This window comes from Gordonia sp. DT30 (assembly GCF_049844915.1).
Taxonomy (GTDB): domain Bacteria; phylum Actinomycetota; class Actinomycetes; order Mycobacteriales; family Mycobacteriaceae; genus Gordonia.
Window position 1 is genome coordinate 1 of sequence record NZ_JBNCLY010000005.1, and the last position, 55476, is coordinate 55476.

General features: G+C 67.4%; 58 protein-coding genes, 1 tRNA gene and 1 riboswitch (1 of these 60 only partly in view). Of the genes, 34 read left to right on the top strand and 25 right to left on the bottom strand.

Annotated elements, in window-relative coordinates; all coding sequences use genetic code 11:
• The first annotated feature begins 484 nt into the window (after window positions 1-484).
• The 3 genes from ACLQ3C_RS06645 to ACLQ3C_RS06655 all read left to right on the top strand — a co-directional run bounded on the left by ACLQ3C_RS06645 (window position 485) and on the right by ACLQ3C_RS06655 (window position 2966).
• Window positions 485-775: a type VII secretion target gene (locus ACLQ3C_RS06645; protein WP_425704257.1), complete on the top strand. Its 291-nt coding sequence runs from the start codon at window positions 485-487 to the stop codon at window positions 773-775.
• A gap of 122 nt (window positions 776-897) precedes the next feature.
• On the top strand, window positions 898-2166 hold the full coding sequence (locus ACLQ3C_RS06650; protein WP_425704258.1) for a hypothetical protein: 1269 nt from the start codon (window positions 898-900) through the stop codon (window positions 2164-2166).
• A complete protein-coding gene (locus ACLQ3C_RS06655; protein WP_425704259.1) occupies window positions 2157-2966 on the top strand; it encodes a hypothetical protein in 810 nt (269 codons plus the stop codon). Before ACLQ3C_RS06650 ends, ACLQ3C_RS06655 begins: the two co-directional genes overlap by 10 nt.
• A 60-nt stretch (window positions 2967-3026) precedes the next feature.
• On the opposite strand, the gene ACLQ3C_RS06660 is transcribed toward ACLQ3C_RS06655, so the two are convergent.
• Window positions 3027-4448: an amidase gene (locus ACLQ3C_RS06660; RefSeq protein WP_425704260.1), complete on the bottom strand. Its 1422-nt coding sequence runs from the start codon at window positions 4446-4448 to the stop codon at window positions 3027-3029.
• Between the two features lie 45 nt (window positions 4449-4493).
• Window positions 4494-5120, bottom strand: a complete 627-nt coding sequence (locus tag ACLQ3C_RS06665; protein WP_425704261.1) for a TetR/AcrR family transcriptional regulator C-terminal ligand-binding domain-containing protein — start codon at window positions 5118-5120, stop codon at window positions 4494-4496.
• A gap of 88 nt (window positions 5121-5208) precedes the next feature.
• Here ACLQ3C_RS06665 and ACLQ3C_RS06670 point away from each other — a divergent pair, with 88 nt between their 5' ends.
• The 5 genes from ACLQ3C_RS06670 (at window position 5209) to ACLQ3C_RS06690 (ending at window position 9952) form a co-directional block, all read left to right on the top strand.
• Window positions 5209-6486: an MFS transporter gene (locus tag ACLQ3C_RS06670; protein ID WP_425704262.1), complete on the top strand. Its 1278-nt coding sequence runs from the start codon at window positions 5209-5211 to the stop codon at window positions 6484-6486.
• A 50-nt stretch (window positions 6487-6536) separates the two neighbouring features.
• Window positions 6537-7736 carry an acyl-CoA dehydrogenase family protein gene (locus ACLQ3C_RS06675; protein ID WP_425704263.1) on the top strand — a complete coding sequence of 400 codons (1200 nt, stop codon included), beginning with the start codon at window positions 6537-6539 and terminating at the stop codon, window positions 7734-7736.
• 48 nt (window positions 7737-7784) lie between these two features.
• Window positions 7785-8897 (top strand): acyl-CoA dehydrogenase family protein, encoded by a 1113-nt coding sequence (locus ACLQ3C_RS06680; protein ID WP_425704264.1) that lies wholly within the window; start codon window positions 7785-7787, stop codon window positions 8895-8897.
• A gap of 29 nt (window positions 8898-8926) precedes the next feature.
• Entirely contained in the window at window positions 8927-9358 is a 432-nt protein-coding gene (locus ACLQ3C_RS06685; RefSeq protein ID WP_425704265.1) for a DUF350 domain-containing protein, read from the top strand.
• 105 nt (window positions 9359-9463) lie between these two features.
• Window positions 9464-9952, top strand: a complete 489-nt coding sequence (locus ACLQ3C_RS06690; protein WP_425704266.1) for an SRPBCC family protein — start codon at window positions 9464-9466, stop codon at window positions 9950-9952.
• 21 nt (window positions 9953-9973) lie between these two features.
• Here ACLQ3C_RS06690 and ACLQ3C_RS06695 read toward each other — a convergent pair whose 3' ends face one another.
• The gene (locus ACLQ3C_RS06695) at window positions 9974-10771 is read right to left on the bottom strand and encodes an HAD-IIA family hydrolase (protein WP_425704267.1); all 798 of its coding nucleotides are present in this window, start codon (window positions 10769-10771) and stop codon (window positions 9974-9976) included.
• Between the two features lie 81 nt (window positions 10772-10852).
• Between ACLQ3C_RS06695 and glp the strand changes: the two genes are divergently transcribed.
• The 4 genes from glp to ACLQ3C_RS06715 all read left to right on the top strand — a co-directional run bounded on the left by glp (window position 10853) and on the right by ACLQ3C_RS06715 (window position 16207).
• Window positions 10853-12109 (top strand): gephyrin-like molybdotransferase Glp, encoded by a 1257-nt coding sequence (glp, locus tag ACLQ3C_RS06700; RefSeq protein WP_425704268.1) that lies wholly within the window; start codon window positions 10853-10855, stop codon window positions 12107-12109.
• Between the two features lie 89 nt (window positions 12110-12198).
• A complete protein-coding gene (locus ACLQ3C_RS06705) occupies window positions 12199-12957 on the top strand; it encodes a phosphatidylserine decarboxylase (protein WP_425704269.1) in 759 nt (252 codons plus the stop codon).
• Window positions 12954-13964 (top strand): CDP-alcohol phosphatidyltransferase family protein, encoded by a 1011-nt coding sequence (locus tag ACLQ3C_RS06710; protein ID WP_425704270.1) that lies wholly within the window; start codon window positions 12954-12956, stop codon window positions 13962-13964. The genes ACLQ3C_RS06705 and ACLQ3C_RS06710 overlap by 4 nt, the downstream gene beginning before the upstream one ends.
• Complete coding sequence (locus ACLQ3C_RS06715; RefSeq protein WP_425704271.1) at window positions 13961-16207, top strand: AAA family ATPase; 2247 nt, start codon at window positions 13961-13963, stop codon at window positions 16205-16207. The genes ACLQ3C_RS06710 and ACLQ3C_RS06715 overlap by 4 nt, the downstream gene beginning before the upstream one ends.
• Window positions 16208-16229: 22 nt before the next feature.
• Here the strand turns inward: ACLQ3C_RS06715 and ACLQ3C_RS06720 are convergent, their stop codons facing one another.
• Window positions 16230-16646: a hypothetical protein gene (locus ACLQ3C_RS06720; protein WP_425704272.1), complete on the bottom strand. Its 417-nt coding sequence runs from the start codon at window positions 16644-16646 to the stop codon at window positions 16230-16232.
• A gap of 130 nt (window positions 16647-16776) precedes the next feature.
• Here ACLQ3C_RS06720 and ACLQ3C_RS06725 point away from each other — a divergent pair, with 130 nt between their 5' ends.
• Genes ACLQ3C_RS06725 through mnhG form a run of 6 tightly spaced genes read left to right on the top strand, consistent with a single transcriptional unit; the run spans window position 16777 to window position 23340 of the window.
• Window positions 16777-19689, top strand: coding sequence for a Na+/H+ antiporter subunit A (locus tag ACLQ3C_RS06725; protein ID WP_425704273.1), 2913 nt, complete (start codon window positions 16777-16779; stop codon window positions 19687-19689).
• On the top strand, window positions 19686-20354 hold the full coding sequence (locus tag ACLQ3C_RS06730) for a Na(+)/H(+) antiporter subunit C (RefSeq protein ID WP_425704274.1): 669 nt from the start codon (window positions 19686-19688) through the stop codon (window positions 20352-20354). The genes ACLQ3C_RS06725 and ACLQ3C_RS06730 overlap by 4 nt, the downstream gene beginning before the upstream one ends.
• A complete protein-coding gene (locus ACLQ3C_RS06735; RefSeq protein ID WP_425704275.1) occupies window positions 20351-21958 on the top strand; it encodes a Na+/H+ antiporter subunit D in 1608 nt (535 codons plus the stop codon). Before ACLQ3C_RS06730 ends, ACLQ3C_RS06735 begins: the two co-directional genes overlap by 4 nt.
• On the top strand, window positions 21955-22686 hold the full coding sequence (locus tag ACLQ3C_RS06740; protein ID WP_425704276.1) for a Na+/H+ antiporter subunit E: 732 nt from the start codon (window positions 21955-21957) through the stop codon (window positions 22684-22686). Before ACLQ3C_RS06735 ends, ACLQ3C_RS06740 begins: the two co-directional genes overlap by 4 nt.
• Window positions 22687-22732: 46 nt before the next feature.
• Window positions 22733-22996, top strand: coding sequence for a monovalent cation/H+ antiporter complex subunit F (locus ACLQ3C_RS06745; RefSeq protein ID WP_425704277.1), 264 nt, complete (start codon window positions 22733-22735; stop codon window positions 22994-22996).
• Window positions 22993-23340, top strand: a complete 348-nt coding sequence (mnhG, locus tag ACLQ3C_RS06750) for a monovalent cation/H(+) antiporter subunit G (protein WP_425704278.1) — start codon at window positions 22993-22995, stop codon at window positions 23338-23340. Before ACLQ3C_RS06745 ends, mnhG begins: the two co-directional genes overlap by 4 nt.
• 25 nt (window positions 23341-23365) lie before the next feature.
• Here the strand turns inward: mnhG and ACLQ3C_RS06755 are convergent, their stop codons facing one another.
• The 4 genes from ACLQ3C_RS06755 to ACLQ3C_RS06770 form a co-directional block, all read right to left on the bottom strand.
• A complete protein-coding gene (locus ACLQ3C_RS06755; RefSeq protein ID WP_425704279.1) occupies window positions 23366-24496 on the bottom strand; it encodes a glutamate--cysteine ligase in 1131 nt (376 codons plus the stop codon).
• 63 nt (window positions 24497-24559) lie between these two features.
• Window positions 24560-25243: a superoxide dismutase family protein gene (locus ACLQ3C_RS06760; RefSeq protein WP_425704280.1), complete on the bottom strand. Its 684-nt coding sequence runs from the start codon at window positions 25241-25243 to the stop codon at window positions 24560-24562.
• A 199-nt stretch (window positions 25244-25442) separates the two neighbouring features.
• Window positions 25443-25937, bottom strand: a complete 495-nt coding sequence (locus ACLQ3C_RS06765; protein ID WP_425704281.1) for a LytR C-terminal domain-containing protein — start codon at window positions 25935-25937, stop codon at window positions 25443-25445.
• A gap of 91 nt (window positions 25938-26028) precedes the next feature.
• Entirely contained in the window at window positions 26029-26391 is a 363-nt protein-coding gene (locus ACLQ3C_RS06770) for a DUF3263 domain-containing protein (protein ID WP_425704282.1), read from the bottom strand.
• A gap of 234 nt (window positions 26392-26625) precedes the next feature.
• Here ACLQ3C_RS06770 and ACLQ3C_RS06775 point away from each other — a divergent pair, with 234 nt between their 5' ends.
• The 4 genes from ACLQ3C_RS06775 to ACLQ3C_RS06790 all read left to right on the top strand — a co-directional run bounded on the left by ACLQ3C_RS06775 (window position 26626) and on the right by ACLQ3C_RS06790 (window position 29194).
• Window positions 26626-27231 (top strand): peptide deformylase, encoded by a 606-nt coding sequence (locus ACLQ3C_RS06775; RefSeq protein WP_425704283.1) that lies wholly within the window; start codon window positions 26626-26628, stop codon window positions 27229-27231.
• Window positions 27232-27243: 12 nt separating this feature from the next.
• Complete coding sequence (locus ACLQ3C_RS06780) at window positions 27244-28257, top strand: N-acetylglutamate synthase, CG3035 family (protein ID WP_425704284.1); 1014 nt, start codon at window positions 27244-27246, stop codon at window positions 28255-28257.
• Between the two features lie 83 nt (window positions 28258-28340).
• Entirely contained in the window at window positions 28341-28697 is a 357-nt protein-coding gene (locus ACLQ3C_RS06785; protein ID WP_425704441.1) for a ribonuclease domain-containing protein, read from the top strand.
• A complete protein-coding gene (locus ACLQ3C_RS06790) occupies window positions 28694-29194 on the top strand; it encodes a barstar family protein (RefSeq protein WP_425704285.1) in 501 nt (166 codons plus the stop codon). Before ACLQ3C_RS06785 ends, ACLQ3C_RS06790 begins: the two co-directional genes overlap by 4 nt.
• A 37-nt stretch (window positions 29195-29231) precedes the next feature.
• On the opposite strand, the gene ACLQ3C_RS06795 is transcribed toward ACLQ3C_RS06790, so the two are convergent.
• From ACLQ3C_RS06795 to ACLQ3C_RS06810, 4 genes are read right to left on the bottom strand one after another with little or no spacing between them, the layout of a single operon-like run.
• The gene (locus ACLQ3C_RS06795; RefSeq protein ID WP_425704442.1) at window positions 29232-30191 is read right to left on the bottom strand and encodes an ABC transporter substrate-binding protein; all 960 of its coding nucleotides are present in this window, start codon (window positions 30189-30191) and stop codon (window positions 29232-29234) included.
• A gap of 23 nt (window positions 30192-30214) precedes the next feature.
• Window positions 30215-31000 (bottom strand): hypothetical protein, encoded by a 786-nt coding sequence (locus tag ACLQ3C_RS06800; protein ID WP_425704286.1) that lies wholly within the window; start codon window positions 30998-31000, stop codon window positions 30215-30217.
• On the bottom strand, window positions 30997-31749 hold the full coding sequence (locus ACLQ3C_RS06805; RefSeq protein WP_425704287.1) for a siderophore-interacting protein: 753 nt from the start codon (window positions 31747-31749) through the stop codon (window positions 30997-30999). The genes ACLQ3C_RS06800 and ACLQ3C_RS06805 overlap by 4 nt, the downstream gene beginning before the upstream one ends.
• A 47-nt stretch (window positions 31750-31796) precedes the next feature.
• Window positions 31797-32144, bottom strand: a complete 348-nt coding sequence (locus ACLQ3C_RS06810; RefSeq protein WP_425704288.1) for a GNAT family N-acetyltransferase — start codon at window positions 32142-32144, stop codon at window positions 31797-31799.
• Window positions 32145-32425: 281 nt separating this feature from the next.
• Window positions 32426-32539, top strand: a riboswitch (TPP riboswitch).
• Here ACLQ3C_RS06810 and thiC point away from each other — a divergent pair.
• From thiC to ACLQ3C_RS06825, 3 genes are all read left to right on the top strand, one after another.
• The gene (thiC, locus tag ACLQ3C_RS06815; RefSeq protein WP_425704289.1) at window positions 32530-34236 is read left to right on the top strand and encodes a phosphomethylpyrimidine synthase ThiC; all 1707 of its coding nucleotides are present in this window, start codon (window positions 32530-32532) and stop codon (window positions 34234-34236) included. (Overlaps the previous riboswitch by 10 nt.)
• Window positions 34233-35150 carry a bifunctional hydroxymethylpyrimidine kinase/phosphomethylpyrimidine kinase gene (thiD, locus tag ACLQ3C_RS06820; RefSeq protein WP_425704290.1) on the top strand — a complete coding sequence of 306 codons (918 nt, stop codon included), beginning with the start codon at window positions 34233-34235 and terminating at the stop codon, window positions 35148-35150. The genes thiC and thiD overlap by 4 nt, the downstream gene beginning before the upstream one ends.
• Window positions 35151-35159: 9 nt before the next feature.
• Window positions 35160-35957: an HAD-IIA family hydrolase gene (locus ACLQ3C_RS06825; RefSeq protein ID WP_425704291.1), complete on the top strand. Its 798-nt coding sequence runs from the start codon at window positions 35160-35162 to the stop codon at window positions 35955-35957.
• 107 nt (window positions 35958-36064) lie between these two features.
• Here ACLQ3C_RS06825 and ACLQ3C_RS06830 read toward each other — a convergent pair whose 3' ends face one another.
• From ACLQ3C_RS06830 to ACLQ3C_RS06845, 4 genes are all read right to left on the bottom strand, one after another.
• Entirely contained in the window at window positions 36065-36448 is a 384-nt protein-coding gene (locus ACLQ3C_RS06830) for an SHOCT domain-containing protein (RefSeq protein WP_425704292.1), read from the bottom strand.
• A gap of 108 nt (window positions 36449-36556) precedes the next feature.
• Complete coding sequence (egtD, locus tag ACLQ3C_RS06835; RefSeq protein ID WP_425704293.1) at window positions 36557-37525, bottom strand: L-histidine N(alpha)-methyltransferase; 969 nt, start codon at window positions 37523-37525, stop codon at window positions 36557-36559.
• Window positions 37522-38814 carry an ergothioneine biosynthesis protein EgtB gene (gene egtB, locus ACLQ3C_RS06840; protein WP_425704294.1) on the bottom strand — a complete coding sequence of 431 codons (1293 nt, stop codon included), beginning with the start codon at window positions 38812-38814 and terminating at the stop codon, window positions 37522-37524. The genes egtD and egtB overlap by 4 nt, the downstream gene beginning before the upstream one ends.
• A gap of 114 nt (window positions 38815-38928) precedes the next feature.
• A complete protein-coding gene (locus tag ACLQ3C_RS06845) occupies window positions 38929-39435 on the bottom strand; it encodes a DUF5709 domain-containing protein (RefSeq protein ID WP_425704295.1) in 507 nt (168 codons plus the stop codon).
• 134 nt (window positions 39436-39569) lie between these two features.
• Here ACLQ3C_RS06845 and ACLQ3C_RS06850 point away from each other — a divergent pair, with 134 nt between their 5' ends.
• Window positions 39570-40139: a hypothetical protein gene (locus tag ACLQ3C_RS06850; RefSeq protein WP_425704296.1), complete on the top strand. Its 570-nt coding sequence runs from the start codon at window positions 39570-39572 to the stop codon at window positions 40137-40139.
• A gap of 37 nt (window positions 40140-40176) precedes the next feature.
• On the opposite strand, the gene ACLQ3C_RS06855 is transcribed toward ACLQ3C_RS06850, so the two are convergent.
• Window positions 40177-40596 carry a DoxX family protein gene (locus ACLQ3C_RS06855; protein ID WP_425704297.1) on the bottom strand — a complete coding sequence of 140 codons (420 nt, stop codon included), beginning with the start codon at window positions 40594-40596 and terminating at the stop codon, window positions 40177-40179.
• A 263-nt stretch (window positions 40597-40859) separates the two neighbouring features.
• Between ACLQ3C_RS06855 and ACLQ3C_RS06860 the strand changes: the two genes are divergently transcribed.
• On the top strand, window positions 40860-42215 hold the full coding sequence (locus ACLQ3C_RS06860; RefSeq protein WP_425704298.1) for a M1 family metallopeptidase: 1356 nt from the start codon (window positions 40860-40862) through the stop codon (window positions 42213-42215).
• 34 nt (window positions 42216-42249) lie between these two features.
• Here ACLQ3C_RS06860 and ACLQ3C_RS06865 read toward each other — a convergent pair whose 3' ends face one another.
• Together ACLQ3C_RS06865 and rfbA are read right to left on the bottom strand one after the other, a co-directional pair.
• Window positions 42250-42858, bottom strand: coding sequence for a dTDP-4-dehydrorhamnose 3,5-epimerase family protein (locus ACLQ3C_RS06865; RefSeq protein ID WP_425704299.1), 609 nt, complete (start codon window positions 42856-42858; stop codon window positions 42250-42252).
• Window positions 42855-43733, bottom strand: a complete 879-nt coding sequence (gene rfbA / locus ACLQ3C_RS06870) for a glucose-1-phosphate thymidylyltransferase RfbA (protein ID WP_425704300.1) — start codon at window positions 43731-43733, stop codon at window positions 42855-42857. The genes ACLQ3C_RS06865 and rfbA overlap by 4 nt, the downstream gene beginning before the upstream one ends.
• Before the next feature lie 116 nt (window positions 43734-43849).
• Between rfbA and rfbB the strand changes: the two genes are divergently transcribed.
• The gene (gene rfbB, locus ACLQ3C_RS06875; RefSeq protein ID WP_425704443.1) at window positions 43850-44854 is read left to right on the top strand and encodes a dTDP-glucose 4,6-dehydratase; all 1005 of its coding nucleotides are present in this window, start codon (window positions 43850-43852) and stop codon (window positions 44852-44854) included.
• 18 nt (window positions 44855-44872) lie between these two features.
• Here the strand turns inward: rfbB and ACLQ3C_RS06880 are convergent, their stop codons facing one another.
• Entirely contained in the window at window positions 44873-46243 is a 1371-nt protein-coding gene (locus tag ACLQ3C_RS06880) for an MFS transporter (protein ID WP_425704301.1), read from the bottom strand.
• A 63-nt stretch (window positions 46244-46306) separates the two neighbouring features.
• Between ACLQ3C_RS06880 and ACLQ3C_RS06885 the strand changes: the two genes are divergently transcribed.
• The gene (locus ACLQ3C_RS06885; protein ID WP_425704302.1) at window positions 46307-46891 is read left to right on the top strand and encodes a TetR/AcrR family transcriptional regulator; all 585 of its coding nucleotides are present in this window, start codon (window positions 46307-46309) and stop codon (window positions 46889-46891) included.
• Window positions 46892-47079: 188 nt separating this feature from the next.
• Here the strand turns inward: ACLQ3C_RS06885 and galE are convergent, their stop codons facing one another.
• Window positions 47080-48099, bottom strand: a complete 1020-nt coding sequence (galE, locus tag ACLQ3C_RS06890; RefSeq protein ID WP_425704303.1) for a UDP-glucose 4-epimerase GalE — start codon at window positions 48097-48099, stop codon at window positions 47080-47082.
• A gap of 142 nt (window positions 48100-48241) precedes the next feature.
• On the opposite strand from galE, the gene ACLQ3C_RS06895 reads away from it, so the two are divergent.
• Entirely contained in the window at window positions 48242-49645 is a 1404-nt protein-coding gene (locus ACLQ3C_RS06895) for a DHA2 family efflux MFS transporter permease subunit (protein ID WP_425704444.1), read from the top strand.
• Entirely contained in the window at window positions 49638-50105 is a 468-nt protein-coding gene (locus tag ACLQ3C_RS06900) for a MarR family winged helix-turn-helix transcriptional regulator (protein WP_425704304.1), read from the top strand. Before ACLQ3C_RS06895 ends, ACLQ3C_RS06900 begins: the two co-directional genes overlap by 8 nt.
• Here ACLQ3C_RS06900 and ACLQ3C_RS06905 read toward each other — a convergent pair.
• Both ACLQ3C_RS06905 and ACLQ3C_RS06910 read right to left on the bottom strand, forming a co-directional pair.
• A complete protein-coding gene (locus tag ACLQ3C_RS06905) occupies window positions 50059-51315 on the bottom strand; it encodes an MFS transporter (RefSeq protein ID WP_425704305.1) in 1257 nt (418 codons plus the stop codon). The genes ACLQ3C_RS06900 and ACLQ3C_RS06905 overlap by 47 nt on opposite strands.
• Window positions 51303-51953: a GntR family transcriptional regulator gene (locus ACLQ3C_RS06910; protein ID WP_425704445.1), complete on the bottom strand. Its 651-nt coding sequence runs from the start codon at window positions 51951-51953 to the stop codon at window positions 51303-51305. The genes ACLQ3C_RS06905 and ACLQ3C_RS06910 overlap by 13 nt, the downstream gene beginning before the upstream one ends.
• Before the next feature lie 123 nt (window positions 51954-52076).
• On the opposite strand from ACLQ3C_RS06910, the gene ACLQ3C_RS06915 reads away from it, so the two are divergent.
• A complete protein-coding gene (locus tag ACLQ3C_RS06915) occupies window positions 52077-53279 on the top strand; it encodes an NAD(P)-dependent malic enzyme (protein WP_425704446.1) in 1203 nt (400 codons plus the stop codon).
• 31 nt (window positions 53280-53310) lie between these two features.
• Here ACLQ3C_RS06915 and ACLQ3C_RS06920 read toward each other — a convergent pair whose 3' ends face one another.
• Window positions 53311-53988: a VOC family protein gene (locus ACLQ3C_RS06920; protein ID WP_425704306.1), complete on the bottom strand. Its 678-nt coding sequence runs from the start codon at window positions 53986-53988 to the stop codon at window positions 53311-53313.
• A gap of 143 nt (window positions 53989-54131) precedes the next feature.
• On the opposite strand from ACLQ3C_RS06920, the gene ACLQ3C_RS06925 reads away from it, so the two are divergent.
• Window positions 54132-54207: transfer RNA gene (locus ACLQ3C_RS06925), tRNA-Thr, on the top strand.
• A 79-nt stretch (window positions 54208-54286) separates the two neighbouring features.
• The gene (locus ACLQ3C_RS06930) at window positions 54287-54613 is read left to right on the top strand and encodes a nitroreductase/quinone reductase family protein (protein ID WP_425704307.1); all 327 of its coding nucleotides are present in this window, start codon (window positions 54287-54289) and stop codon (window positions 54611-54613) included.
• Between the two features lie 238 nt (window positions 54614-54851).
• Here ACLQ3C_RS06930 and ACLQ3C_RS06935 read toward each other — a convergent pair whose 3' ends face one another.
• Window positions 54852-55476: the end of a DUF222 domain-containing protein gene (locus tag ACLQ3C_RS06935; protein ID WP_425704308.1), read on the bottom strand. 650 nt of this gene lie beyond the right edge of the window; only the last 625 of its 1275 coding nucleotides appear in the window; the start codon falls outside the window, past its right edge; its stop codon occupies window positions 54852-54854.

Here is a 55476-nt window from a genome sequence, read left to right on the forward strand (position 1 = left end):
TCCGTCGCCGACATCGACCCCACCACACGCACATCAGCCTCAGCATCGACAAACGAGAACATCGACACCTCCCCCTCTGTACGTCCGGCCGATAGCCTTGTGCCACCGCCTGTTCCAGATGACCGGCCACACTGTGAAGCCGACCCCGAACCGATGACAACAGACTATCGGAGGCCACCGACAAAAACGGTCCCCTCACCGAGCTGCGAGCGAAAGGAAGAACGCGATTCAACCGCCCGATCGGCTCATCCCGTCACCAGTGCCGGAAAGGCTGCCGATCGTGTGCTGGTCGCTTTCGACCTGCCGGGCGCCCACCCGCTGTCGAGGTCACCGACTTGGCCCAGCCACATCCTGCACCCCAATCGCAACCCGAACGCCGTCCACCATCGACTCTCGGCTACTGTTGCTTCGCGGGCATGCCGCCGCCACCGGGTTCGGCCTCCGCGCTGCTGAAGGTTCACGGGAATTCAAAGGGGGATGGCTGGTGCAAGTTGATCCGCAGTTGCTTCGGGAGTTTGCTCAACAGACATCTCAAACCGCGAGTTCGATCAGATCTAGTACCCTCGCCGGCGTCATCGTTGAAGCGTTTTCGGGAATGCCCGGGTCGACTAGCGCGTGGGCCTCGCACGAGGTCGACTCATTTGCGAGAGACCGCACCGAGCGTCTGGCGAGCGGCTACGACGGCCTTGCGGTTTCCGCGCGCGGCAGCGCCAACAACTACGAAGTCGCGGAAGCTGATTTCACCGCAGCTATCAAGCGCAGCTTCCCCCGATGATTCCGTCGCGTACTCGGTTGGCCGGATGGGATTTCGGATCGATTCTCAGCGGGGCGAGCACTGTGAGGTCGCGTGGCGAGACCATCGAAGAACAAGCCTCGGGGATTACCGCGCGGTGTTCGATGATGACCGCCCTCGGGAATTGGGACGGTGTCGCCCACGACGCCGCGGTGTTGGCGTTTGAAAGAGCCAAGAAGTCGTCGATCGCTGCCGCCACCCTGGCCGACGACCTATCCACAGCAATGACGAACGGCTTTTGGGCCCTGAGTTCGGCCAAGCAGTTGCTGATGTCCAAAGCCGAAGAGATCGAATCGGGTTCGTTCAACGTGCTCGACAGTTGGGTCGTGACAATCAAGCCCCAAGAACTGGACGCCGACGGGGCGCGCGATCTGGTCGCAGAGCGAGTTCAGAAGCAGATCGAGATCAACCAATTCGTCATCACCATGGGGCAGGCCGACTACTCGACAGCGGCCGGTATCACCGCAGCGGCACGCTCTGCGGGTGCAGACGTGAACTCGGGGCAGTTGGTGCCGACACTTGCGGGGCTACTCAGCGGGCGTGGTGGTATGCCTGAGGACGACGTACCCAATCCAGCGGACCCGATGGGGCTCAGAAAACAACTTGCCATCGCAGCTGCGGATGCCGCATCCACCGTGGCCCGTGAGTCCACCGGAACAAACGCCAAGGGCGAACCCACCAAGACTCTGTACATGCAAGATGGCAGCAAGAAGGTTTACACCGAAACGAAGAGACTGAACTACGGCAGGAACTACCCGGTGTTGAGGGAGGAGATATTTGATCCAGCCGGGACGCTGGTTACCAGAACCGAGACGACTGCGTGGGGCAAGGATCCCAACGGGGACAAGATCACGACGACCTATCTCGCCGGTACCGGCAACAAAGTTGTAACTTGGACAAAGCCGGACGGGACAGTGATCAAAACCGAACTCTATGACCCGAGTGGACGTCCGCTGGCGAAGGCCGACGTTCCCGACGGTTCATTCTTCACGCACCCAGCCGCAACATTGGCTGGTGGAGCACTAACAGCAGGCGACAGCTACTTCAACGGCGCCGCGGATAAGACTCCCGCGGCGCTGACGAAGAGTTATTTCCAGAATGCAGGCGCAGGCGCGAGACTCGGCGGGGTCGGTCTAGCAACTGGTATGGCGATATACGACGTCATCACAGCTGACAGTCCTCGCGACAAGTGTATTGCGGCGTGGTCAGGCGCGGCCGGAACGGTCGGCGGTGTTGCGACGGGAGCCTTAATCGCCCCACCAGGCGCGGTGACCGGGCCTGTCGACGCTGCTCTCGTCACCGGTGGTGCCGCCTTCGGATCATGGGTGTTCGGCTGGATGGGGAAAGAGATCGGAGAGGCTGTTTGCGATTGATCACCGACGCGTGGAACCGACTGCCGAGCCGACGACGGTTGTGGCCCCTCACCGCTCTCGCCGTCTTCATCACCGGATTGTGGTCCTGGCAAGGAGTCGTTGCGGCGCTGGAGGGCCGCTGGCTGTATGTGTTGTTCTATGTGCCCGGCGCCATCGCCTGGTTGAGTGCCTGGTACCCCGCTTATGAAGTCTACCGGCATCGCGGCGCCGACTACGGATCTGACAGAAACACCGTTGCCCGCACCAACGACGGAATCGCCTTTCGTCAGTCTCGGCGCATTCATGTCCTGACCGCGGTCAGCATCTTCACGATCGTGCTCGCCTGCGCGGTGTTCGCGGTCGGCACGTGGACAGATCGGCTGAGCTTCCCGATGAGTCGTTCGCAGGAGGCTGTCTTCGGCGTCCTGGCAGCCATCCTCGCGGTCTGGTACACGGTCACCGGCATCTGGTTCCTTCTCGGATGGGCGCGATTTCCCACCGTCGAGTGCACGCCGACGGCCATCAGATCGCGCCGATTTCTTTCGTCACAGCAGATCTCGTGGGATGAGGTCGTCGGGGTCAGTGCGGTCGCCGACAGCAAGAATGCCAGCATTCACCTGTTGACGTCCGAGAACGACGTCCCCCATCACTGGTTCGGGCCGGCATTGCCGCGGGCCAAGAGTGGGCCGTTCATCTGTCCCGCAGACCTTCTCGGCGTCGGCACCATCCGACTACTGGAGTTCCTCGACCACTACTCGATCGATCCAGACGCCCGATCCGAACTCGCCGACGGACGAGCAATTGACCGAGCGCTGACATGATCGGCAGTCCCGTGGAATCTGCAGTGTTTGATCGCGGTTTCCGCGACTAAAGGCTGCAGATCACTCCGAGCCGGCGTCCTGGATCCTGGCGAAGGGCCTTGCGGCCTCGAGTTCGTAGGAGAGTTCGAGGAGAGTGCGTTCGTCACCGAGGTCGGTGGTGAAATGTATGCCGATCGGCAGCCCCGTCGACGTCTGCGCGAGCGGCAGGCTGATGCCGGGTGCGCCGGAGGTGTTGTTGGCCGGGGTGAACGCGATGTAGCGGGTCAGGCGATCCAGGATGACGTCGAAATCGGCTGCGGGATCGAGATATCCGATCTTCGGGGTGGTGTGCGCCAGGGTCGGCGAGAGCACCGCGTCGAAGCGGTCGAAGACCTCGTGGAAGCGGTCGGTCGAACGGCGAAGCCCACGGATCGCCGCCGGGGTGCGCCACATCCGCCGCATGTATCGCCGGGACAGTCCTCGGGTGAACGGGTCGAGCTTGCTGCGGTCGTAGCCCTTGCCGATCGTCCGTTTGCCGAGGCGATCCAGGGAGAACGCCAGCATCCCCCAGTAGTCGATGAACTGGTCGACGTAGGACCTGTCGACCGGGATGGGGATGAATTCGGTTCGGTGGCCGAGACTTTCGAGCAGTTCGGCGGTCGCCGTCAATCCCGCCTGGGTGTCGTCGTCGAGCAGCTGACCGGTGAGCGGCTCGGTGAGCATGGCGATGCGCAGGCGTCGGTCGGAAGGTCCCTCGACCAGACCGACGGGCGCGAGTCCCGGTGCGGCATGGTACTTTTCGGCGCCGGCGAGGAAGCTCGCGGTATCGCGAACACTACGGGTGACGACGCCATTGGTGATGAGGTCGATCGGCATCGCCCTGGCCTGCGCCGACTGTACGACGCGGTCACGCGTGAGCTTGAGACCGACGAGTCCGCACGCGGCGGCGGGAATGCGGACAGAACCGCCACCGTCGTTGGCGTGGGCGATCGGCAGCGCCCCGGACGCGACGAGTACCGCCGACCCGCCGGAGGACGCACCGCACGAGTAGTCGGTGTCCCAGGGATTGCGGGTGGGATCGCGATCGACGAACTCCGTCGTCGCGGTCAGCCCGAACGGCGGCAGCGTGGACGCGCCGACGATGTTCACCCCCGTCGACAGCAACTGATCGGTGAACGGTTCGTTCGATCTGGCCGTCCGCACCGGTACCGCCGCCGACCCGTACGTCGTCGGGATGCCGGCCATCCGGGTGTTGTTCTTGATGATCGACGGCACGCCGGTGAACACGCCGACCGGAAAGTCGTCGTCCACGGCCCGCTTGCGCGCCCGCTCCCGATCGTCGATGGCGACGCCGTTGAGCGCCGGGTTCACCTGGTCGATCCGCGACAGCGCCGCATCGACGGCTTCGGCGGCCGAGATCTCGCCGGCGTCGATCGCGGCGGCCACGCCGACCGCGTCCAAATCTCCCAGAGCGTCATCACCGAACGCATGCACATGCCTCATGCGCCACAACCCTAGCCGCCACGGGTGAACTCCGATGATGATGCCCTATGTGCTCGGCATCATCGCCATGACATCGTCGGCCAGGCGCGCGGCGAAGACGTCGTCGATGCGCTTGCCGAACACCGCATGGTGATAGAGCGGCGCGATGATGTGGTCGAGGATCTGCTCGACGGTCGGCGTCTGCTCGTCACGGGCCGCCGCCCGGGCCACCATCTGCTCGGCCTGCCCGCCCCGCACCGCCCAGCACGGGCATTCGTCGACAAGTTCCTCACGCGCGACCACCATCGCGCGCAGGTAGGAGCGCCGTTTGGGCCGACCGATGTCGGCGGCGATGATCTGTGCCCACTCGGTGAGGTCGCCACGCAGGTCACCGGTATCGGGAAGGTCCTCGCCCCGGGTGAGAGCGGCGACGGCGACCTCCTCGACCAGCGTGGTGATCGAACCCCACCGCCGGTAGATGCTGCTCGGATTGACCCCGGCGAGCTCGGCGACCTGCGGGATCGTCATGGTCTCGCGCTCCCCGCGGCCGACGAGTTGCCCGACCGCGCTGTAGACGGCCTGCTGCACCCGCGCGCTGCGGCCCCCGGGACGTCGGGCGTGCTGTCTTTCCGCGGCCTCGGACGTCGTCGCCGACCCCGTCACCTCGGCCTTCGGGTCTGTCGCCACACTCATGGACTCAATTATTGCAAAATACGTTGCTTTAGGTGGGCGGCCGGGCTACGTTCAACTAAACGCAAACCAATTTGCTTTTGGAGGTTCGATGTCACGTCTGCATCCACACCGCGCGTTCTGGATCGTCGCCGCGACCGTCGTCATGGTCCTGTTCGCCTCGGCCGCACCGTCACCGCTGTACCCTGTGTATCAACAGCTCTGGGGCTTCTCGTCGTTCACGCTGACCGGCGTCTTCGCCATCTATGTGGTGACGATGCTGGTCAGCCTGTTGTCGGTGGGCTCGCTCTCCGACCACATCGGCCGACGTCCCGTGCTGGCCGTGGCACTCGTCCTACTCATCGCCAGCATGATCCTGTTCCTCGCCGCCGACGGTGTCGGCGTGCTGATGGCGGCCCGCGCGTTGCAGGGACTGGCCACCGGCGCGGCCATCGGAACCCTGACCGCAACGGTCGTCGACATGGCGCCCAACCCCCGCCTGGGGTCGGCGATCACCGGCGCGGGACCGACGATCGGACTCGCCGGCGGCGTCGTGGTGGCCGGAGTCCTGGTCCAGTACGCACCCGCCCCACGCTTCCTCGTCTACGAGATCGTCCTGGCGCTATATGCAGTCCTGCTCGTCGCCCTGCTGATCATCCCGGAAACCTCGGAGCGGCAAGGGTTCTCCTCCCGCCGGCACCTGCTGCGCACGCTGGCCCCGCAGGCATCGGTGCCCGCAGAGGTACGGCGCCCGTTCTGGGCGGCGGTCCCCGCGTTCATCGCCACCTGGTCACTCGGCGGGCTGTACCTCTCGCTCGGCTCATCGGTGGTCGCGCGGGTCTTCGGTGTCACCAACCATGCCGAGGCGGGTCTGCTGCTGTTCAGCTTCTTCGCCTCGGGCGGACTCACCTCGTTGCTGATCACCTCACGCACCGTGGACACCAAACTCGCCATCGGATATCCGGCGCTGGCCGGTGGCGTGATCGTCTCGCTGGTCGGCATTCTCGCGGAGTCGCTACCGCTCTACGTGGTGGGATCGCTGATCGCGGGCGTGGGTTTTGCCGCGCTCTTCCTCGGCGGCCTCGATTCGGTCAGCGCAAAGACGCCGGCACCCCAGCGCGGACAGGTCTTCTCCGCGGTGTTCATCGTCAGCTATCTGGCGTTGAGCGTGCCGGCCGTGATCGCGGGCATCATGGTCAGCCACATGGGTTTACGTGCGACGATCATCGCGTACGTGGTGTATGTGCTGACGGTGACCGTCGTCGGCGCGCTGATCGGCATCGGGTTCGGGCGACGTCGGCATGGCAGCGCCGCCGTCGCCGCACCGGCCGCGATCGTCGCCGCACCGACCCCGGCCGCGGCCACCTGCGCCGCCGGCGAGCGCGGCTGATACCTGCACACGGGTTTGCGACCGCGATCCGGCAGGGTATTAAGGTAGGCATGCACCTGAAATTCAGTTCAAGTGAAGAAGCTTTCCGAGACGAACTCCGGACATTTTTCACCACCCAGATCCCCAAGGATCTCCGGGAACGCGAGGCCGCAGGCAAGCTCGACTACCCCGACGACATCGTCACCCTCTCCCAGATCATGAACTCGGCGGGCTACGCGGTACCGCATTGGCCGACCGAATGGGGCGGCAAGGACTGGTCTCCCATCCAGAGCCACATCTACCGCGAGGAGATGAGTCTGGCATCGGTCCCGGAGCTGCTGCCGTTCAACATCAGCATGATCGGACCGGTGATCGCCCAGTTCGGCTCGCAGGAACTCAAGGAGCGCTTCCTGCCCAAGACCGCCAACCTCGACATCTGGTGGTGCCAGGGCTTTTCCGAGCCCGAGGCCGGCTCCGACCTCGCCTCGCTCAAGACCCGCGCGGTCCGCGACGGCGACCACTACATCGTCAACGGCCAGAAGACCTGGACCACCCTCGGTCAGTTCGCCGATTGGATCTTCTGCCTGTGCCGCACCGACCCCGACGTCAAGAAGCAGGCCGGCATCTCGATGCTGCTGTTCCCGATGGACACCCCCGGCGTCGAGTTGCGTCCGATCCAGCTGATCGATGGCGGCTACGAGGTCAACGAAGTGTTCTTCGACAACGTCCGCGTGCCGGTGGAGAACCTCGTCGGCGAGGAGAACCAGGGGTGGACGCAGGCGAAGTTCCTGCTGGGCAATGAGCGCAGCGGCATCGCGCGCATCGGCTACACCAAGAAGAAGCTCGCCCGCGCCAAGGAACTGGCCCGCGAGGTCACCTCCGCCGACGGCAACCCGCTGATCGCGGATCCGCTGCTCGCGGCACGTCTGGCCGAACTCGAGAACGAGATCCTCGCCCTCGAACTGACCCAGCTCCGCGTGGTCGCGTCGTCGGCCGACGGCAAGCCCAATCCCGCGTCGTCGCTACTCAAGCTGCGCGGCAGCCAGCTACAGCAGGACGCGATGGAGTTGCTCGCCGACATCGCCGGACCCGATTCTCTGCCCGTCGCCGCACTCGACCCGGCAGCGCCCAACGGTTCGGCCGACATCCTCGCGCCGGAGTGGGCGCAACTGAGCGTGCCCACCTACCTGAACTACCGCAAGGTGACCATCTACGGCGGCTCGTCGGAGGTCCAGCGTCAGATCATCGACAAGGCCGTGCTCGGCCTGTAGGCCGTCCCCGCAGACCACGCCATACCTCCGAACCACCGAGGAACCCACATGGATTTCGAACTGTCCGAAGAACAAGAGATGTTGCGCGACACCGTGCGCGACGTGCTGAGCAAGACCTACGACGTGGAGACACTGCGCAAGGTCACCGACACCGAGCTCGGCTGGAGCCGCGATGTCTGGAAGTCGTTGGCCGACATCGGCATCCTGGGACTGACCATCCCAGAGGAAGACGGTGGCGCGGGTGCCGGCCCCGTCGAATTCGCCTCCGTCATGGGCGAGATCGGCCGGGCCCTGGCACCCGAGCCCTACCTGGACTCGGCCCTCGTACCGAGCTCGCTGCTCGTCGCGACCGCCGAAGGCGAACTGCGCGAAGAACTTCTGGGCGGCCTGGTCGGCGGTGAACTGCTGTTCGCCTTCGCCCATCAGGAGTCAGGCGACCGCTGGCCGGTCACCGCCGTCGGCGCCACCGTCACCGACGGCACGCTGACCGGAACCAAAACGCTTGTTCCACACGGTGATTGCGCTGACAAGTTGATCGTGTCGGCACGCGCGGACGGCGAGCTGGGCCTGTACCTCGTCGACGCCGGCGCCGACGGCGTCACCCGCACCGCCTACCGCACCCATGATCGTCGACGCGGCGCGCAGATCGTGTTCGCCGACGCCCCGGCCACCCGGCTCGGTTCGGGTGATGCGAGCACGATCATCGCCGACGCCGAGATCGGCATCCAGACCGCGTTGTGCGCCGAGGCCGTCGGCGCGATGGAACGCGCACTCGATCTGACAGTCGACTATCTCAAGACCCGCAAGCAGTTCGGCGTGACGCTGGCGACCTTCCAGGCCCTCACCCACCGGGCCGCCGACATGTACACGCAACTCGAACTGGCCCGCTCGATGAGCCTGTACGCGAGTACCGCGCTGGCCGACGGCATCGTCGACCCGATCATCGCCTCCCGCGCCAAGCTGCAGATCTGCCGCTCCGGCCGCCACATCGGACAGGAGGCCATCCAGATGCACGGCGGTATCGGCATGACCGCCGAATATCCGGTCGGCCACTACACCAGCCGGCTCACCGCGATCGGCCACACCCTCGGCGACGCGAACGACCACCTGCAGAAGCTGTCGAAGAACGTCAACTCCTACGATCTGGTCGGCCTCGCCTGAGGCACCTTGGCACGACGGGAGTGGTTCGAGTGGAGATCTTGCGGGACAACCTGGCACACGGCGCGTCGTACTCCCTGGTGGGAATCGTCTTGCTGATCATCGGATTTCTCGCTCTCGATCTGGTGACGCCCGGCCGGCTGCGGCAACTCGTCTGGGTCGAGCACAACCGCAACGCGACGATCCTGACCGTCTCGATGGTGATCGGGCTGGCCGTGGTGATGGTGGGCTCGGTGATCGAGACCGCCGACCTCGAACTCTGGCGCGGCCTCGTCTACACCATCGTCTACGTCGTGGTGACCATCGCGGTGATGATGTGGTCGTTCGTCCTGATCGACTGGCTGACGCCCGGCAAACTCGGCAGCCTGCTGCTCGAAGACGGCGACGGACACCCGGCAGCATGGGTGAGCGCCGCCGTCTTCGTCGGCATCGGTGCGGTGATCGGCGCGGTCCTGCTGGCCTGACGAATCGACTTATTGACGGTTGCTCAATAGGTGTCCTACTGTCCCGGGGTGGACGGCGAGCGGCCGTCCGGCCGGCACCGACACCGACGCAGGGGGAACGCACCCATGACCACACCACTCATCGAAGAATCCATCGACATCGACGCCACACCGGAGCAGGTGTGGCGGGTGATCGCCGACCTCAAGCGGATGGGCGAATGGAGCCCGCAGTGCAAGAAGATGATCGTGCGCGGACCGGTCGGTCTGGGCACCAAGACCATCAACATCAACCGGCGCGGACCACTCGTGTGGCCGACCACCGCGAAGGTCGTACGCTTTGCGCCCAACCAGGAGCTCGGCTTCCGCGTCACCGAGAACCACACCGTGTGGAGCTACACCATCACGCCGAAGAACCCTGGCACCCCGAAGAACCCTGGCACCGCGACGGGTTCGGGCGTCGTTGTGACCGAGCGTCGTGAGGTCCCCGGGAGCACCACCGCCGTGTCGAGGGTGCTGATCGACAAGCTGCTCGGCGGTACCGAGAGCTTCGAGGCGGAACTCAAGGTGGGGATGGCCGAGACCCTCGGCAAGATCAAGCGGGCCGCCGAGGCCTGAGCCACGAAGCCTCCCAGGCGGTCAGCCCTCGAGTTGTTCGAGCAGCGCCGGGAGGTCGGCGATGGAGTCGATGACGTGGTCGGGCACCGGCCCGAATTCGTCGCGTTGCAGGGCCACGAGCGCTTCCGGCCGGAATTTGCCGGTGCGGACGAGCACCCCGATCAGTGCGGACGCCTGGGCACCGAGCACGTCGTTGTGCATGTCGTCGCCGACCATCACCACCTGGGTGGGCTCGAGGTTCATGACCTCTACCGCCGCGCGGAAGCCGAGTGGGGACGGTTTGCCGATCGCCCGGATCTTGCGCCCCGACGCCTTCTCGAGGCCCTCGAGGTAGACCCCGGTGTCGATGGACAGGCCCTGTGCCGTCGACCAGATCATCGAGCGGTGCATGGCGACCACCGGCACCCCGTCCATGAGCAGTTCGAGCACCTTCGAGAGGGTGTGATGGGTGAAGACCGGACCCGCGCCGCCGAGCACCACCACCTCGGCGGCGGCGGGATCGTCGGTGATGTCCACCCCCGTCATGTCCTCGGCGATCGGGCCCTCGTTGAGCACCCACGCCCGCTTGCCCGGATAGGTGCGGGCGACGTATTCGGCGGTGAGCTTGGCCGCGGTGAGGATCTCCTCCGGTGCCACCTCGAAGCCGCAGGCATCGAGCGCCTCGGCGATCTCACCGCGTGAGCGGGAGGTCGTGTTGGTCAAGAACATTCGCGCATATCCGCGATCGGCGAGCGTCCGCACCGCCGCGACCGCACCCGGCAGTGCCCGCCACGACGTGACCATCACACCGTCGATGTCCAGCAGCAGCCCGTGCGTCATACCTCAAATCTAGGACCCCGCGGGTGAACATGCCCGTCGGCGGTCGCCGAGCGCGGTGACCGGCGATGGCATGCTGGGCGCATGCGTACGGTCACCGAACACCAGCGCGTCGTCGCGGCACTGTTCCCGGCACCCGAACCGGTCATACTGCCCGTGCCGGCGGCCCTGGGCCGCGTGACCGCCGTCGACATCGCCGCCCCGATCTCACTTCCGGGGTTCGACAACTCGGCGATGGACGGTTTCGCGGTGCGCGCCGCCGACGTCGCCGCGGCGAGTACCGCGCACCCGGTCCGGTTGCCGGTGGCCGCCGACATCCCGGCCGGCCGCGTCGACCCGCCGCCGCTGGCACCACACACCGCCCACCGCATCATGACCGGGGCGCCGATGCCGCGCGGCGCCGACGCGGTGGTGCCCGTCGAACTCACCACGTCGACCTTCATGACCTCGACGTTCACCGACTCCGGCGATGTCGTGGGCACCGAGGTGACGATCACCGCCGCGGTGCCGCCGGGCAAACATCTGCGCCCGGCCGGTTCCGACATCGTCGCCGGCGAGCCCGCACTGCCCGCGGGCAGCGAGCTCGGTGCACCACAGATCGGGCTGCTGTGCAGTCTGGGACTGTCGCAGGTGAGCGTGCTGCGCACGATGCGGGTGGCCGTGCTCTCCACCGGCTCCGAGCTCGTAGCACCTGGAATGCCGTTGCGGCACGGGCAGATCCACGAATCCAACGGGGCGATGCTGACCGCCTCGGCGATCGAGGCGGGCGCGAGTGCGACCCACGTGCACTTCGTCCCCGACGACACCACCCAATTCCGGCATCGGCTCGACGAGATCGCCGCGGACGCCGATCTGATCATCACCTCCGGCGGCGTGAGTGCCGGCGCCTTCGAGGTCGTCAAGGAGGCGCTGGGGATGACCGGCGGCGTGGAATTCGTCAAGGTCGCGATGCAGCCCGGAATGCCGCAGGGCTGCGGGCATTACCGCGCGCCGAACGGTCGCACGGTGCCGATCGTGACGCTGCCCGGCAACCCGGTCAGCTCACTGGTGTCCTTCGAGGTGTTCATCCGCGATCCGCTGCGCGCGGCGATGGGGCTGCGGCGCCGACGCGAGCGGCTGCGCGCACGGTTGCACACCGATCTCACCTCTCCTGCGGGCAAACGCCAGTTCCAGCGCGCGATCTTCCTACCGGACCCGCACGGCCCGCGGGTCACCACGGTGGGGCCGCCCGCGTCACATCATCTGAGCAATCTCGCCCGCGCCGAGGCCCTGGTCGACATCCCCGCCGAGACGGTGCGCCTCACGGCCGGCGACGAGGTCGACGTCATACGCCTGCGATGACCGTGCGGCCCAGATGGGCCGTGCACCCCGCCCGCTAAGCTGTACGGACGCGGCAACCGGCCGCACTGACGACGTCGGAGAGGAAGACTGTGGCGAGGCGCCCGCGCGAGGACGCACCAGACGGACCTTCTCCGGCACTGTCCCCGGCACATCTGGTCGCCCTGGCCCGCGAGACCATCCCCCCGGTGCACCCGGCGGGCGTGCCGTTCGTCGCGGCCGCATCCGCGGTTGCTCTTCTCGGCCGTCATCACCGGTGGATCCGGACGCCGGCCGCACTCACCGCGGGCGCCTGCGCGGCATTTTTCCGGCATCCCGCCCGGGTGGCCCCGACCGATCCGCACGCCGTGGCCGCCCCCGCCGACGGCACCGTCAGCCTCCTCGACGAGGCCGTCCCGCCCGCCGAGTCCGGACTCGGCGACGCGCCCCGGCCGCGGGTGTCGGTGTTCTTGTCGCTGTTCGACGTCCACGTGCAGCGCGTACCGATCGCGGGCACCGTCACCTCGGTCACCCATACGCCGGGACGGTTCGTCTCCGCCGATCTGCCCGATGCCAGCGACGTCAACGAGCGCACGACGATGACCATCCACACCACCGCAGGCACGGACCTCGCGGTCGTGCAGATCGCCGGCCTGCTGGCGCGGCGCATCGTATGCCACCCACGCGTCGGCGACGAACTCTCGGTCGGCGACACCTATGGCCTGATCCGGTTCGGGTCCCGCGTCGACGTCTACCTGCCGCCCGGCACCACGCCACTGGTGCGGCTCGGTCAGCGCACCATCGGGGCCGAGACCACACTCGCCGTCCTCGACGCGGCCGGTGCCCGTACCTCGCCCGCAAACACTCGATGAGTCCACGCGCCGACCGTCCCGCCGCGCCCCGCCGCTTCCCCGCGCGCGTCGCGGGGCGCGGCGGCTCCCCGGCCGAACGGTCACGGTTGCGCCGCCAGGCGTCGGCGGGCCGGATGTTCGTGCCCTCGGCGCTGACGATCCTTGCGATCTGCGCCGGTATGACGGCCATCCGAGTCGCCGCCAACGGCAACATCAACGCGGCACTGGCCCTGCTCGTCGCGGCCGCGCTGCTGGACGGGATCGATGGGCGGGTCGCCCGCCTGATGGGCGCCACGACGAAGATCGGCGCCGAGATCGACTCGCTGGCCGACGCCATCAATTTCGGTGTCGCCCCGGCCTTTCTGGTGTATCTGATCCTTCTCCACGGCGCCGACATCGGCTGGCTGATCGCACTGATCTACACGTGCGCGATCGTGTTGCGGCTGGCCCGGTTCAACACCCTGCTCGACGACGATGCCGCCCCGGCCTACACCCGGGACTTCTTCATCGGCGTGCCCGCACCGGCGGCCGCGATCGGGGCGCTGGGTCCCATCGGGTTGCTGCAACAGTTCGGTTCGGGATGGTGGACGTCGCTGCCCGTGGTGTGCGTGTGGTTGATGATCGTCGCCTTCCTCGCCGTCAGCCGGGTGCCCACGGCCTCGTTCAAGGCCGCGAAGGTGTCACCGCGTGCGTTGCCGGGGCTGCTGATCCTGGTGGCCGCCTGCGGCGCACTGCTGCTGACCTTCCCGTATGTGCTGATGGTGATCGGCATCGCCGCTTACGCGCTGCACATTCCCTTTGCGTGGCGCAGCCGCCGCTGGGTGGCGTCGCGGCCCGAACACTGGGACGCACCGCCGCGCGAGCGTCGAGCCGAACGCCGTGCCCTCGCCCGCGAGACCCCCGGGCGGCGCGTCATCCCGCGCGGGCGGCCGGCCATGCGGAAATCGCAGGCGCGACTCGGTCTGCATCGGCCGGCTGCGGCGACGCGACCGACGACACCTCACCACCCGGACAGGCCCGACGCGTGAGCGCCCGGCTGACGCTGACCGCGCGCCTGAATCCGTCGGCCGCCGACGCCCGCCGCGGGATCGTCCGCGTGCATCCCGAAGCGCTGACCGCGCTCGGGCTTCGCGAATGGGATGCGGTGAGCATCACCGGGGCGCGGGCGACCGCAGCGGTCGTCGCGGCCGCATCCGCCGAGTCGTCGACCGGCACGGTGCTGCTCGACGACATCTCGTTCTCCAACGCAGGGGTGCGCGAGAACGCCCAGGTGGTGATCGGCCCGGTGCAGGTCCAGGCCGCCACCCGGGTGCTGGTGACCGGCTCGGCGCTGGCGACCCACGGCGTCGACCCGACGACGCTGCGCCGCGCACTGCTGGGCAAGGTCCTCTCCGACGGGGACACCGTGTCGCTGCTGCCCCGCGACCTCGGCCCCGAATTGACCGCGAGCGAGGCGGTGGGTGCGCTGGCCCGCTCGGTCGGCATCACCTGGACGACGCAACTGCTGACGGTGACCGCGACCGAGCCCGGCTCGCCGGTCAGTGTGCAGCCGAACACCGCGGTCATGTGGGGTGATGGCGTCGGCGCTGCCCTCGCCGACACGAGCGCCCCGGCTCCGACCGCAGCCCAGGGCAGCCGGCCGACAGACGACGGCAGTTATCCGAGCCACGCCGTCGGCACGCGGCCCGTGCGGCCGGTCGCCGAGCTGGTCGGCGTCGACGATCAGGTCGCGAAGCTGACCGAATGGCTCCGGATCACCCTTGACGAACCCGAGGTGCTGCGGACCCTCGGCGCGGCACCCCGACTCGGGGTATTGCTGACCGGACCGCCCGGTGCCGGCAAGGCCACGCTGGTGCGGGCGGTCGCGTCCGGGCGTCCGCTGGCCGTCGTCGACGGACCGACCGCCGGCGCACGGGAGGCCACTGCGCGGTTGCGTTCGATCTCCGATGCCGTCGCCTCGCTGCGGCCGGGTGGCGGTGTCCTGCTGATCACCGATGTCGAGGCGCTGCTGCCGGCCGCCGCCGAGCCGGCCTCGACGCTGATCCTCGACGTCCTGCGTGAGGCCCTCACCGGTGGCCCGGACGGCACCGGCACGATCGCGCTGATCGCCACGACCGCCGAACCCGCAGCCATGGACACCCGGCTGCGGGACCCACAATTGTGTGACCGTGAACTGTCCATCGGGCTGCCCGATGCGGCGCTGCGTGCCCGCCTGCTGGCCGCCATCCTCGCCGGCGTACCCACCGACGGCGACCTCGAACTCTCCGAAATCGCCTCTCGCACACCAGGTTTTGTGGCCGGCGATCTGGCGGCCCTGGCCCGCGAGGCGGCGCTGCGGGCCGCGGCGCGGGTGACCGCGGCGCAGTCACCGGAGTCGGCGCCCGCATTGACCGGAGCCGACCTGCGCGGCGCGGTCGGGGTGATCCGCCCGGTGTCGCGGGCGCAGACGCCGGAGGTGTCACTCGGATCGATCACCCTCGACGACGTCGGCGACATGGTCGAGACCCGGCAAGCCCTCACCGAGGCGGTGCTGTGGCCGCTCGAACATCCCGACACCTTCACCCGTCTCGGGATCGATCCGCCGCGCGGCGTGCTCCTCTACGGCCCGCCCGGTTGTGGCAAGACCTTCGTGGTCCGTGCGCTCGCCGCCTCGGGCCGGTTGTCGGTGCACACCGTCAAAGGTGCCGAGCTGATGGACAAGTGGGTCGGCGCCTCCGAACGCGCGGTCCGCGACCTGTTCGATCGGGCACGCGAATCGGCGCCGTCGCTGATCTTCCTCGACGAGGTCGATGCCCTCGCCCCGCGGCGCGGGCAGTCGTCGGATTCCGGGGTCTCCGATCGGGTGGTGGCCGCACTGCTCACCGAACTCGACGGGGTCGAACCACTATCGGATGTGGTCGTCGTCGGCGCCACCAACCGCCCCGACCTGATCGATCCCGCACTGTTGCGGCCCGGCCGCCTCGAACGACTCGTGTTCGTCGAGCCGCCCGACGCCGCGGCCCGCGCCGCGATCCTGCACGCCGCCGGACGCAATGTGCCCCTCGCCGCCGACGTCGACCTCGACGAACTCGCCACCGACCTCGACGGCTACTCGGCCGCCGACTGCGCGGCGTTGCTGCGGGAGGCCGCCTTGTCGGCGATGCGCCGCAACATCGAGGCCGCGACGGTCACCGCCGGCGACGTCACCGACGCGCGCACCCGGGTCCGGCCGTCACTGGACGCGGCTCAGGTGGCGGATCTACGCGCCTACGCGCAACGCCGATCGGACTAGTGACACTCGGACCGGCCGGCGCTCACGTCGAGACGTGATAGAAGACCGAGGTGACGCCGGCCGCGGCCTGTGGGGTGATGCCGAGGGTGACGAAGTACGTCTTGCCGTCCTTGGACGCCGACAATCGGACGACGGCCTGCCCGCCCTCGGTCGTGCGGCCCTCCTCCGTGTAACCCACGTCGGTGAGGGCACGCACCGCCTTGTCGATCGGATTGCCCGCGTTGGCCGGTGCCTGCACCACCACGTTCCACTCGTCCTTCGATCCGTCGCCGGAGATGACCTGCCCGTCGATCATCGGCACCTGTTCCGACGGGAAGTCGGCCGGCACGCCCGCACGCCGCGCGGGGGCGTCGTCGGAACATCCTGAGAGAAGCAGCGTCAGCACGGTGGCGACGATCGCGCAAAGGACCGGCGCCACGACTCTGTCGAACCGGGGCATGACCGCAACGGTAAGGTAGTGACCGCCGGTCGCGTCCGGTGACACACCGTAGGCGATGCCGTTCGGGCCGACCGTTCGTCCGACTCCCGCGACCACCCCGCCCGACCGACCAGAGACGGAGTGCGCCCCCTTGCTCACTGTGCTGATCGCCCTGGCACTGTGCGCGCTCGTGGCGCCCGCAATCATCAGGTGGGTCGGCACCACTGGCTTCTACATCCTGGCGCTCGCACCACTCGGAGGCCTGATCTGGGTACTGACCCACTGGCCCGACTCCCAGCGCGCCCCACCCACCGAGACGCTGGAGTGGGTGCCGTCGCTGCACATGAACATCGTGATGCGGATGGACACCCTCTCGGCGATCCTGTCGGTGCTGATCCTCGGCGTCGGCACGCTGGTCCTCTGCTACTGCGCCCACTACTTCGACGACGCGCGTCCGCGTGTCGCGATCTTCGGCGGCGAGATGATCGCCTTCGCCGCAGCCATGTTCGGCCTGGTGACCAGCGACAACATGCTGGTCCTCTACATCTTCTGGGAACTGACGACCGTGCTGTCGTTCATGCTCGTCGGCTACTACCGAATCCGTGCGACCTCGCGCCGGTCGGCGACGCAGGCGTTGCTGGTCACCACCTTCGGCGGGCTGGCGATGCTGGTCGGCATCATCATGCTCGGCGAACGTACCGGCAGCTATCTGCTCAGCGATCTGCTCGCACATCCGCCGGCGGCGGGGATCTACGTCGACGTCGCCGTCGTCGCGCTACTCGTCGGCGCCCTGAGCAAGTCGGCCATCGTGCCGTTCCATTTCTGGCTGCCCGGCGCCATGGCCGCCCCCACCCCGGTCAGCGCATACCTGCACGCCGCGGCGATGGTCAAGGCGGGCATCTACCTCATCGCACGCCTCGCGCCGGCGTTCGCCGGCCTGGCGAGCTGGCAGGTCATGGTCATCGGTCTGGGGTCGTTCACCATGCTGCTCGGCGGCTGGCGCTCGCTACGCGAACTCGACCTGAAACTCGTCCTGGCCTTCGGCACCGTGTCGCAACTGGGCTTCATGTCGGTGCTCATCGGCATGGGCGACGCCAACGTGGCGATGGCCGGACTGACGATGCTCGTCGCACATGCGCTGTTCAAGGCGTCGCTGTTCATGGTCGTCGGCATCATCGACCACACCACCGGTACCCGCGACATCCGCAAACTCGCCCGCCTCGGTCACCGGGCCCCGGTACTCGCCGCGATCGCGGCGGTGGCCGGCGCGAGCATGGCGGGTCTGCCGTTCACGCTGGGCTTCGTCGGCAAGGAGACCGCATTCGGGACCGTCTGGGACACCGGATCGCTGCCGCCGTGGCAGGCCGAGACCGTCGACATCGTGCTGCTCGTCGGCTCTGTGATCACCTTCGCCTACACCTGCCGGTTCCTGTGGGGGGCATTCGGCCGCAAGGTCCGCACCCTGCCGACCCGGCCGGTCGCCAAGATGCACCCACCGGCCCCGATGTTCCTGGTCCCGCCCCTGCTGCTCGCTGCGCTCGGCGTCGTCGCCGGGCTGTGGAGCGGTTGGCTGGGACACTGGTTCGAGCCCTACGCGCGCACCCTGCCGGACTACGGCCACGAACTCGAGCACCTCGCGATGTGGCATGGCTTCGGACTGCCCGTCGTGTTCTCGATCGTCGTCATCGTCGGTGGGGCGCTGCTGTTCGTGGTCCTGCGCCGGCTGCGCGACCTGGTTTTCGGGTCCCGTCCGCTGGTCAACGCCGACCACATCTACGACGCCACCCTGCGCGGCGCCGACACCCTGTCGCTGATGCTGACCCGCAGCACCCAGCGCGGGTCGCTGCCGATCACGCAGGGCGTCATCTTGTCGACGGTGATCATCCTGCCCACCGTGGTGCTGTTCCTGGGGAACCGGAACACGTTGGAGCCCAAGGGTTTCGACTCGGCCACCCAGTTGGTCATCGGGGTGATCATGGCGGCGGCGGCGGTGGCCACCATCGTCCTGCGCAACCGGCTGGCCGCCACCCTGGTCGTCGGCGTGACCGGCTACGGCTGCGGCATGCTGTTCGCCCTGTACGGCGCGCCCGACCTCGCACTCACCCAATTCCTGGTGGAGACGCTGACCCTGGTCATCTTCGTGCTGGTGCTGCGCAAGCTGCCCGCCGAGCCCGAACCCCGCCATGCGACCGGTTTCAAACCGCTGCGCGCGGCGATCGGTGTCGCACTGGGTGTCTCGATCGTGCTGATCGGCATGTTCGCCGCGGCGGCACGCTCCGAGCAACCCATCAGCGTCGACATCCCCGCGGTCGCCTACAAGTTCGGGCACGGCGCGAACGCGGTGAACGTCCTGCTCGTCGACACCCGCGCCTGGGACACCCTCGGTGAGGTGTCGGTGCTCATCGTCGCCGCCACCGGCGTCGCATCGATGGTGTTCCGCAACCGCCGCTTCGGTGCGGCGCCGCGCATCGCCGACGCCACGCGCCACTTCGGCATCGCCACCGACGATGACGACGACCCGATCCCGCCGGATCGCACCACCTGGCTCCGCGGCAGCGAATTCCGTGATCCCCGGCACCGGTCGATGGTGCTCGAGGCCACCACCCGGCTGGTCTTTCCGACGATGGTGGTGGTGTCGGTGTACTTCTTCTACGCCGGGCACAACTCGCCCGGCGGCGGTTTCGCCGGCGGCCTGATGATGGGGCTGGCCCTGGTGTTGCGTTACCTCGCCGGCGGCCGCTACGAACTCGGTGAGGCGCTGCCCGTCGAACCGGGAACCTTCCTCGGCGCCGGACTGCTGATCTCCGCGTCCACCGCGGTCACCTCGATGTTCCTCGGCGCCCCCTCGTTGTCCTCGGCCGTCTTCGAGATCACCGTCCCGGTCCTGGGCCACATCAAACTGGTCACCGCACTGTTCTTCGATCTCGGTATCTATCTCATCGTGATCGGGCTGGTACTCGACGTGCTGCGCAGCCTCGGCGCCCGCCTCGACGTCGAGGGTGGTGGTGCGTCGCCCCGTCGGCTGCGCACCCGCAAAGCCCGCCAGGACGGGGCGCGCAAATGAGCGTGAACCTCGGCCTGCTCGTCGTCATCGCGATCCTGATCGCCTGCGGTGCCTATCTGCTGATGGAGCGCAGCCTGGTGCGAATGCTGCTGGGCCTGCTGCTGGCGGGTAACGGCATCAATCTGCTGATCCTGACGCTCTCCGGCGGTATGGGCAACCCGCCGATCATGGGCCGTTCGTCGGCGGCGCGCGGCCACGACGCCGACCCGCTGGCGCAGGCGATGGTGCTGACCGCGATCGTCATCACGATGGGAGTGGGTGCCTTCATCCTCGCGATGGTGTACCGGCTGTTCGTACTCAACCGCGACGACGACGACGTCGAGGACGACACCGAAGACATCAAGGTGGCCACCGGATCGCGGTGGACCGCACCGGACCGGGACCGCAGCGACGACCCGCTGACCGGCGCCGACACCAGCGCCGGCGACTTCTTCGACGACGAGGGCAACCCGCTGACCGAGGAGCAATACATCGCAGCGCACCGCGAGAAGATCGAGACCGACCTCATGCCCGCGGACTCCGACGTCATCGACGAACTGGGCGGCGACGAACCCGGCGGCGACGAACCCAGGGTCGACGTCGTCGACGTGATCGACACCGGCACGGCGTACGACGATGACGGCGAAGGCGACGATGACGGCGACGGCTCGGGGGGCCGCCCATGATCCCGCAGGCCTCCTGGCTGCCCGTGCTGATCACGCTGCCGACCCTGACACCGATGCTGGCCGCAGCGCTCACCCTGTTGCGGGGACGTGGTGCGATCTTCCAGCGGGTGGTGACGGTGTCGGCACTCATCGTCGCGCTCACCGCGTCGTGCATGATGCTCTACCTCACCAACGTCCACGGCACGTATTCGCTGGCCATCGGCGGCTGGGACGACAAGGGACATCCCAACGGGCCCTTCGGGATCACGCTGGTCGTCGACCAGCTTGCCGCCCTGATGCTCGTGGTCTCGACGCTGGTGCTGTTATGCGTGGTCGTCTACGCGATCGGCCAGGGTATCCGCGACGGCACGTCCGATCAGCCGGTGTCGATCTTCCTGCCGACCTATCTGATCCTCTGCGCCGGCGTGTGCAATTCGTTCCTCGCCGGCGACCTGTTCAACCTGTTCGTCTCCTTCGAGGTGCTGCTCGCGGCGAGTTTCGTGCTGCTCACCGTCGGCGCGACCGGCGACCGGGTACGCGCCGGCGCGTCGTACGTGATGGTCTCGATGGTGTCGTCGCTGATCTTCCTCGTGGGGATCGCCTTCGCCTATGCCATCACCGGCACCCTCAATCTGGCCGAGATGGCGTTGCGCCTCGACCACGTCCCCGACGGCACCCGCAACGCGTTGTACGCCGTGCTGCTCGTCGCCTTCGGCATCAAGGCCGCGGTCTTCCCCTTGTCGACGTGGCTACCCGACTCCTACCCCACCGCCCCGGCCCCGGTCACCGCGGTGTTCGCCGGATTGCTGACCAAGGTCGGCGTGTACGCGATCATGCGCACGCACACGCTGCTGTTCCCGGGCGGATCGATGGATTCGGTCCTGCTGGTCGCGGGCCTGCTGACGATGCTGGTCGGCATCTTCGGTGCGATCGCCCAGTCCGACATCAAACGTCTGCTGTCGTTCACCCTGGTCAGCCACATCGGCTACATGGTGTTCGGGATCGCGTTGTCGTCGAAGATCGGGATGAGTGCGGCGATCTACTATGTCGCCCACCACATCCTCGTGCAGACCACGCTGTTCCTGGTCGTCGGACTCATCGAACGCCAGGCGGGCTCGGCGTCGCTGCGGCGCCTCGGCGGCCTCATCGCGAGTCCGGTGCTGGCCGCGCTCTTCCTCATCCCGGCACTCAATCTCGGTGGCATCCCACCGTTCTCGGGCTTCCTCGGCAAGGTCGCACTGATCGAGGCGGGCACCGCGAACGGGTCGGTCCTGGCGTGGGTGCTGACCGTCGGCTCGGTGGTGACGAGCCTGCTCACGCTCTACGTCGTCGCCCGTATCTGGACCAAGGGTTTCTGGCGCCCACGGGCCGACGCCCCCGAGGGTGAGCTCTCCGACACCGTGCCGTCGGCGTTGATCGACGAGCGGGCCGACATCGCCTTCGACGACCGCGCCGACGTCGGCCGGATGCCCCTGACGATGGTGGTGCCGACCGCGCTCATGGTGGCCGTCGGTCTGGCCCTGACCGTGTGGGCGGGCCCGATCTTCGGGTTCACCGACCGTGCCGCCTCCGACATCATCGACCGCAACGTCTACATCGGAGCCGTACTCGGGAGTCACCGATGAGTGAGAAGCGACCCGACCGGATCGCCCCGGTCAAACCCGTCGGCAAGGGCCCGGCCAAGCGGCTGGTGATCAACATCGCCCGCTACTCGGTGCTGTTCTTCGCATGGACGACGGTGCGGGCCTGGGTGTGGCTGCACACCCGGCTGCGGCTACCGCGCAGGCTGGGCGGTGACGGTCGCGAGGCCGCCGTCCGGCTGTGGTCGATCGCCTGGCTCGCCTTCGTGTGGGTGCTGTTGTGGGGCAACGTGTCGTGGGCAAATATCATCGCCGGGTTGGTGCTCGCGATCGTCATCGGGCTGGTCCTGCCGCTGCCGCGCGTGCCGGTCGAAGGACGAATCCATCCGGTGACGGTGTTCCTGTTGATCTGCCGTCTGATCGTCGACTTCTTCGTCTCCAGCGCGCAGGTGGCCTGGGTGGCCGTCCGGCCCGGCCGACCACCGCTCGGTGCGGTGATGCGGGTACGGCTGCCGATCAAATCCGACATGGTGCTGACACTGGCCGTGGACTACCTGAATCTGGTGCCGGGCACGATGGTGCTCGAGATCGACCACCGCCGCCGCATGCTGTATGTGCACGTATTCGATGTCCGCTCGGACAAGAAGGTGCGTCACTTCTACCAGCAGGTGGCGTTCGTCGAGAAGATGTTCATCAAGGCCTTCGAGCGCGACAGCGAATGGCAGCCGAGCCCGTATCACGGCATCGACGACGACTACCACCGCGTGCGATGAGCCCAGCCACGGCCCCGCAAGCGATGACCCCGAAAGGAGGTCGGCGATGACCGTCGTCTGGTACTTCGTCGCCGCAGCCCTGCTCGTCTCCGCCATGTTGGTGATGGGACGAATCCTGTTGGGGCCCACCACTCTTGATCGATTGGTGGCGCTCGACGCGCTGATCGCGCTGTGCATGTGCGGGCTGGCGGCATGGGCCGCCTACAGCGGCGACACCACCGTCGTGCCGGGTATCGTCGCGCTGTCGCTGGTGAGCTTCGTCGGGTCGGTGGCCATCGCACGATTCCGGGTCCGGGACGATCAGGCATGATCACCGACATCGTCAGCGCCATCTTCCTCATCGTCGGTTCACTCATGGCCGTCACCGCGGCGATCGGGATCCTGCGTTTCCCCGACACCCTGTCCCGAATGCACTCGGCCACCAAACCCCAGACCCTGGGGCTGCTGATGATGCTCATCGGCGCGATGGTCGGCATCGGCGGTTCCGACAGCGTCACCAACGCCGACATCGGCATGCTGATCCTGGCCGGGTTGTTCGCGCTCATCACCGCACCGGTGGTCGCGCACCGCATCGGCCGCCTGGTCTATCAGGAGCAGCGCGCACAGGACGGCCTGATCGCGCGCGACCAGATGGAACAAGGCGACCGGGACTAGACCGGACCAGACGCGACCGGGCCCGCTACTCCAGTTCGCCGACCACCGACGCGACCACCGCGCGCAGGTCATGGGTCTGCGCGTACACGGCCCGCTGACGCTGATAGCTTGTGCCGCGCTCGATGATCCCGGCCACCCGGTCGAGTTCGTCGAGGCAGCCGAGGTCGGCGGCCACCGGTTCGAGCCTGCGCACGATGTCGGTGAGGTCGTCGGTCACCAGCCGCTCGTTGCACTCGGAGTCGAGGATGATGATGGCCTCGAGTCCGTATCGCGCGGCGCGCCACTTGTTCTCCTGCACCAGCCACGGCGCCATCTGCGGCAGCGTCTCGCCCGCCGAGAGCCGGCGGTCCAGGTCGACGACGAGGCAGTGGATCAGCGCCACGATCGCCGACAGTTCGTCGAGGTTGGTCATCCCGTCACACACCCGCACCTCGATGGTGCCCAGATGCGGTGACGGCCGGATGTCCCAGCGGATCTCGTTCAGTTGATCGATGATCCCGGTGGTCTTCTGGTCGGCGACGAATCCCTCGAACTCGCCCCAGGTCTCGAACTGGAACGGCAACCCGGCAGTCGGCAACTGCTGGAACATCATTGCGCGGTTGCTGGCGTATCCGGTGTCCTGGCCTGCCCACATCGGCGACGACGCCGACAGCGCCAGCAGATGCGGGTAGTAGTTCAGCAGCGACGACAGGATCGGCAGCACCTTGTCGCGATGGTCGATCCCGACGTGCACATGCAGTCCCCAGATCAGCATCTGCCGGCCCCACCACTGGGTGCGTTCGATCAACTCGGCGTAGCGATGGCCCTCGGTGAGCAGCTGTGTCGACCATTGGGCGAACGGATGGGTACCGGCGCCGTAGAGGTCGACGCCGAGTTCGTCGACGACGCCGCGCACCGCGTGCAGCGTCGACGACAGGTCGGCCATCGCGTCGGAGGTGGTGCGGCAGATGCCCGTCACCAACTCGACGGTGTTGCGCAACAACTCTTTGTGAACCTTGCCGACCAGCTCCGGATGCCGGCCACCGAATTCGGCGAACACTGCGGCCGCCGAATTCGACAGGTCGCCGGTGACCTTGTCGGTGAGCGCGAACTCCCACTCGACGCCCAGCGTCGGGGCGGGTGACCCCCGGAATTCGATCGGGGTGATGAGAGGCATGGCTTCACCGCCTCGGTGTCAGGTGGTGGTCGGGGTCAGGTGGTGGTCGGGTCGGGTGGTGGTCTACTCCCCGGCCTTGATCACACCGCAGGCCAGCCGTCCGCCGCCGTCACCGGTCTTCATGGTCTCCTCGTCCGGGCCGGGCTGGCCGTTGGCCGAGTACCGGCTGGGGATGTTGGCGAAGTTGTCGGCGTTCTCGTGGATGATGATCGTCTTGTCCGACACCTGTGCGAGCTTCACCGCCGCCGTCGACGTCGTGGTGGTGCCGGAGCCGTCGGGCAGGATGTTGATCGAGATCAGGTCGCCACTCGACGGATGTCCGGTGTGCCCGTCGACCTGCAGGTGCGCACCGGCCGAGACGAACTTGTCGCCGGTGTTGCAGGCACTGCCGGCATGGATGTGCATGGCGTGGAAGCCGGCCGGGATGCCGCTGCCCGCCTTGACGGTGACGGTCACGCCCAGCGCCGACCCGCTCGGCTTGAACACGGCCTCACCGATCTGCTTGCCGTCGGTGCCGATCAGCGTGGCGGTGCCGTTCTCCGAACTGCTGGCCGGGATGTTGTCGGCGTCGACCAGTCCGCCCTGCGGCGCCTGATTGCCGGTCTGCACTGCGGGAGTGGTGCCCTTGTCGGTGGTGGTGGGCTCGTTGGGAGTACATGCGGCCAGCGCCAACCCGACGGCACCTGCCGACGCGAGCACCGCCAGCGCACGGAAGGTCTGAGAGCCTGATTTCGAATTGACGGTCATCTCGCTCCTCGAGTGATGGGTGATGGAACACAGTTCGGCCGGGCCGCTCGCTCCCGGCGCCGGGTGGCCCGTGGTCCGGTGTCAGCGCCGTGGGCCTGCGCACTGAAGTATGCGGGATCGATCCGGTGCGTACCGGCTCGGGGGTGCGCGCCGGCCGTCGCACCGTGACCCGCTGTCACCGTCGCACCGCGACCCGCTGTCACCGTCGCACCGCGACGACCGCGACACCGCCGGCGCACCGAGTGAACGAACTCGCCATGTTCGCCCGGGAATCGACGGAATAGTCGTTGTCGAGGGCCTGTGCGATCTTCTGGGCCTGCGCCTTTTGTCCCGGAGTCGAGTACACGATGGTGTTCTCGGTGAAACCACCCTGGCTGTAATTGCTTTCGGAGGTGATCCCGGCCGTCGTGAAACCCTTGCTCTTCAACTGGTCGTCGACCACTGTGGCCAGGCCGTTGACGGTGCCCGCGTTGATCACGCATACCTTCGCGGAGTTCGTCGCCGACGATTGCGTCGGGGCGGGCGCAGCCGAGGTCGGTGCGCCCGACTGCGCGGCTCGTAGCTGCGCCTCGGGATTTTTGCCCGAGGTGGCCGCCGAGTGCCATCCCAGTCCCACGCACACGATGGCGACCGCAAAGAGCAGCATGGCGCCGGCCCGCAGTGGCAGGCGATTCGACTCGCGATCAGCATTCATCACCGACGACCTTAACGCACATCCGCAACGCACCTGCCCCGTGTCGCCGGCGGCCCGGGGCTCGCGGCGTCCACTGCGGAGGTGACTTGCCCTAGGTGATTTCGAATCCGAGCCGCCGCGCCGCGCGCGCCTTCTGACGGGATGCGCGGAGTCGGCGCAGTCGCTTCACCAGCATCGGATCGGCCGCCAGCGACTCGGGCCGGTCGACCAGGGCGTTGAGGATCTGGTAGTAGCGGGTCGCCGAGAGCCCGAACAGTTCTTTGATCGCCTCTTCCTTGGCCCCGGCGTACTTCCACCACTGCCGTTCGAAGGCCAGAATGTCGTGCTCGCGGCGCGACAACCCGTCCGGCCCGACCGCGTTCGGGTCGGTGGCCTGCGAATCGGCGGTGTCCGGGGCGGTATCGGATTCGCGACGTTGCTCCTGCTGTTTGCTACGCGCTGCTGCGCCGTCCATCTCGCTCCCTCGACGATCTCGCTGCGACCTCACACACCACCGGCTTCGGCGACCCCGGCACACGATCCGGTTGCGTTTGCCTCCGGAATCACAGCGGTGTGGTTCGTGAATATCTAACCACGCACAGCACCGGCGAACGCGGCGTGACTCGCGGGCGGGGCCCGAGTCTGTGTCTCCCCCGGCGAACCCATCTGCCTTCCGGCCCATCTGTCGCCGCACAGTAATCTGTCGGTCATGGCAATTCTCCCGATCTGCATTGTCGGTGAACCCGTGCTGCACCGCGTGACCGAGCTCGTCGAACTCGACGACAGCGGGCGGCCGTCGGAACAGATCGTGACGCTGCTCGACGACATGTACGAGACGATGGACGAGGCCAACGGCGTCGGCCTGGCCGCCAACCAGGTCGGCGTGGGCAAGCGACTGTTCGTCTACGACTGTCCCGACGGCGAAACGCGCCGGTCGCCGACCCGCCAACGCGGTGAGGTCATCAACCCCGTACTCGAGACCTCCGAGGTCCCCGAGACCATGCCCGACCCCGACGACGACGACGAGGGCTGCCTGTCGGTGCCGGGTGAGCAGTTCCCCACCGGTCGCGCCGACTGGGCGCGCGTGGTGGGTATCGATCGCACCGGCGCCGAGGTGGTGATCGAGGGCCACGGGTTCTTTGCCCGCATGCTCCAGCACGAGGTCGGTCACCTCGACGGCCATCTCTACGTCGACGTCCTCGTCGGCCGCAACGCGCGCGCGGCGAAGAAGACCATCAAACGCAACGGCTGGGGTGTGCCCGGGCTCACCTGGCTCCCCGGCGAACAAGCCGATCCGTTCGGCCACGACGACTGACCGGGCGTGTCGGTGACCGGACCCGGAAGCGACCTGGGCGCCTATCGCGGTGATCGGATCGTGGTGCGCTACCGGCTCGGTGACGCCGCGCCCGGGGATTGGCGCGACGCGCCCAATCCGCGTTCGGCGACGCCGGGCGGTCCGACGCAATCGGATGTGACGGGACACCTGCTCGACGACGGCGATCCGGTGCGGGTCGAACGTGACGGGACGGTCGAATCCATCCCGCGCGCCGCGATCAGCTCGATCCGGTTGCTGTCGGCCGTTCCGGTCCGCAACAGCGAGATCCGCGCACTCGAATACGCCGCCGCGCTGGCCTGGCCCGGTATCGAGCACGAGTGGATCGACGGGTGGCTGGTGCGCGCCGGTGGTGGGATCTCCCGGCGGGCCAATTCGGCCATCGCCCTCGACCGCTCGCCCCGGACCGATGCGACGACCCTGAGCGCCATCGAATCCTGGTACCGCACACGGCATCTGCCACCGCTGATCGCGGCGCCGGAACGACTGTTGCCGAGTCGGCTCGCGGGCACCCCGGCCTCAGGTGAGAACCACGTGCTGACAAGGGAACTCGCCGCCCGGCGGTCGGTGCGCGCAGACGCCGACGTCGTTCTGGCGCCGGGACCCACCACCGAATGGGTGCGCGCCTATCTGGGTCCCGACGCCGATGTCGACGCCGGGTCGGCGGTGGTGTCCGCATCGGCCGGCACCGATTCCACGGTCACCTTCGCGACCGTCGAGTCGGCCGGGCGTCCCGTCGCGATCGGACGCGGCGCGCTCACCTCTGCACCGGATTCACCGACCCGCTGGCTGGGGATCACCGCAGTGTGGACCGACCCCGGGCGACGCCGGGAAAGGCTGGGCGACGCCGTCCTCGCGACCTTGCTGGCCTGGGGCGCCGAGGCGGGCGCGTCGCGCGCCTACCTGCAGGTCGCGGCCGACAACGGGGTCGCCGGAAACTGGTATCGCGCCCGGGGTTTCACACTGCACCACCGGTATCGCTACCTCTCCCGGGAGCGCCCGCGGTGACCGAACCCACGCAACGGCGCAAGCGGGCGGTCATCACCGTGGCCACCGTGGTGGTCATCGCACTTCTGGGCTTGCTCACCTGGATGCTCGAGGACTCCGGCGACGACGCCGGGTCGACGACCCCGAATGCCGCCCCCGCCACCACGCAGGTCCCGGCCCGGGTGACCCGGACCCTCGCCCTGATCGACACCGGAGCGTGGCCGGAATCGGCCCACGCACCCGGTACCCGCGGCGGCATCGAGTTCCGCAACGGTGAGGGACGGTTGCCGCGCACCGCTTCTCGCGGCCGGCGGATCAGTTATCGCGAGTGGGACGTCAACCCGAAGAAGCCCGGGCATTCGCGCGATGCCGAGCGCATCGTCACCGGCGATGACGGCTCCGCGTGGTACACCTTCGACCACTACCAGACCTTCGTCCGGATTCGAGGACCGAACACGTGATCCCACAACCCGTTTCGCTCACCGGATTCCTCGCCGACGCCGCCGGCCACGGTTCCGCGGTCGGCCTGGCCACCACCGCACACGACCCGACACTGCGCCTGCCCGCCGGTTTTCGCTCCGTCCGGATCGAGGGTCCGCGCCTGACGACCCGCGACGACCTCTTCTCGACCTTCGCGCAGGAGTGGGATTTCCCTGGTTATTTCGGCCACAATGCCGACGCCTTCGACGACTGCATGCGCGATCTCGATCGGCCCGCCGGCACGACGGGCCTCCTCACCGTCATCACCGACGCGCAGGACGTCCTGACATCCTCGGCGCGCGCCTTCACCTGGTTCGCCGAATCCATGGTGTTCTATCGCGACCACTATCGCGATGTCGCAGATCCGCCCGCGGCCTTCGCTCTCTTGTTGATCACCTCGCCCGCGGCCCGGCGCGCCACGGCGGCCCGCTGGGCCGATGCGGGCGTGGCGGTGGCCGCGGTGGATCTGCGCGCCTGAACGTGTCACCGTGGCGGCCCCCCGCCGAGCGCCCGCGTCACTGCCCGGCCGCCCGGGCCAGGGCCGGCCGGAGCTGGTCGAGGACGTAGACGGTGGCCTTGGGTGCCGGCTCGTTGAGTCCGGTGATCTGCATCTGGTTCAGCATCGCGACGGCACCGGTTTTCACCGACGCAAGGTTGCGGTAGCCCGGCAGGCTCTCGAGTCGGGTACGCAAATCGTCTGTCTGCGTGGCCATCACGAGTAGGTCGGAGTTTAGCCAGGGAATGTTCTCGGCGCTGATCTGCACGCGCGGTTGCCCACTGGTGCGGCTCTGCTGGATCAGCCGGGGCGCCATCGTCAGGCCGAGCGAGGCGAACAGTTTTCCCGCCCCGTCATTCGGATCACCGAGCACCGAGATCTGGTCGGAGCCATACATGTAGGCAAAGGAATAGGTCTTGCCCTTCAGTCCCGGATACTCGTTCGCGATGGCGCCGATCTTGCCGTCGACACCGGCGATGATCTCCTTGGCCTTATCCGGTTGATGCAGGATGGTGCCCATCAGCGTCACCATGTCCGGCCACGGGTCCACCTGTGCGCCGCTGATCTTGTCGATGGTCGGGGCAAGCTCGGTCAGCTTGTCGAAAACCCCACTCATCGAGGCGAATCCGGGTGCGACGATCAGATCGGGCTTCAGGGTGGCCACGGCGGCGACGATGTCGCCGTTCGGGTCGAGCGGCGTCGAGTCCGCGAGTTCGGTGCCGTACCACGGCGGAAGCTGATGGGCGGTCGTCTGGATCGCGTCGTAGTAGCCGACCGGCTTGCGCCCGAAGGACAACAGCACATCGGTCCACTGCCCGCCGAGGGTGACGATCCGCTGGGGTGTGTGCGGGATCGTCACCGATCTCCCGTCGGGCAGGTTGAGCTGCACCGAGCCGCCCGCATCGTCGTCCGCCGGCGCCGAACACCCGGCGACGACGGCCACGATCAGGGCCGCGAGGACGGCGGTCAGTATCCGGATTCTGCTCACTACCCCTCGCGTTCTCATACCGAGCACGGCACCATCGCGTAGGCGGCGATCACACAGACACTTTCGTTGGAGAGCTTCCATTTGTCGTCGAGCCATATCCATTTCATCGGCTTGTATCGAGAGCCGTTGCCCACCAACGACATCTGCAGTTGCGCTGTCTGCGTGGTGGCGTTGACGGCCACCGGACCGACGATCTGGTAACTGAAGCCGGCATCGGGATAGGCCGCCATCAGTCGCGCCACCGCGTCGACGGATGTCAGCGCCCGCTGCCCACCCTGCAATTCGGCTGCGCGCGCCGTCCGGGAGGCACCGGTGTTCATGGCCACCTTGACCTTGGTGGTCAATTGCGCAGCGGAGAGCGCCGCGGGCGCGGCGCTCTGCTGTGCGGGGGCCTGCGGCGCGGTGCTCTGCTGTACGGTGCTCTGCTGTACGGAGGCGGCGGTCGGCGCCACCGCACCGGCTGCGGGCGGGACTGCCTCCGTCGGAGCCGGCTCGGGCGTCTGGCCGGCCGGCGCCTGCGGTGTCGTCGGTCCGGGCGCTGCCGCAGCCGCGGCCGCCTGCGGGCTCGGTGCGCCGAGGTTCACGACGGTCGGCTGGGCCGCCGTGCTCTGCAGCCCCCCGCGATTGTCGGCGACGAGCAGTCCGACGACGCCGATCGTCACGATCAATGCCGAGGTGACCGCCGCGATGCCGGCCGAGGCCAGCACCGTCGGCCAGTTCAGGGACGAGCCGGCGGCCTCGCCCGACTGGTCGGCCGCCGCATCATTCCCGGCGGTGTCTTGTGTAGTCGGATAGCTCATTTCGAGTCGACCTGCCAGTACGCCTGGGCTTTGACACCCTTCTTCCCGAGTCCGTACTCCGTCCGGAACACCTGCGCCACGGCTCGAGTGGCCACCGAATCCAGTGCAACCCAGCCGAAGTGATCGGGTTGCGGGGCCGCCGCGGCGCGCACCGCGTCGACGATCGCAGTCCCGTCGGCGCCCCGCTCGATCCAGTGCACGGTGTCCTGTGGACGCACCCTGATCGGCAGCTCACGATCGTCGGCGTGCGAGTACTCGAACCAGATCGTCGCCGCCCCGGGAGCCAGCGTCTCGCTCAACGCGTCGAGCAGCGAGTTGATCGCCGGCAGCGATGCGGCGTCGCCGGCGATCAGCCAGCCTGCCGGCGCCGGATTCCGAATCGTGAACTTGGACCCCATGAACGTGGCGCCGATGGTGTCGCCGGGCCGGACGGCGAGCGCCCACCGCAGCGCGGCGCCCTCGTGGACGGCGAACTCGATGAAGAAGGTGTCGGTGCCGGCGTCCGGGTCGACGATCGTGTACCCCCGCTGGTGCGCACTGCCGTCCGACTCGAACCAGAGCCGCACCCACATCGTGGGATGGATCGGGTGGTCGGCGAGCAGGCCACCGCCACGCAACCCGATCCGCAGGTAGTGGTCGGTGATCGTATCGGTACTGGTGACGGTGAACTCGTAGTCATCGGCGCGCAGCAGCTTGAGAACTGCCCCCTGCCATCCGCGCGACGCTGCTTTCTGGCTTGTCTCGGCCATGCCGAACGGCCCCTCTCCTCGAAATGTGAGGACAGGATAACCTAATCTCAGATCGGAGCCAACGGCACGATCCCGGGATGCCCGTCGAGGAAGTCCTTGGTGAACGAACAGACCGGGCGCACCCGCGCGCCCTGGTCCCGGATGTAGGCGAGGGCTCCACGCGCAAGTCGCGTTCCGAGTCCGTGGCCGGTGTATTCGTCATAGAGCACCGTGTGCAACACCGTGATGGTCCGCTGACCATCGGCCTCCTCGACCGAATAGCCCAGGACGCCGACGAGGTCACCGGCCACCCAGAGCTCGAATCTCTCCCGGGACGGATTGTGGACGACCTGCGAGATCTGCTGCAGAATCGACTGCGCCGACTGCGGCGGGCGGTGCCGGTGTTTGCGATTCATTGGTCCTCACCCCTCATCACGTCGTGCTGAGACGACGAATTGCGTCGCTCGGCTCCCCCCGAACGACAGATCCTCTCTGTGATCCCGATCACACAATACCCTACGGTTACGTAGGCGCAAGTCTTTCGCGCGCAAATTGCCTGTGAACAAAGCCGACACACACCCCGGCAACAGCAACGTGCATCAGCAACCAACGCCGGGCAGCCGACATCCGGCAGCCGGGTCCGGGACCTTGCGGGTAGGGTGGCCACTGCGCACAGTCGTGACGCAACGCTCATACAACTTCACCACGCGGGGGCTCCCACGTTCCGGGGGCTGAGATGGCGACTGGCGGTCGCCGACCGCCCGAACCTGTCCGGATAATGCCGGCGTAGGGAGATCGACCATGAAAACACGTGTGCCCACCGATGCCGCAACCACCGAGAATGCAGCCACCGAGAGCACGGTCGGGAGCGACATCCTCACCACCGGCCCGATCGAGGGCAGCACCAAACATCATCTCGAGATCGGTGACCTGCGAATCGGGCAGCGCCGCATCCATCTGACCAACGGTGAACATCTCGACGTCTACGACACGTCGGGGCCCTACACCGACACCGATGCCGTCATCGACGTCGACAAGGGGCTGCCGCGCACCCGCGAGTCGTGGCAACGGCCGGCACCCGTCGATGGGGCAGCCACCCAATTGGCCTGGGCCCGTGCCGGTCTCGTCACACCGGAGATGCGTTACATTGCAGCCCGCGAAGACGTCGAGGTCGAGCTGGTGCGCACCGAGGTGGCCGCCGGCCGCGCGGTGATCCCGGTCAACCACCGGCACCCCGAGTCCGAGCCGATGATCATCGGCAAGGCCTTCGCGGTGAAGATCAATGCCAACATCGGCAATTCGGCGGTCAGCAGCTCCATCGCCGAGGAGGTCGAGAAGATGGTCTGGGCCACCCGCTGGGGCGCCGACACCATCATGGATCTCTCGACCGGGTCCGATATCCACCTGACCCGCGAATGGATCTTGCGCAATTCGCCGGTCCCGGTCGGGACCGTCCCCATCTACCAGGCGCTGGAGAAGGTCAAGGGCGATCCGACCGAACTCACCTGGGAGATCTACCGCGACACCGTCATCGAGCAGGCCGAGCAGGGTGTCGACTACATGACCGTGCACGCCGGGGTGCTGCTGCGCTACGTGCCACTGACCGCCCGCCGGGTCACCGGCATCGTCTCCCGTGGCGGCTCGATCATGGCGGCCTGGTGCCTGGCCCATCACGAGGAATCCTTCTTGTACACCCACTTCGACGAGCTGTGCGAGATCTTCGCCCGCTACGACATCACCTTCTCCCTCGGTGACGGATTGCGGCCGGGCTCGATCGCCGATGCCAACGACGAAGCCCAATTCGCCGAGTTGCGCACCTTGGGCGAACTCACCACAAAGGCGAAATCGCATGGGGTGCAAGTGATGATCGAGGGCCCCGGCCACGTGCCGATGCACAAGATCGCCGAGAACGTACGGCTGGAGGAGGAACTCTGCGAACAAGCACCCTTCTACACGCTCGGACCGCTGGCCACCGACATCGCACCCGCCTATGACCACATCACCTCGGCGATCGGGGCGGCGATGATCGCGCAGGCCGGCACCGCGATGTTGTGTTACGTCACCCCGAAAGAACACCTGGGACTGCCCGATCGCGACGACGTGAAGGTCGGCGTCATCACCTACAAGATCGCCGCGCATTCAGCAGACCTCGCGAAGGGACACCCGCGCGCCCAGGAACGTGATGACGCATTGTCCAAGGCGCGCTTCGAGTTCCGGTGGACCGACCAGTTCAATCTGGCCCTCGACCCCGACACCGCCCGCGAATATCACGACGAGACCCTGCCCGCCGAACCGGCCAAGACGGCGCACTTCTGCTCGATGTGCGGTCCCAAGTTCTGCTCCATGCGGATCTCGGCCGATGTGCGCACCTATGCCGAGGAGAACAATCTGGTCACCGCCGAGGACATCGATCGCAAGATCGCCGAGGAGATGGCCGCCAAGTCTGCCGAATTCGCCGACGCCGGCGGCCGCATCTACCTGCCGATCGATGCCGGGAACCCGGCATGACCGACTCGCCGGGCAGCGAGGCCGGCTCGGCGGATACCGGCGATCCACCGCTGTTGCCCACGGCCGCACCGGGTTCGACGCCGGTCCGGGTGATGACGATCGCCGGCTCGGATTCCGGCGGCGGCGCGGGCATCCAGGCCGACCTGCGGACCTTTGCTCTGCTGGGTCTGCACGGCTGCGTCGCGGTGACGGCGGTGACGGTCCAGAACTCGTTGGGGGTGAGCGGTTTTCATGAGATCCCCCCCGAGGTCGTGGCCGCACAGATCGATTCGGTCGTCTCCGACATCGGGGTCGGTGCCGCCAAGACCGGCATGCTGGCGTCGGAGCCGATCATCGAAGCGGTCACGCACGCCTGCGTCGACGCCGGCATCGGCCGCGACGGCGCGGCACCCCTGATCCTCGACCCGGTGTGCGCGTCGATGCACGGCGATCAGCTGCTGGCCACCGAGGCGCTGGATGCGCTGCGCAACAAGCTGTTCCCACTGGCGACGATCGTCACGCCGAATCTCGACGAGGTTCGCCTGATCACCGGCATCGAGGTCGTCGACGAGTCCACCCAGCGCGACGCGGCGCGCGCACTGCACGACCTCGGTCCGCAGTGGGCGCTGGTCAAAGGCGGGCATCTGCGCGGCAGTGCGCAGAGCCCGGACCTGTTGTTCGACGGCGCGTCATTCGCCGAGTTCACGCATCCCCGCGTGGACACCGGCCACGATCACGGCGCCGGGGACACCCTCGCCGCGGCCATCGCATCCGCGCTCGCCCACCGCTACTCGGTCCCCGACGCGGTCGCCTTCGCGAAGACGTGGGTGACGCGCGGCCTGCAGGCCGCCTATCCGCTCGGCGCCGGACACGGCCCGGTGAATCCGCTGTGGCGGGTTCACCGGACGGCGGACGACGGCGTCGCCGTCCGCTAGCGTGGGGCCATGAGCTGGAACTACCTCATGGACATGGATGGCGTTCTCACCCGCGAGGAGCATCTGATCCCCGGCGCCGACGCCCTCATCGACGAGTTGCGCGACAACGGCATTCCGTTCACCGTGCTCACCAACAACTCGATTCGCACGCCGCGCGACCTGCGTGCACGTCTGCTGCGGACCGGCCTCGACATCCCCGAGGACTCGATCTGGACCTCGGCACTGGCCACCGCACGCTTCCTCGACACCCAGCGTCCGGGAGGTTCGGCCTATGTGGTCGGCGAGTCCGGGCTGACGACGGCGCTCCACGAAGTCGGCTATGTCATCACCGACGCCGACCCGGACTACGTCGTACTCGGGGAGACCCGGACATATTCGTTCGAGGCGATCACGACCGCGATCCGATTGGTCGAACGCGGCGCCCGGTTCATCGCCACCAACCCCGATGCCACCGGCCCCTCCACGCAGGGTTCCCTGCCGGCCACCGGCGCGGTGGCCGCGTTGATCTCGCGCGCCACCAATCGCGACCCGTACTACGTCGGCAAACCCAACCCGCTGATGATGCGGTCGGCGCTGCGCAAGATGGGCGCACATTCCGAACACACGCTGATGATCGGTGACCGCATGGACACCGATGTGATCTCCGGGCTCGAAGCCGGACTGCAGACGATCCTGGTGCTCTCCGGAATCTCCACCATCGAAACGGTCGAACTGTTCCCCTATCGCCCCACCCATGTCATCGACTCGGTTGCCGACCTCGTCGGCCACACCGACAACCCGTTCGGGACCGAACCCGAGATCCTGTGACCTGACGGCAACGGGCGGGCCCTCGGTGTACGAGGGCCCGCCCGTGCCGGACGGTCAGCAGCCTGCCGGACAGTCAGCAGCGTGCCGGACAGTCAGTTGCCGTGGCCTCAGTGTGCGAGAGCCTTGGACTTGAGGTGCTCGAATTCTTCCGGGGTGATCGCGCCCGAGTCGAGCAGCGACTTCGCATCCGCAATCTGTTGTGCCGGCGAAGTACCCGCGACGGTCTTGATGTAGTCGTCGGAATCCTTCTTGTATTCGACCGCAGCTGCCTGCGCGCGCTGGGCCATCCCCTGACCCTTGAACAACAGGTACGCCAGCGCTGTCAGATACGGGATGATGATCAGGAAGATGACCCAGACGGCCTTCGACCACCCGGACGCCTTGCGGTCTCGGAACAGGTCGGCGATCACGTACCAGAGGACGATCAGGTACGCCACAAAGGCGAAGATGATGACCATCGACCACAGGAAGTTCCAGAATGAACCCCACATCGGGATGCTCCTTAAACGATGAGTTGTGCGTTGTCAGTTTTCTGACCGTGCACAGCATGCCACACATTACGGGCCGGGTACCGGGTCCCGCGTCGGCGAATCGATCGCTCAGCGTCGCGTCAGCGTCAGGGAGAAGTCGCCGAACGGATCGGTCCAACTGGTCACCGGCCGCAACCCGGCGTCGTCGAGCTCCGCACCCAGTACCGGCAGTTCGAACTTCGTACTGATCTCGGTCCGGATCTCCGCACCCGCGGCCAGCGTCCACTCACGTTGCAGCACACCGAAGTACGCGTCGACGTCGCGGCGCGCGCGCAACCACATCTCGATGCGGTGCCGGACCGGATTCCACCGGGCGAGGTGGTCGAAGTCGTCGACGTACAGGCCGGTCGCGTCGAGCCCGGTCCGCAACACCTCGATCATGTTGCGGTTGAAATCCGCGGTCACCCCGGCTTTGTCGTTGTACGCGGCGACGAGACGTCCGGTGTCCTTGATCAGATCCGCGCCGAGCAGCAAGAAGTCACCGGGGGCCAGTGCACCGGCCAGTACGGCGAAGAACCGCCGACGGTCGGCGTCGGTGAAGTTGCCGATGGTGCCGCCGAGGAAGACCGCGACCCGCGGACCATCGGAATCGGGCAGCGTCAGATCGGGATCGGTGAAATCGCCTGCTGCCGGTGCGACGCCGATGCCCGGATAGTCACGCGTGAGGATCGCCGACGATTCGGCGAGGATCTCGGCACTGACATCGAGCGGGACATAGGTGAATCGGCGACCGGCGGCAGCGAACGCGTCGAGGAGCAGTCGTGTCTTCGTCGAAGTGCCCGAACCGAATTCGATCATCATCGATGCACCGGTGCGCGCGACGACGTCGTCGGCGTGGGCACGCAGGATCGCGGTCTCGCGTCGGGTCGGATAGTACTCGGGCAGCCGGGTGATCTCGTCGAAGAGTCTGCTGCCGCGCTCGTCGTAGAGCCACTTCGTCGGCAGCACCGGCGGAGCACTCCACAGGCCGGCGAGGGCGTCGGCGGCGAGCCCGTGAGCTGCGCCCGAACGAGTCCCGGAGGGTGCGCCGACCGTCACCGCGCCAACCTCAGTCCGGCGAAGACCCAGCGCGAGGCGGCCGGGAAGAAGTTGCGATAGGTGAGCCGCTCGTGGCCGCGGGGGGTGACGGCCGACGCGCCGCGCAGCACATGCTGATCGGACATGAACTTTCCGTTGTATTCGCCGACCGCCCCGTTGGCCGGTACGAAACCGGGATAGGGCAGGTATGCACTCGCCGTCCATTCCCACACATCGCCGATCATCGCCGAGCCGACCGAACGTGGGTGACATCGGTCCGGATCTAGCAGCTCGCCACGATGGTCGTGAACCCCCGATGCTGCGGTCTCCCACTCGAATTCGGTGGGCAGGCGTGCCCCGGCCCACCGGGCGAACGCATCGGCCTCGTAGAACGAGACATGCACGACGGGTTCGGCGGGCACGAGGCGACGCCGTCCCGACAACGTGAACGTCGACCACTCGCCGTCCTCGCATCGCCAGTAACCCGGTGCGTCCCAGCCGGTCTCGCGGATCTGCGCCCATCCGTCGGAGAGCCACAGTTGCGGGCGCCGGTAGCCGTCGTCGGCCATGAATTCCAGCCAGTCGGAGTTGGTGACGGGCCGTTGCGCGATCTCGAAGTCCTCGAGGAACACTCGATGGCGGGGTCCCTCGTTGTCATAGGAGAAGCCGCCACCGAACTCGGTGCCCACCTCGACGACCCCGCCGGGCACCGACCGCCAGGTCATCGGGCCGGGCGTGGTCGGCGAGTCGAGATCCCGGTCGACGTAGACCGGCCCGGGCTGCAGCGGGATCGTCGAGAACAGGTGCTTGATGTCCATGAGCAGCAATTCCTGGTGTTGCTGTTCATGATTGCAGCCGAGCTCGACGAGGTCGAGGGCGTCTTCGTCGAGCGACCCGCGCGACAGTGCGTCGGCCATCGCCGCGTCGACGTAGTTGCGGTAGTGCGTGACGTCGTCGGCACCCGGCCGGGTCACCAGCCCACGGTCGGGCCGCGGATGTCGTTGCCCCACCGCCTCGTAGTAGCTGTTGAACAGGTACCGGTAGGTGTCGTCATAGACCACATACCCCCGATCGCGACGGAGAACGAATTCCTCGAAGAACCAGGTGACATGTGCCCGGTGCCATTTGGCCGGACTCGCCTCGGTCATCGACTGTGGCGTCTGGTCCTCGGCCGACAATCGCGACGCGAGCAGATCGGTGAGCTCGCGGACTTCTCGGAAGCGTTGCGCGAGTGTCTGATCGGTACCGGAGTCCTGATCAGTACTGCTGTCGTGATCGGTTCTGCGAGATATACGTTCGGTGATGCTCACTGGAGATCCTCCCGTGGCGTGCGGACGCGGGGAAACGTCGGACCCGCGCACTCCCATCGTTGGCGACGACGACCCGACTGTCAACGGCCCCCGCGGAACAAGCTGGCCCGACGGTCAGGACCGCCCCTCGTCCTCGTCGTCGACGACGTGGACGGCGGCCTCTTCTGCACCGGCACCGGCACCGGCGATCCCCCAGTCCGCGGCCACCGAATCGGCCTCGTCGTCGCGCACGTCGCCTTCGTCGGGAGCGACCAGCCGGCCGGCCCGGCGGTCACCGACCTGATCGGTGTCCTCACCGAACTCCGGGTCGGCGTCGGACTCGTGTGAGCGCCAGTTGCGGTGCTCGTCGGCGGCGATGTCGTCGAGCGGATCGCTCGCGCCGACGTCCGGTCGTTCCTCGGAGAGTTTCTCGTCGAGGGTTTCGCCCTCGCGCATCTCCTGCGTCGTCAGACCGTGTTGCGCGCCCTTGGGTTCGTAGTCGGGCGGCGAGTAGCCCTCGTCGAGGACGTCGTCGACGCCACGATCGACGAGCGTGTCCTCCGAGGGCAGCTGATCGTCGGGGTCGAGGCTGTACTCGCCGTCCGAGCCTTCTGGGGTGGTGTCGTTCTCGTAGCCGCTCACCTTTTCAACGATGCCAGGCGAGCTCACTCGTGGCCACCGCAGTCGGAAACTTCGGCCGGGCGGCAAGGCTACGGACGCGTGACGCTTTTGTGAAATGGATCACGATCGGGCGCGCATTCGGTCACAATGTCGGGGTGATCGAGGAAATGCAGGACGAAGCCCGGTCCTTGCTCTTCGCGGGCGACTTCGAGCAGGCGCTGGCCGAGTTCTCGGTGCTGCGGGAGATCCGGTCGCGGCGCGAGGGACCGTATTCACCGATGTATCTGTCCAATCTCCACGACTCGGTGCGCTGCATGTCGGAGCTCGGCCTGTGGGCCGACGCCAGCGGCCTGTGCCGGGAATTGCACGGCAAGTATGTCCGCACACACGGACGTGGCGAGTCCGACACCGTCGACGTCGCCAAGCACTGGGCGTGGGCGCTCGTGCATCTCGACGACTACCCGCCGGCCGTCCGGCTCTACCTGCTGACCGCCGACGCGCTCTGGGACGTCGATCAGGACCAGGCCCGCCGACTACTCGGCGCGGCGCTGGCCCACCGGCACGGCCTCGATCCCGAATCCCTGGTCTCCCCCGGCGCGATCGACGGGGTGGGCCTGCGTCACCCCGACGGCGTACTGGCCCACCTCGGCGTGTTGCGATCTCATCTGCCCGACATCGACGGCGCCGCGTTCGACCGCACGACGATCGACGGGTTGGTGGCCTGAGCCGGCGCTCGGGAAAGCGCCGGCGCTCGGGAAATTCTCAGACCGCCGACGACCGTGTTCGGCGTGGCCGCGGCAGGTAGTGATCGGCGGCGTAGGCGCCGGCGTTGGCGAACCCGACCGCGAGCAGTCCCGCGATGAGCGCGAGCGGGAACTCGTAACCGTTGTCGGGATTCCAGAATCCGTGGTCCCAGTGCACGGTGGCGATGGCGCCGATCATGTCGATGATCAACAGGATCGAGACCAGGGGCAAGGCGAGCCCGAGGATGAGCAGAATGCCGCCCACGAACTCGACCCACGTCGCGTAGTACGCGGAGAACTCCGGCCACGGAGCGCCGACCGACGTGAAGAAGTCCTTGGTGGCGCCGATTCCGTTGGTGTGCAGCTTCTGCCAGCCGTGCATGATGAAGATGAATCCGAGGATCACCCGGGCGATCAGGAGCGCGATGCTTCGGAGCATGTTTCTTCCTTACTGTCGGTCTTGAAGTTTCGTTGTCGGGTGCAGCTTCGGTGTCGGTGGCAACGTCGGTGCCGGTGGCAACGTCGTGACGACGCCCAGAGCTGATGCCGGCGGCGATTTTTCGACCAGCGGTCCGCTCACCGTACGGGTATGCGTGTCGAGATGTCATGCCCCCGCATGATTCGGCGGGTACTGTGAGTGTCCGCAAGTTCGGCTCCCGAGGCGGGGCCCGACACGCGATCGTCACCAACAAGGAGATGTGAGTGCGCGGAAAGTCGGCCAGGACGTCGCGACAGCCCCTCCTCGGGGCGCCGGCCGATGAGCTGGACCCGTATCTCCCCGCCAACGGCAACCTCGGGTACCGCATCTCGCGGTACGACCTCGAGCTGGCATACCGGGTCACCGGCAATCGGCTCGAGGGCACCGCAACCCTCACCGCGACCTCCTACGTCGACCTGACGCGCCTCTCGCTCGATCTCGCCGGGACGCTGAGCGTCACGCGGGTCAGCGTCGACGGCAAACGGGTGCGTTACTCCCATCGCAACAAGAAGCTGACGATCGTCCCCGATACGCCCATCCCACCGGGCGGTGCGATGACGATCGTGGTGCGCTATCACGGCTCGCCCCGGCCGATCCGCGGTGCATGGGGTGAGGTCGGCTGGGAAGAACTCACCGAGGGTGCGTTGTGCGCCAATCAGCCCAACGGCGCGGCGTCGTGGTTCCCGTGCGACGACCATCCGGTCGCCAAGGCCACCTACCGAATCGCGATCACCACCGACAGCCCGTATTTCGCACTCGCCAACGGAGTCCTGGAATCCAAGCGCGTCCGCGCGGCGCAGACCACGTGGGTGTATCAGCAGATCGAGCCGATGGCGACGTATCTGGCGTCCATCCAGATCGGTCCGTACAAGAAGGTCTCGCTGGCCACCGGACCGATCCCGGTCGACGCGGTGTTCCCGGCGCGCTTGTCGAGCAACCTCAAGGTGGATTTCGCCCGGCAGGTGGACATGATCGACGCCTTCGTCGAGATGTTCGGACCGTATCCGTTTCCGCGGTACACCGTCGTCGTCACCGACGATCCGCTGGAAATACCCATTGAGGCGCAAAGCTTTTCGACATTCGGCGCCAATCATTGCGATGGCACGTCCCGATCCGAGCGACTCGTCGCCCACGAACTCGCGCATCAGTGGTTCGGCAACTCGGTGACGCTGGCCCGGTGGCGCGACATCTGGCTGCACGAGGGATTCGCCTGCTACGCCGAATGGTTGTGGAGTCAGCGGTCCGGTGGGCGCAGCGCCGACGAGTGGGCCCGGCACTACTACGCGAAACTCGCGGCCACCCCGGTGCGCGTGACCCTCGCCGACCCGGGGCCACGAAAGATGTTCGACGACTGGGTCTACAAGCGTGGCGCGCTGACCCTGCACGCGCTGCGGTTGTCGATCGGTGACGGCAACTTCTTCGCTCTCCTGCACCGCTGGACCGACAAATACCGCTACGGGTCGGTGACCACCGAGGACTTCATCGCCCTCGCGGCCAACCATTCGCCTGCCCCACTGCAGGAACTGTGGCGGGACTGGCTGTTCACCCCGGAGTTGCCCCCGTACCCCGGCGCAGCCTGAGCCTCCCGGACCCGCTGAATCCCGCGCTCGTGCGTCAGCCCCGCAGATATGCGATGACCGCGTCGTATCGCGGCAGCAGACCCGCGTCGCGGGCCTCGAACAGGCCCGGCGCGGCGGTATCCTTCGCGGATAGTTCATAGTCCAGCCGGGTCCCCTCGCGCGCGAGGGTCGGCCAGTCGATCGCCAGCTGCGGATCCATCGGATCGATCCCGTGTTCGGCACCCGGGTTGTAGCCCGTCGAGCAGAGGTAGGTGACCGCCGAGTCGTCGGCGAGTGCACAGAAGGCGTGCCCGAGTCCTTCCGAGAGATACACCGCACGCCGGTCGACGTCGTCGAGGAGGACGGTGTCGTGGGCGCCGAATGTCGGTGACCCGACCCGGATGTCGACGATGACGTCGAGGATCGCCCCCGCCGCACAGGTCACGTATTTGGCCTGGCCCGGTGGGACGTCGGCGAAGTGCACGCCGCGCAGCACCCCCGCCGCCGACACGGAGAGGTTGACCTGCGCGAGGTCGAAGCGGTGGCCGATGGTCTCGGCGAGCACATCGGCCTTGAACGCCTCGGTGAACACCCCGCGGGCGTCGCCGTGCAGGACCGGCGACAACTCCCACGCACCGTCGATGGACAGAGGTCGAACCTTCACGCGAATCCCTTTCCGCGGGCCAGTATTTCCAGTAGATAATCGCCGTACCCCGACTTGCGCAGCCGTTCCGCGCAGACCGCGAGCTCGTCGTCACCGAGATAGCCTCGGCGCCAGGCGATCTCCTCGGGAACCGCAATCTTGAGCCCTTGCCGCTGTTCGACTGTGCGCACGAAGTTTCCGGCGTCGAGCAGGGAGTCGAAGGTTCCGGTGTCGAGCCACGCGGTACCCCGCGGCAACACCGTCACCCGCAGTTTGCCGCGCCGCAGGTACTCGGCGTTGATGTCGGTGATCTCGTATTCGCCTCGCGCACTGGGAGTCAGCCGACGCGCGATCTCGACGACCTCGTTGTCGTAGAAGTACAGCCCCGGCACCGCGTAGTTCGACTTGGGCGCAGCGGGCTTCTCCGCCAACGAGATCGCCGTACCCGACTCGTCGAATTCGACGACGCCGTAGGCGCTCGGGTCGGCGACCCAGTACGCGAAGATCGCACCGCCGTCGACGTGGCCGAAGCCTTGCAACTGCGACCCCAGACCCGGCCCGTAGAAGATGTTGTCGCCGAGCACCAGCGCGACCGAATCCTCGCCGATGTGGTCGGCGCCGAGGGTGAACGCCTGCGCGAGCCCGTCCGGAGATGCCTGGGTCACATAGCTCAGCTCGACGCCGAACCGACTGCCGTCGCCGAGCAGCCCCCGGAACAGTTCCTCGTCCCCCGGTGCGGTGATGATGAGGATCTCCCGGATGCCGGCCAGCATCAGCGTGGACAGCGGGTAGTAGATCATCGGCTTGTCGTAGACGGGGACGAGTTGTTTGCTCACCCCCTGGGTGATGGGGTGCAGCCGGCTACCGGTGCCCCCGGCCAGGATGATCCCGCGCATGCAGACAGGGTAGCGGGCCGATGTGGAGCTGCCCCGGTATCGTCTACGTCGTCCCACGCAACCGCGCGGACACCGACCCGAGACTCCCGCGGGGACGACGAGAGGGGCTGAGCCCGATGCGCGTGCTGGTCACCGGCGGCGCCGGATTCATCGGCGCGAATTTCGTGCTGCGGACACTCGACCGGCGACCGGATGTGCGAATCCGGGTCCTGGACAAGCTGACCTACGCGGCCAACCCGGACACCCTGGCCTCGGTGAGCGATTCCGTCGACCTCGTCGAGGGCGACATCGCCGACGCCGCGCTGGTCGATCGGCTGGTCGGCGAGACGGATCTGGTGGTGCACTTCGCCGCCGAGTCGCACAACGACAACTCGCTCGCCGATCCGTCGGCGTTCGTGCAGACCAACCTGGTCGGCACCTACACCCTGTTGGAGGCGGTGCGCCGGCATCGGGTGCGCTATCACCACATCAGCACCGACGAGGTCTACGGCGACCTCGACCTCGACGACCCGGCCCGCTTCACCGAGGCCACGCCCTACAACCCGTCGAGCCCGTACAGCTCGACCAAGGCCGGCAGCGATCTGCTGGTGCGCGCCTGGGTGCGTTCCTTCGGCGTGGCCGCCACCCTCTCGAACTGCTCCAACAACTACGGGCCGTATCAGCACGTGGAGAAGTTCATCCCCCGCCAGATCACCAACGTGCTCTCCGGGGTGCGCCCGCGCCTCTACGGCGACGGCCGCAACGTGCGCGACTGGATTCACGTCGACGACCACAACGATGCGGTGTGGACCATCATCGACAAGGGCCGGATCGGCGAGACCTATCTCATCGGGGCCGACGGCGAGGTCGACAACCGCACCGTCGTCGAGACCATCCTGGAACTGCTCGGCCGGCCGCGCGGCGGGTTCGACTTCGTCACCGACCGCCCCGGTCACGACCGCCGCTACGCCATCGACTCGACTCGCTTGCGTACCGAATTGGGTTGGCGGCCTGCCTATGTCGACTTCCGCTCGGGCCTGGCCGCGACGGTCGACTGGTATCGCGCCCACCCCGACTGGTGGCAGGCGGCCAAGTCCGCTGTGGAACAGAAATATTCGACCACCGAGCAGGTCATCGGCTGAAGGTGACGCCCGGGCCGCTCAGCGGGTCCGCAGTTCAGCGCCCGCCTGCCGTGGCAGCCGCGCCACCGCGATCAGCGATGCGAGCGCGACCGCGCCGGCCACCAGGAACGCCCAGAAGTACGTGCCGGATGCGGTCGTGTCGCCGGTGATCGCGGCACCCAGACGCACGCCCACCGCGGCCACCGCCACACCCAGGCCCGAGGCGACCTGCTGAACCGTCGCCGCGACGGTGTTGGCTGTGCGCCGGTCGGCGACGTCGATGGTGGCGAATCCGATCGTCGAATATGCGGTGAGGGCCGTCGACCGGAAGACCCCGCTGACCAGTGCGACGACTGCGATCAGCCACGCGGGCGTCGATGCCGTCGCGCAGCCGAGCGCCACCGCGGTCGCGGCGAGACCGAGCGTCGAGACGCCGAGCACCGTGCGGAAACCGAAGGCGTTGAGCAGTGGCGTCGTTGCGGGTTTGATCCCGACGTTGCCAATGAACACGAACATCACCAACACACCCGAGCGCACCGGCGACCACCCGAACGCGGTCTGCATCATCAGTGGCATCAGGAACGGGATCGCCATGACGACCATGAAGAATCCGGCCATCCCGGCCTGCGAGAGACCGAACACGCGGTTGCCGAGCAGCCGCAGATCCACGACCGGCGTCGGAGTGCTCAGCAGGTGCCGGCAGGCCAGCGCGCACAGGATCACCGGCGCCGCGATCCAGGCCGCGATGATCCCGGCTCCGGCTCCGGTGTCGGCGATCAGATGCGCCGCCCACAGTGCGGTACCCAGTCCCCCGCCCACCACGGCCACGCCGACCCAGTCCAGCCGACGCGGGGGGCCTTCGACGTCGTCGGGCATGATCCGCCACGCGACGACGGCGGCGACGACTCCGAGCGGCACGTTGACCCAGAAGATCCACTCCCAACTCAACTGCTCGGCGATCACGGCGCCGATCAGGGGGGCCACCACCGGGGCGAGCAGACCCGGCCAGACGATGTACGACATCAGCCGCAGCACATCGGTTTTCGCGGCCGAGCGGAGGACCACCTGGCGGCCGACCGGCACCATCAGTGCGCCGCCGACACCCTGGACGACGCGGGCGAGGACGAGCCATCCCAGCGACGGTGCGAAGCCGCAGGCCAGCGAGGCGACGGTGAAGACCACGATCGCCGTGGTGAACACCGTCCGTGCGGTCCACCGGGTGATCAGCCAGCCGCCGACCGGGATGAACACCGCCAGCGCCAGCAGATAGGCGGTGATCACCACCGAGATGGCGGTGGGCGGCTGGTTCAGCGAATGGCCGATGAGCGGTGCGGCTGTGGTCACGACGGTCGTATCGAGCATCTCCATGAAGAAGCAGCCGGCGACGAGGAAGGCGCGGGAGCGTTGCATGCGAATTAGAGTAGACGCAACGTTGCGTCTACTGCAAGAGCCGGGCCCGCTATCCTGATGCTCGTGACGCAGCACCGGGGAAATCGGTATGGACGCAGCGAGGACGCCCGCGCCAAGGTTCTGCATTCGGCCGACGACCTGCTCGCGGAGGTGGGATTCGCCGCACTCACCATGGAGGGGATCGCCCGGCGTGCGGGGGTCGCCAAGCAGACCATCTACCGGTGGTGGCCGACCAAGGCCGACGTACTCCTCGAGGCCCTGATCACCGACGCCGACAAGAGGCTGACGATGCCCGACACCGGGGCCCTGGCGGGTGACGTGCGGGCGGCGGTGCAGCTGCTGGCCGCCCTGATGGCCGATCCAGAGGAGGGAAAACTACTGCGCGCCTTGCAATCCCACTCCGAACTCGATCCGGGCTTCGCCGCGAAGTTCGAGTCCGCATTCCTCGTCGGTCACCGCGAACGCGAGAACGCACCGCTGCGTCGCGCCATCGACCGCGGCGAACTGCCGTTGGACATCGACCTGACACTCGCTCGCGCCACCCTCTACGGGCCGGTGTATGCACTGCCCGTCGACCAGCTCACGCCGGACCGCGTACGCGCCATCGCCGACCGGTGGCTCGCCGCGGTCGGCGTGCGGCCGAAGTGACGGCCCCTGCGGTGACACGACTCCCGTTTTCAGTCATCTCGTCATGTACCGATGTCCCACGACCTGGGGTTTTGCGGCTGCGCTACTTCGGAGATGACTGAAAACGGGCGAGCACGGCTCAAGCGGCACCGAGACGAGATCGCCGAGGACGGTACCGCAGGATCAGCCGAAAGCGTTGTGACACAACATCAGTTTCCGTCGTATCCGCCGGGATTGTTCTCCTGCCACCGCCAGTAGTCCCGGCACGCTTGCACCACATCGAGTTCTGCTCGCCAGCCCAGCTTTTCGGCGGCCTTGTCGGGTAGGCAATAGGTGGCCTGGACGTCACCGGGACGGCGCGGGGCGTCGACGGTCGGGATGTGGATGCCCGACGCGGCCTCGAAGGCGGCGATCAGTTCCAGCACGCTCGACGGCCGGCCGGTGCCGAGGTTGAAGAACTCCAGTCCGGGGCGGGCGTGCTCGATCGCGGCGAGATGACCACGGGCGAGATCGACCACGTGGATGTAGTCGCGTAGTGCGGTGCCGTCGTCGGTGTCGTAGTCGCGGCCGAAGATGCTGACCTGCGGCAGTTTTCCCGATCCCACCCGCGCGACGATCGGCATGAGGTTGTTGGGGATGCCGTGCGGATCCTCGCCGATGCGGCCGGACGGGTGCGCGCCGATCGGATTGAAGTAGCGCAGGCCGATCAGCCGCTTGTCGGGCTCGGTCAGCGAGTAGTCACGCATGATCTCTTCGCAGATCCGCTTGGACTTGCTGTAGGGATTGGGCAGATCGATGCTCGTGCGCGAGGTTTCGACGAACGGCAGATCGGCCTGCTCGCTGTAGACGGTGCCGGTGCCCGAGAACAGGAACGTCGGGATGTCGAAGCGGCTCAACATCTCGAGCATCACCAGCGTCGAGTTGATGTTGTTGAAGTAGTACTCGAGCGGTTTGGCCACCGACTCGCCGATCGCCTTGCGGGCCGCGAGGTGGATGATCGCGTCGAACGGCCCCGTATCGGCGATGGCGGCGGCCACCGCCTCCCGGTCGGTGACGTCGATCTTGACGAACGGGACGTCGGCGGCGGCCAGTTCCCGGATCCGCTCCACCGCGACCGCACTGGTGGCCGACAAGTCGTCGAAGACGACCACCTCGTGGGCGGCGCCGGCCAGCTCGACGGCCGTGTGCGAACCGATGTAACCGGCTCCCCCGGTCAACAGAACACGCATGGGCACCAGACTATGGCACGCGAATCGACCCGAGTTCGGGCGCCGTGTCCGGCTTGGCCGACTCGCCACCAAGTAGTTGTAGTTCTACAATTTTTGTATGCCTACAACGACTGCGTCGACGGAGCTGACTCCCCGCCGCAAGATGATCATCCTGGCGACCTGCTGTATGAGCCTGCTGATCGTCTCGATGGACGCGACCATCGTGAACGTCGCGCTGCCGTCGATCCGCACCGACCTGCACGCCTCGGTGTCGTCGCTGCAGTGGGTCATCGACATCTACACCCTGGTCCTGGCGAGTCTGCTGATGCTCTCCGGCGCCACCGCCGACCGCTTCGGGCGCAAACGCATGTTCCAGACCGGGCTGGTCATCTTCGCCGTGGGGTCGCTGGCCTGCAGCCTGGCGCCGTCGGTCGCCGTCCTCATCGTGGCGCGCGCCCTGCAGGCGATCGGCGGGTCCATGCTCAACCCGGTCGCGATGTCGATCATCACGCAGGTCTTCGTCGAACCCAAGGAGCGCGCGCGGGCGATCGGCATGTGGGGTGCGGTCGTCGGCATCTCGATGGCGCTCGGCCCGATGATCGGTGGCGCGCTGATCGACCTCATCGACTGGCGCGCGGTCTTCTGGGTGAATCTGCCGATCTGCGCGGCCGCCATCGTGCTGACCGCGATCTTCGTCCCCGAATCGCGTTCGCCGGTCATGCGTACCCTCGACCCGCTCGGGCAGCTACTGGCCGTGGTGACCCTCGCCACGCTGGTCTACGGACTCATCGAGGGGCCGGTCCACGGCTGGGCGTCGGCGCCGACGATCACGGTATTCGCCGTCGCCGCAATCGCTTTCGTCGGATTCATCGTCGCCGAGCGGCATCACGACGATCCGTTCATCGATCTCCGGTTCTTCCGCAGCGTACCGTTCTCGGCGGCGACGATCATCGCGGTCTGCGCCTTCGCGAGCTGGGGCGCGTTCCTGTTCCTGATGTCGCTGTATTTGCAAGAGCTCCGCGGGCTCTCGGCCATCGAGACCGGCGCGATGCTGCTACCACCTGCGGTCGCGGTGCTGATCTTGTCGCCGCTGTCGGGGCGGGCGGTCGGCCGCTTCGGGACCCGGCCGTCGCTGGTGTTGGCGGGTGTGGCGATGCTCATCAGTTCGGCGTTGATGACGACCATCGAGGCCGACACGTCACTGCTGGTCATCGCGATCATCTTCGCGGTGTTCGGGGTGGGCTTCGGCGCCATCAATCCACCCATCACGAACTCCGCGGTCAGCGGGATGCCGCGCAGTCGCGCCGGCGCCGCCTCTGCGGTCGCCTCCACCAGCCGTCAGGTCGGCGTGAGCGTCGGCGTGGCGCTGGCCGGAAGCATCACCGGTGTCGCGGCGGCGGGTATCGGACCGGACTTCGCCTCCGCCATGCACCCGATGTGGATCTTGGTGGTGATCTTCAGCGCCGTCATCCTGGTCCTGGGCGTCGTCTCGTCGACCGGGTGGGGTCGGCGCACCGCCGCCGACGTCTCACGTCGCCTGATCGAACCGGAGACCGTCGATGCCTGAGCAGGGCCATGTGCCTGAGCACGACCGCGGCATGCCCGCCGACGAACTCGCCGACGAGGTGTGGCAGGCGATGATCGGTCTCGTCTTCGATTCCCGCGAGCCCTGGCGGCGGGCCGTCGTCGCGGCGGCCGGCCTGCCCTTCAGCCGGATTCGCGTCCTGCGGCGGGTCGCCGAGCGCCCGATGGCGCTCAAGGACATCGCTCTGGCCACCGCGATGGATGCGCCGGCCGCCTCGGTGGCGGTGTCGGATCTGGAGTCGGCCGGTTACGTTGTGCGACAAGTCGGTACGGCCGATCGGCGCAGCAGGTACGTCCATCTCACCGACGCCGGGCGCGTAATGCTCGATGCCGTGCGCGCGGTACCCGATCCTGCTCCGCCGCAGCTGCAGACCGCGACGGCCGAGCAGCTACGTCTCATCCGGGAGGTGTTGGCGCAACCGGGCGGCTCCGGTGCCCGATGAGCACCACGGCCAGACACCCCAGCGCAGCACCGATCCCGACGACGAACATCTCCGGATAGGTGACGCCACCGAAGGTCTGCGAGATCCATGCCAAGACCGCCGGCGCCGCGAAGCCCAGATAGGTGACGCTGTAGAACACCGCCGTCAGGCCGGCCAGGTCGCGATCACCGGCAATCCGCTGGACCTCGAGCAGGCCGGCGATCAAGGCCATGCCGTATCCGCAGCCGAGTACGGTCGCCGCGACCAGCGACAGCCAGATCGTGAGGACGTGGGCGGCCAACGCGGCCAAGCCCATTCCGACGGCGAGCACCACCAGTGCACTGACCGCGCCGCGGGCCGAGTTCGGGTCGTCGATGCGCCGTCCCAGTGACTGGATGGCGAACCCGGCGGCCAGACCGAGCACACAGCACAGCGCGGCGAAGGCGATCGGCGCTCCCGAGGTCCGCGCCGACATCAACGCCGGGATCACCGCATACGCCGCGCCACACGCACCGAACACCCACGGTGCCACCGGGAGCACCACGAGCAAAAAGCGCCGATGCCCGGCCGACGGGATCTTCAGGTCATCGATGAGACGGCCCGGGTTCTGTTGGCGCGCTCGGGTTTCGGGCACACGCACGATCAACACCAAGGCGACCACCGCGATGACGATGTTCACCGTATAGGCGAACACATGCGGCCACGGCGCCCATTGCGCGAGGACACCCGCAACCCCGGCGCCGATGCCGAATCCGGCGGTCAGGCTCATCGCCGCACGTCGCGCACCGACGGCCGGCCGGTCGCCGGCGCGCATGCTCAGCTCGGTGATCCAGCTGCCGCCGACGGCCATCGACAGGCCCAGGGCGACGCCACTGAACACGCGGCCCACCGACAGCAACACCATCGAGTTCGCGCCCACGGCCAACAACACCGATCCGACGGCGGCCAGCACCGGCGCGGGCAGCATCAGCGGCCGGCGACCGAAGCGGTCCGAGAGCGGGCCGCCGATCAGCAACGCGGGCACGATGCCCAGCACATAGAGGAACAGCAGGGCGTCCACGGCGACCGCCGAGAAGCCGCCGCTCTGGCGATACATCACCAGCAGCGGCGTGAATTCGTTACCGCCCCACGCCGTCGCGAACACGGCGAGCGCGACGGCCGGCCAGGTGGCGCGGCGGGCGGTGTGGGCGGGAACGGTCGCCGAGTCGGTGGTCATGGTCACTGCAGGCATCCGGGCAGATCGTGGACGTCGTCGAGGTGGCGCTGCAACGCGGCGTCGAACCCGTCGGCGTTGCGGGCTTCGATGAGGTGAAGGAGTTCGGTGTGGTCGGCGAGGATGCGCGCGACGACCCGCGGGTCACGTTGCACGCTGGTGCTGGCCATCCGGCGATGACGTTCGCCGAGGCCGGTGAAGAATCCGGCGAGCAACTCGTTGCCGCCGGCCGCGACGATGAGTTGATGGAACTCGGCGTCGAGCCGGGAGAACTGCGCGACATCATCGGCGGCGACGAGGCGATGGTCCTCGAGATTGACCTGCAGGCGCGCGACCAGACGCGCGGTCGACGTGTCGGTGGCGACTGCGGCGCGGACCGCATGGCCTTCGAGGAGTTTGCGGGCGTCGACGACCTCGCGCGCGTCCCGCTCGGTGACCGGGAGCACCAGCGCGCCACGCTTGGGATACAGGCGCATCCAGCCCTCGGCCTGTAATCGGAGGAATGCCTCCCGTACCGGAGTGCGGCTGACCTCGCAGCGCGAAGCAACGTCACCCTCGCTGATCAGCTCGCCGCCGGCGAGCTCGTTGGTCAGGATCGACTCCTTGACCTCGTCATATACCCGCTCGGAGGCGGACGCGGCACTCGAATACAACATAGACACAAGTTGCATGGTAGTCGTCGTGTTGTCGATGCGGCCAGCGGGGCGTTGCCCACGTCGTGATTGCCCGGTCTTGGTTGCCCGACCACCGTGACCGGCGGCCGATCAGCAGGTGAGAGACTGTCGGGCGTGACGAGCACGAACGAGCCGACCATAGACATCACCGACCAGCCGATCACCGACGAAGAGATCTTCATGGCCCATGTGGGCGGCAAGCTCTCGGTGGAACTGCGCTCCCCGATCGACACGCAACGCGACCTGTCGATCGCCTACACGCCCGGCGTGGCTCAGGTCTCGCGCGCGATCGACGCCCAGCGCGACCTGGTGAACAAGTACACGTGGACCGACCGGCTCGTCGCCGTGGTCAGTGACGGATCAGCGGTCCTCGGCCTCGGCGACATCGGGCCGCGCGCATCGCTGCCGGTGATGGAGGGCAAGTCGGCGCTGTTCCGGACGTTCGCGGGACTGAACTCGATCCCGATCGTGCTCGACACCAAGGACCCCGACGAGATCGTCGAGACGCTGGTGCGGCTGCGACCGAGCTTCGGGGCGGTCAACCTGGAGGACATCTCGGCCCCGCGCTGCTTCGAGATCGAGCGCCGGGTCATCGAAGCACTGGACTGCCCGGTCATGCACGACGATCAGCACGGCACCGCAATCGTGGTGCTCGCCGCCCTCAAGGGTGCGGTGCGGCTGCTCGGACGTGGCCTCACCGACCTGCGCGTGGTGATCTCCGGTGCGGGCGCGGCCGGGGTGGCCTGCGCGAACATCCTGCTCGCATCCGGTATCTCCGACATCGTCGTGCTCGATTCGCGAGGCATCGTGTCGGCCGGGCGCGACGGCCTCAACGAGTTCAAGCAGGACCTCGCCGCCCGCACCAATCCACGCGGACTGACCGGCGGGCCGGCCGAGGCGTTGGCCGGGGCCGACGTCTTCCTCGGCGTGTCGGCGGGCACCGTCGACGAATCGCTGATCGCGTCGATGAACGACGACGCCATCGTCTTCGCGCTGTCCAACCCGGACCCGGAGATCCATCCGGAGATCGCCGCGCGGCATGCCGCCATCGTCGCCACCGGACGCAGCGACTTCCCGAACCAGATCAACAACGTGCTCGCCTTCCCCGGCGTGTTCGCCGGAGCCCTCGACGTCGGCGCCACCCGCATCACCGAGAGCATGAAACTTGCTGCGGCCGAGGCGATCCTGTCGGTGGTGGCCGAAGACCTCGCGGCCGACAAGATCGTGCCCAGCCCGTTGGATCACCGCGTCGCACCCGCGGTGGCCGAGGCCGTCGCCGCCGCAGCCCGCGCCGACGAGGTCTGCTGAAGCGCACCGATCGACGTCCGGCTCGGCCGGTTCAGTCCGGTTCGTCGTGGGCTTGCCACGTACAGAGGCAGATCTCGTTGCCCTCGACGTCGGCGAGCACCCACCAGGCCGGGGCGTAGGTGTCGGTGACCAGCCTGCCCCCGGCGTCGAGTGCCGCCGCCATCCGCGACTGCACCGCATCGTGCGGGAGCAGGAGATCGACGTGCATCCGGCTGCGTTGGGGCCGTGCGGAATCCATCTGCTGAAACCACAGCGGCGGGAGGATTCCGGCGGGGTCGGTGAGGTCGGACTCGGTCTGCGCGGGCTCGTCGCGATAACCGAGCACCGCGCGCCAGAACGGCCGGATCGCCTCGATGTCGACCGCGTCGATCGCGAGGTCGAATCGGGCCGGTGGCGCCCCGCCGGCGTCGATGTCCATGCCGTCGGCGATGTGGGCGATCTGGTTCGCGAGATCGACGTCGGCTTGCGTCAGCCCGTGCGCGCTGTGCGTGGTGAGCGTGAGATGCACTGAGCCGTAACGCAGGTCGATGTCCGGGTGATGACCGGCCGCTTCGGCGGCCTCGACGATCCGGGCGACGAATCGTCCGCCGGTGACCATGTTGCCGGTGCGGTAGGCCACCTGCAGCGCGTCGCCGATCACCCGCCAGGGGTCGGCGACCGACTCCGTCGCGTCGGCGGCAGCGAGCAAGCGTTGCGGATTCTCGGCCATGATCCGACCATACGACTCCGACGGCAACGGATTCAGGCGAAAGCCCCAATAGTCGATCCATGCCCGTGCTGCCGCCGTGACCGGCCGGTTTTTGTTCGACGCCGACCACTCGCTACACTCGTCAGCGCTGCCATGCGCAGCGCGCCGCCCTAGCTCAGTCGGTAGAGCGATTCACTCGTAATGAATAGGTCAGGGGTTCGATTCCCCTGGGCGGCTCCACGGAAATCGCTGGTGACCCCATCATTGTGGCCTAGAGTGATGCGATGTCCTCCACGATTCTGCTGGGCGGTCGGCCATCGTGACGAAGCCACGGCCCTTCGTCCTGAGCTTCCAGCGCCGGATCGCCAATCCGGTCGCGCGCCGGGTTGCTCGCTACTTGCCCGGCCAAGTGGTGGTGGAGACCACCGGACGACGCAGCGGTCTCCCGAGGCGCACACCTGTCGCCGGAACGCTGGTGGGTTCGACATTCTGGCTTGTCACCGAATTCGGCCGCGAGTCGCAGTATGTACGCAACCTCGAAGCGGACCCACATGTGCGTCTGCAGATCCGCGGAAAGTGGCGAGCCGGAATCGCCGCGGTCCTCGACCGCGACGATCCCAGGGAGCGGCTCAAGCAACTGCCGTGACTCCAACAGCGTCATCGTACGCATCGTGGGAACCGAGTTGCTCACCGTCCGCATCGAATTGACGGATCTTCAGGCGTAGGTTGAAGCGCTGGGCCGCAGCCCTATGAAGTTCTCAACGAACAGTTGCGGTCCCGGCAGGCCGGGTGCACGGGTCAGGAAGTCTTGTGGGTAAGCCTGTTTCAGGCGGCTGTCGTCGGGCGGATAGTGCGGTCAGGCGGCCGGCTTCAGGCAGCCGGTGTCAGGCAGCGTTGTCGAGACGTAAGGTGCGTCGGTTGTAGGCCGGTTGTGGCCGCCGTCGCGGGTCGACCGTGGCCGGTGGGATGAGCCACGGATGTCGATCGAACCCCATGACCACGTCCCACCCTCTGTCGTGGACGTCGTGGTGGCAGCTGGTGCAGAGCAGGCAGCCGTTGTCGAGGTCGGTGGTCCCACCGTCAACCCACGACACAAGGTGGTGCGCCTGCGTTCGCGATGCCGGCGCACCGCATTTGACGCAGCACTTATCCCTGAGCAGCAATGCTTTTCGCTGCGACGGCGTGAACAGCCGCTTCTCACGCCCGACGTTCAACGGCACCTGCTCGCCGTCGACGATGACGACGGTGATCCCGGCATCACAACCCAACGTCTTCGCCGTCGCGGGTGTCACAGATCCCATGAACTCGAGTGCGGACAGCTTCGGGGCATCAGCCGGAATCGTCAACAAGACGCCGCCGGTCGGTTTGCACGACACCGTCTCATCGGCGAGACCCTTCTCGGCGAGCTCGAGGATCGTCTCGAGAGCATCAGCACGCTTGCGATCGGCCGAGCGTGGATCGTGCGAGCCGTCGGGTTGGGGTTTCGGGGCGGACAAACTCTCGACGAGG

What these genes read in the sequence shown, in the direction of transcription:
- ACLQ3C_RS06735 (WP_425704275.1), top strand. Translation starts at nt 20,351, where the DNA reads ATGATCCCGCAGGCCTCCTGGCTGCCCGTGCTGATCACGCTGCCGACC.
- ACLQ3C_RS06740 (WP_425704276.1), top strand. Translation starts at nt 21,955, where the DNA reads ATGAGTGAGAAGCGACCCGACCGGATCGCCCCGGTCAAACCCGTCGGC.
- ACLQ3C_RS06900 (WP_425704304.1), top strand. Translation starts at nt 49,638, where the DNA reads ATGCCTGAGCAGGGCCATGTGCCTGAGCACGACCGCGGCATGCCCGCC.
- ACLQ3C_RS06905 (WP_425704305.1), bottom strand. Translation starts at nt 51,315, where the DNA reads ATGCCTGCAGTGACCATGACCACCGACTCGGCGACCGTTCCCGCCCAC.
- galE (WP_425704303.1), bottom strand. Translation starts at nt 48,099, where the DNA reads ATGCGTGTTCTGTTGACCGGGGGAGCCGGTTACATCGGTTCGCACACG.
- ACLQ3C_RS06855 (WP_425704297.1), bottom strand. Translation starts at nt 40,596, where the DNA reads ATGCTCCGAAGCATCGCGCTCCTGATCGCCCGGGTGATCCTCGGATTC.
- ACLQ3C_RS06690 (WP_425704266.1), top strand. Translation starts at nt 9,464, where the DNA reads ATGACCACACCACTCATCGAAGAATCCATCGACATCGACGCCACACCG.
- ACLQ3C_RS06880 (WP_425704301.1), bottom strand. Translation starts at nt 46,243, where the DNA reads ATGCAACGCTCCCGCGCCTTCCTCGTCGCCGGCTGCTTCTTCATGGAG.
- ACLQ3C_RS06765 (WP_425704281.1), bottom strand. Translation starts at nt 25,937, where the DNA reads ATGAATGCTGATCGCGAGTCGAATCGCCTGCCACTGCGGGCCGGCGCC.
- thiC (WP_425704289.1), top strand. Translation starts at nt 32,530, where the DNA reads ATGAAAACACGTGTGCCCACCGATGCCGCAACCACCGAGAATGCAGCC.
- ACLQ3C_RS06920 (WP_425704306.1), bottom strand. Translation starts at nt 53,988, where the DNA reads ATGGCCGAGAATCCGCAACGCTTGCTCGCTGCCGCCGACGCGACGGAG.
- ACLQ3C_RS06775 (WP_425704283.1), top strand. Translation starts at nt 26,626, where the DNA reads ATGGCAATTCTCCCGATCTGCATTGTCGGTGAACCCGTGCTGCACCGC.
- ACLQ3C_RS06805 (WP_425704287.1), bottom strand. Translation starts at nt 31,749, where the DNA reads ATGGCCGAGACAAGCCAGAAAGCAGCGTCGCGCGGATGGCAGGGGGCA.
- ACLQ3C_RS06825 (WP_425704291.1), top strand. Translation starts at nt 35,160, where the DNA reads ATGAGCTGGAACTACCTCATGGACATGGATGGCGTTCTCACCCGCGAG.
- ACLQ3C_RS06720 (WP_425704272.1), bottom strand. Translation starts at nt 16,646, where the DNA reads ATGCCCCGGTTCGACAGAGTCGTGGCGCCGGTCCTTTGCGCGATCGTC.
- ACLQ3C_RS06800 (WP_425704286.1), bottom strand. Translation starts at nt 31,000, where the DNA reads ATGAGCTATCCGACTACACAAGACACCGCCGGGAATGATGCGGCGGCC.
- glp (WP_425704268.1), top strand. Translation starts at nt 10,853, where the DNA reads ATGCGTACGGTCACCGAACACCAGCGCGTCGTCGCGGCACTGTTCCCG.
- ACLQ3C_RS06770 (WP_425704282.1), bottom strand. Translation starts at nt 26,391, where the DNA reads ATGGACGGCGCAGCAGCGCGTAGCAAACAGCAGGAGCAACGTCGCGAA.
- ACLQ3C_RS06745 (WP_425704277.1), top strand. Translation starts at nt 22,733, where the DNA reads ATGACCGTCGTCTGGTACTTCGTCGCCGCAGCCCTGCTCGTCTCCGCC.
- ACLQ3C_RS06710 (WP_425704270.1), top strand. Translation starts at nt 12,954, where the DNA reads ATGAGTCCACGCGCCGACCGTCCCGCCGCGCCCCGCCGCTTCCCCGCG.
- ACLQ3C_RS06760 (WP_425704280.1), bottom strand. Translation starts at nt 25,243, where the DNA reads ATGACCGTCAATTCGAAATCAGGCTCTCAGACCTTCCGTGCGCTGGCG.
- thiD (WP_425704290.1), top strand. Translation starts at nt 34,233, where the DNA reads ATGACCGACTCGCCGGGCAGCGAGGCCGGCTCGGCGGATACCGGCGAT.
- mnhG (WP_425704278.1), top strand. Translation starts at nt 22,993, where the DNA reads ATGATCACCGACATCGTCAGCGCCATCTTCCTCATCGTCGGTTCACTC.
- ACLQ3C_RS06650 (WP_425704258.1), top strand. Translation starts at nt 898, where the DNA reads ATGATGACCGCCCTCGGGAATTGGGACGGTGTCGCCCACGACGCCGCG.
- ACLQ3C_RS06730 (WP_425704274.1), top strand. Translation starts at nt 19,686, where the DNA reads ATGAGCGTGAACCTCGGCCTGCTCGTCGTCATCGCGATCCTGATCGCC.
- ACLQ3C_RS06755 (WP_425704279.1), bottom strand. Translation starts at nt 24,496, where the DNA reads ATGCCTCTCATCACCCCGATCGAATTCCGGGGGTCACCCGCCCCGACG.
- ACLQ3C_RS06785 (WP_425704441.1), top strand. Translation starts at nt 28,341, where the DNA reads ATGCTCGAGGACTCCGGCGACGACGCCGGGTCGACGACCCCGAATGCC.
- ACLQ3C_RS06695 (WP_425704267.1), bottom strand. Translation starts at nt 10,771, where the DNA reads ATGACGCACGGGCTGCTGCTGGACATCGACGGTGTGATGGTCACGTCG.
- ACLQ3C_RS06830 (WP_425704292.1), bottom strand. Translation starts at nt 36,448, where the DNA reads ATGTGGGGTTCATTCTGGAACTTCCTGTGGTCGATGGTCATCATCTTC.
- ACLQ3C_RS06680 (WP_425704264.1), top strand. Translation starts at nt 7,785, where the DNA reads ATGGATTTCGAACTGTCCGAAGAACAAGAGATGTTGCGCGACACCGTG.
- ACLQ3C_RS06670 (WP_425704262.1), top strand. Translation starts at nt 5,209, where the DNA reads ATGTCACGTCTGCATCCACACCGCGCGTTCTGGATCGTCGCCGCGACC.
- ACLQ3C_RS06665 (WP_425704261.1), bottom strand. Translation starts at nt 5,120, where the DNA reads ATGAGTGTGGCGACAGACCCGAAGGCCGAGGTGACGGGGTCGGCGACG.
- ACLQ3C_RS06810 (WP_425704288.1), bottom strand. Translation starts at nt 32,144, where the DNA reads ATGAATCGCAAACACCGGCACCGCCCGCCGCAGTCGGCGCAGTCGATT.
- rfbB (WP_425704443.1), top strand. Translation starts at nt 43,850, where the DNA reads ATGCGCGTGCTGGTCACCGGCGGCGCCGGATTCATCGGCGCGAATTTC.
- ACLQ3C_RS06675 (WP_425704263.1), top strand. Translation starts at nt 6,537, where the DNA reads ATGCACCTGAAATTCAGTTCAAGTGAAGAAGCTTTCCGAGACGAACTC.
- ACLQ3C_RS06910 (WP_425704445.1), bottom strand. Translation starts at nt 51,953, where the DNA reads ATGTTGTATTCGAGTGCCGCGTCCGCCTCCGAGCGGGTATATGACGAG.
- rfbA (WP_425704300.1), bottom strand. Translation starts at nt 43,733, where the DNA reads ATGCGCGGGATCATCCTGGCCGGGGGCACCGGTAGCCGGCTGCACCCC.
- ACLQ3C_RS06660 (WP_425704260.1), bottom strand. Translation starts at nt 4,448, where the DNA reads ATGAGGCATGTGCATGCGTTCGGTGATGACGCTCTGGGAGATTTGGAC.
- ACLQ3C_RS06895 (WP_425704444.1), top strand. Translation starts at nt 48,242, where the DNA reads ATGATCATCCTGGCGACCTGCTGTATGAGCCTGCTGATCGTCTCGATG.